Here is a 43772-nt window from a genome sequence, read left to right on the forward strand (position 1 = left end):
CCTTCGAGGGCTCCAGGCCCAGGATCGACACATAGGTCGGCTTGTTCGCCGCCGCGTCCTTGCCCGCCGTCTTGCCCAGCGTGGCCGAGTCCTCGGTGGCGTCGAGCACGTCGTCGACGACCTGGAACGCGAGGCCGATGGCTTTCGCGTAGGCGTCCAGGGCTTCCAGCTGGGCCGGACCCAGGTCGCTGCCCGCCAGGGCGCCCAGCAGCACCGACACGCGCAGCATGGCGCCCGTCTTGAGCTGGTGCATGCGCTCGAGCTGTTCCAGCGTCAGCGCGACGCCCACGCTGTCCAGGTCGATCGCCTGGCCGCCGCACATGCCGGCCGAACCGGCCGCTTCGGCCAGCAGGCGCAGCATCGTCACCAGGCGCGCCGGCGGCACGTCCGTGGCGCCGGCCAGCACGTCGAAGGCGCGCGCCTGCAGCGCGTCGCCGACCAGCAACGCGGTCGCTTCGTCGTAGGCGACGTGCACCGTCGGCTTGCCGCGGCGCAGGGCGTCGTCATCCATGCACGGCATGTCGTCGTGCACGAGGGAATACACGTGGATCATCTCGACGGCGCTGGCGGCGCGCGCGACCGCGTCCGCCGGGGCGCCGAACAGTTCACCGCTCGCATGCGCCAGCAGCGGACGCACGCGCTTGCCGCCGCCCAGCGTCGTGTAGCGCATGGCGTCGTGCAGCTTGGCCGGTTCCTGCGTGGCGGCCGGCAGGAAGCGATCGAGCGCCGCCTCGGTATCGGCCTGCACGGTCTTCATCCAGTCCGCGAAAGGCAGGGAGGCGCTCATTCGTCCTCTCCTTCCGTGCTGAAGGGCTTGAGCATCTCGCCTTCCAGCACCTTCACTTGCGCCTCGACTTTCTCGAGCTGGGCCGCGCAGTAGCGCACCAGTTCGGAACCGCGCGCATACGCGGCGACGGAAGCTTCCAACGGCAATTGCCCGCCTTCCATCTGGGTGACGAGTTGGGCCAGTTCGGCCATCGCCTGCTCGAAGTTTTCCGGCGGATTCGCAGCCGCGTCGGTGCTCTCCGCGTTTGTTTTCTTTGGCATAATGTTTTTGATTGATTCGGGGGCATGGCAGTACGCTTGCAACCGGTGCGCCACCTGCCAGTCTAACCGCTTATTGTAAAACAACCCACCCCCGCATGACGGCGCACGTCACGCCCTCAGCTTGCAAGCAAGGACACATTTTATCGCAAAGCGCCGAGCGTCCCCGCCAAACCATGCTATTCGAACAATTTTTGCGCGCGCCGGCACCACAATCTCGAGCGAGCCCGAGACTAGCCTACCCTTTACGGGCTATAATCTCCGGTTCTGTCTCCGAAATACCGTATTCCGCTCTTTAAAAATATCGGTTCTCGGATTCTTTCTCTTCTTTTGGTGAATGTGATTAAAGGGGGGTTGGGATGTCCGATCTGGCTACCCACGCCAAGCTGGCGCGTTCGCACGCGCAGCTTCCGGTAAATGTCTACTTCGACGAAGCGCTGCTGCAGCGCGAAATGCAGCAAATGTTTCTGAAGGGGCCGCGCTACGTCGGCCACGAGCTGATGGTGCCCGAAAAGGGCGATTTCGCCACCCTGAAATCGGAGAACGAAGGTCGCATGCTGGTGCGCAACGCGCAAGGCATTGAACTGATGTCCAACGTATGCCGCCACCGCCAGGCCCTGATGTTCAATGGCCGCGGCAACAGCAACAACATCGTGTGCCCGCTGCACCGCTGGACCTATGACCTGAAGGGCCAGCTGATCGGCGCGCCGCACTTTGCGGACACGCCCTGCCTGAACCTGTCGACGACCCCGCTGCAAAGCTGGAACGGCCTGCTGTTCGAACAGAACGGCTATGACGTGATGGACAAGCTGCGTACCCTGTCGGTGACGAAGGACCTGGACTTCTCGGGCTATATGTTCGACCACGTCGAGGTGCACGACTGCGACTACAACTGGAAGACCTTCATCGAGGTCTACCTGGAGGACTACCACGTCGAGCCCTTCCACCCGGGCCTGGGCAACTTCGTCAGCTGCGACGACCTGCGCTGGGAATTCGGTCCGGACTACAGCGTCCAGACCGTGGGCGTGCACCGCGGCCTGCAGAAGTCCGGCTCGCCGGCGTACAAGAAGTGGCAGGAAGCGGTCCTGAAGTTCAACAACGGCCAGGCCCCGAAGTACGGCGCCATCTGGCTGACGCTGTATCCGAACATCATGGTCGAGTGGTACCCGAACGTGCTGGTGGTGTCGACGCTGTGGCCCCTGGGTCCGCAGAAGACCCGCAACGTGGTCGAGTTCTACTATCCGGAAGAGATCGTGCTGTTCGAGCGCGAGTTCGTGGAAGCCGAGCGCGCGGCCTATATGGAGACCTGCGTCGAGGACGACGAGATCGCCCTGCGCATGGATGCCGGCCGCAGGATCCTGATGGAACGCGGCGTGACCGAGGCGGGCCCGTACCAGTCGCCGATGGAAGACGGCATGCAGCACTTCCACGAGTGGTACCGCGGCAAGTTCGGCGACATTCCGCCGGGAGCCTGATGCCGGCGCTCTGGATGCTGTTCGCCAGCTTCATGTTCGCAGCCATGGGCGCGGGCGTGAAGCTGGCTTCCTCCCTCTTCTCCACCTCGGAGATCGTGATGTACCGCGGGATCATCGGCACGCTGCTGCTGCTGCCCGCGATCCGCCTACAGGGCGGGACCCTCCGTACCGCCTTCCCGAAAGAGCACCTGTGGCGCAGCATCGTCGGCGTCGTCTCGCTGTGGCTGTGGTTCTACGCCATCTCCGCCCTGCCGCTGGCGACCGCCGTCACCCTCAACTACATGGCGCCGATCTGGCTGTCCGTCTGGATGCTGGCGTCCGGCTGGTGGAAGGGCAAGGACATTCCCGAATGGCCGCTCGTGTTGGCGGTGGCGATGAGCTTCGTCGGCGTCACGCTGGTGCTGCAGCCGGCCGTGGCCACCAACCAGTGGCTGGGCGGCGTGGTCGCCATCGGCTCGTCGGTGGTCGCCGCGATGGCCTATATGCAGGTGCGCCGGCTGGGCCAGATGGGCGAGCCGGAATACCGCGTGGTGTTCTATTTTTCCGCGACGATGGCAGTGGCGGGCCTGATCGGCGCGCCGTTCGAGAACGGCGTCGCGACGCCGTTCCACGCCGTGACCCCGAAGGGCGCCGCCCTGCTGCTGGCGATCGGCATTCCCGCCCTGCTGGCGCAGATCGCGATGACGCGCGCCTACCGCGTCGGCAAGGTCCTCGTGATCGCCAACCTGCAGTACACGGGCATCGTGTTCTCCAGCCTGTGGAGCATGTTCTTGTGGAACGACCGCTTCGACTGGCACGTCTGGACGGGCATGGCCGTGATCCTGTGCTCGGGCATGGCGGCGACGTTCTACAATACGAGGCGCACGGCGCGCGGCGCCGTCGTCAAGGATACCGATCCCATCGCCAGCGAAGCCTGAGGAGAACCCCAGCATGTACACGACCCTGATCGAAGCCGCGGCCCTGGCCGCCCACATCGACGATCCGAAGTGGGTGATCGTCGACTGCCGCCACGACCTCGTCAACCTCGGCGCCGGCCGCGCCGCCTACGACGCCGGCCACATCCCGCACGCCGCCTTCGCCGACGTCGAGACGGAACTATCGGGCGCCAAGCGCGGCGCCGACGGCGCCTTCCGCGGCCGCCACCCGCTGCCGGAAAAGGAAGCCTTCATCGAACTGCTGCGCGGCCTGGGCGTGAACGACGACAGCCAGGTCGTGGCCTACGATGCCCACGGTGGCATGTTCGCCGCGCGCCTGTGGTGGATGCTGCGCTGGGTCGGCCACGAGGCCGTGGCCGTGCTGGATGGCGGCCTGCCGTCCTGGCAGGCGGCGGGACAGCCGCTGGTGATGGAAGCGTCGCCGCCGCGCGAGCGCGGCAATATCGCGCCACGCGACGCACTCGTGACGACCGTGGACGTGAACGACATCCTGCATGACGTGGAACATCGCGCCGATCACGGCGGCCGGACGATCGTCGATGCACGGGCACCGGACCGTTTCCGCGGCGAGAACGAGACCATCGATCCGGTCGGCGGCCACATCCCGGGCGCGAAGAACCGCTTCTTCAAGGACAACCTGCAGGCGGACGGACGCTTCAAGACGCCGGAGCAGCTGCGGACGGAGTGGGAAACGGCGGTCGGTGATCCGAAGGATGCCATCATGCAGTGCGGCTCGGGCGTAACGGCCTGTCACAACCTGCTGGCGCTGGAAGTGGCCGGCATGCGGGGCGCCAGCCTGTATCCGGGTTCATGGAGCGAGTGGAGCGCAGACCCGGCGCGTCCGGTGAAGACCGGCGCGGCCTGACCGTCGCCCCTGACCTCGCCGGCCGCCTTGGCAGGGGCCCAATTTTTGGCGTGTCAAGGAAATTGGGTCCCCGCCTGCGCGGGGACGACACCTGTTTTCAGTCAGCGACTGATCGCATACGGCGCCGGCAGGAAGTCCGCCAGCGAGAACAGCACCACGGACACCAGCAGGACAGCCAATACGTAACCGAAACGCATCGGTTTCTGCCGCAATGCCCCAACCACTCGATCGACCAGCCCGTCCATGCTTGCCTCCGTCCAGGTAACGGCCCCAGCATAGGTTGCAACCAGTAAACTTGTCAATCCTGTCGCACAACAACCACGCGAGGCCGGCCTGACGAGCATCAGCGGGTCTCAGTGCTCTCAGTGCCCATGCGTCAGGAGCAACACCACGCCCACGCCGACGGCGATCAGGAGCACCTGCGGAATCGATTCGCGCACGGTGGCGCGGCGCTGCATCTGCGGCATCAGGTCGCTCACGGCGATGTAGATGAAGCCCGAGGACGCGAACACCAGTACGTAGGGAATCAGGTCGCTGGCCTTGTCCAGCGTGTAGTAGCCGAGCAGGCCGCCAGCCACGGCCAGCAGGCTGCACAGCAGGTTGAACACATAGGCGCGCACGCGCGAGAAGCCGGCGTTGAGCAGCACGATGAAGTCGCCGATTTCCTGCGGGATCTCGTGGGCGATGATGGCCACGCCCGTGACGATGCCCAGCTCCGGATTGGCGAGAAACGCCGCCGCGATCAGGATGCCGTCCGTGAAGTTGTGCATGCCGTCGCCGATCAGGATCATCCAGCCCGCCTTGCCCGCCTGCATCGCGTCGTGACCATGGGCGTGGCGGTGGCCGTCGCCCTCGTGGCAGTGCGAATGGCGCAGGAGCGCCACCTTCTCCAGCAGGAAGAAGGCCAGCAGGCCGCCCAGCAGCGTGGCGAACAGCTTGTGCGGGTCGGCCTTCGACTCGAACGCTTCCGGCAGCGCGTGCAGCAGCGAAGTCGAGAGCATGATGCCCACCGACAGGCTGACCATGCGCTCGACGACCTTCGACAGCAGGGTAAACGAGAACACCGCGGCGGCCGTGATGCTGACGACGCCGGCCAGGCCGGTGGCCAGCAGGATGGAGATGAGAATCGGGTCGATGTGAAGCCTCTTCTTATGCGTGATGCAGGCACGCCGGGATAGCGGCGCAAACCGGGCATTGTACCTTCACCGGCGTGCGCTCGTGCAATCATGCAAGGTCGTGACGCCGAGGCCTCCGCGATCCCGCGAAGACTTGCCATTTTAGCAGCGCTCGTTTGATGCCGGCGTGGGCAGCGCGTCCATGCCCCGCGTCCATTGATGCCACATAAAGCCGGGTCCGCGCCATCTCCTAGAGTGCGTGTCTCACCCACTACTGGAGAGAACATGAGCATCAATATGAAGATGAGCGTGAAGCACGTCCTGGCGGCCGCCCTCCTCGCCGGCGGCATCGGCAGCGCCGGCACGGCCGGTGCGCAGCAACTGGCCGGTGTTTCCGTCGGCCAGCTGCGCTGGGAGCTGGTCGACCTGACGCCGGACGACGGCATCACGCCCTGGATCGGCATGAACAGCTATGCCACCCAGTCCTATGCCAGCATCTACGACCAGGAAGGCAACGAGATCGACGGCGTGCGCATCGACCGCTACGGCACGACCGGCTTCGACAACGGCTACGCCAGCATGCAGGCGAACGCGCAGCCGGATGCGGCCAATGTGCTGCTGACGGTCCACAGCGGCTACGGCTACGTGAGCGCCAACCGCAGCTTCCGCTTCATCCTGTCGCCGCACACCCAGGTAAACTTCTTTGCCGACGCCGACCTGTGGGCGACGCCGGAGAAGCCGGGCGCCTCCTGGCCGAACGCGCTGGCCGAGCTGTACGGATCGCTGCCCGGCTACAACGACGGCGAACGTTTCATGCAGAGCTTCCACCTCACGGACGGCACGCTGCACGACACGCTGACGGTATCGGCGGCGTCGCAGGGCGAGTGGGTGAACGGCTATCTGGCACTGGATGCCTATGCGGTGGCGGAATCGCATGCGGCGCCGGTGCCGGAACCGGCGACCTACGGCATGCTGGTAGGTGGTGTCGCGGTGCTGGCGCTGGCGGGACGGCGGCGCCGGATCGCTTGATTCGACTGCGCATGGTGGGCATGTGATGCCCACCCTACGTCAAGCGCCGGTAGGGTGGGCACCACGTGCCCACCATTGCTGGCTCAGTGAGCTTCCTCCCAATTGCGTCCCACGCCCGTCTCCGCCACGAGCGGCACCTTCAGCGTGGCCACGCCCGCCATCAGCTCCGGCAGCTTCGCCTTCACCAATTCCAGCTCCCCTTCCGGCACCTCGAGCACCAGTTCGTCGTGCACCTGCATCACCATGCGCGTGCCCAGGTTTTCCTGTTCGATCCAGTCCTGCACGGCGATCATCGCCAGCTTGATCAGGTCGGCGGCCGTGCCCTGCATCGGCGCATTGATCGCCGCGCGTTCGGCGCCGGCACGGCGCGGGCCGTTCGGCGAATTGATCTCCGGGAGCCACAGGCGGCGGCCGAACACGGTCTCGACGTAGCCGCGCTCCTTGGCCGCGAGGCGCGTCTCGTCCATGTAGCGCTTCACGCCCGCGAAGCGCTGGAAGTAGCGCTCGATGTAGTTGCCGGCGGCGCCGCGCTCGATGCCCAGGTTCTGGGCCAGGCCGAAGGCGGACATGCCGTAGATCAGGCCGAAGTTGATCACCTTGGCGTAACGGCGCTGCTCGCTCTGCACCTCGTCGGGGGCCACGTTGAAGATCTCGGCGGCGGTGGCGCGGTGGATGTCCTCGCCCGCGGCGAAGGCGCGCAGCATCGCCTCGTCGCCCGAGATGTGCGCCATGATGCGCAGCTCGATCTGCGAGTAGTCGGCCGACACGATCACGTTGCCCGGCGCGGCGACGAAGGCTTCGCGGATGCGGCGTCCTTCGGCATTGCGCACGGGGATGTTCTGCAGGTTCGGATCGCTCGACGCGAGGCGGCCCGTGATGGCCACGGCCTGCGCGTAGTTGGTGTGCACGCGGCCCGTCTTCGGGTTGACCATCTTCGGCAGTTTATCCGTGTAGGTCGACTTCAGCTTCGACAGGCCACGGTGCTCCAGCAGCACCTTCGGCAGCGGATAGTCTTCCGCCAGCTTCTGCAGCACTTCCTCGTCCGTGGACGGCGCACCGGTCGCCGTCTTCTTGATGACGGGCAGCTGCAGCTTGCCGAAGAAGATCTCGCCGATCTGCTTCGGCGAACCGAGGTTGAACGGACCGCCGGCGATCTCGTACGCCTGCTGCTCCAGTTCCATGATGCGCGCGGCCAGCTCGTTCGATTGCACGGCCAGCAGGTCGGCGTCGATCAGCACGCCGTTGCGCTCGATCTTCTGCAGCACGACGGAGGTCGGCAGCTCGATCGTGCGGTAGATACGGTTCAAGCCCTCGTCCCCTTCGACATAGCCGATCATCTTCTGGTGCAGGCGCAGCGTGATGTCCGAATCCTCGGCCGCGTACTCGGTCGCGCGTCCCAGCTCCACCTGGTCGAAGCAGATCTGGTTGACGCCCTTGCCGCACACGTCGACGAAGGGAATCGTCGTGTAGCCCAGGTGGCGCAGCGCCATCGTGTCCATGTCGTGCGGCTTGTGCGATTCGAACACGTAGGATTGCAGCAGCGTGTCGTGCACGATGCCGCGCAGCTTGACGCCGTGGTTCTCGAAGATGTGGCTGTCGTACTTGAGGTTCTGGCCCAGCTTGGGCTTGTCCGGGTTTTCCAGCCACGGCTTCATGCGCTCCAGGACCATCTCGCGGTCGAGCTGCTCGGGCACGCCGGCATAGCGGTGCGCCAGCGGGATGTAGGCGCCCTTGCCCGCCTCAACGGATAGCGAGATGCCGACCATTTCCGCCGTCATGGGGTCGAGCGAGGTCGTCTCGGTGTCCACCGAGGTCAATGCCGCCGCATCGATCAGGGCCAGCCATTTTTCCAGCGCCTCCATCGTCGTGACGGTCTCGTACTCGCCCTTGATGATCGGCATGCCTTCCTGCGTGTCGCCCGCGCCTTCCGGCGAATTCAGCGCCACCGGCGCGGCAGCCTGCGCGCCCGGCATGCCGTACTTGGCAGCATTGCCCGGGCCCAGGTCGCGCAGCATGGTCTTGAAGCCGTAGCGCTCGAAGAAGGCACGCAGCGCCTCCTTGTCTTCCGGCCGGCCGATCAGGGTTTCCTCGAACGACACCACGTGGGCGGCCAGGTCGCAGTCGGTCTTCACGGTGATCAGTTCGCGGCCCTTCGGCAGCCATTCCAGGGCGGCCTGCAGGTTCGCGCCGACGGCGCCGCCGATCGAGGCGGCGTTCTCGATGACGCCGTCCAGGGAGCCGTGCAGCGTCAGCCACTTGACGGCCGTCTTCGGGCCGCACTTGGACACGCCCGGGATGTTGTCGACGGTGTCGCCGATCAGGGTCAGGTAGTCGATGATGCGGTTCGGCGGCACGCCGAACTTGGCCATCACGCCAGCCTCGTCGAGCTTCTCGTTGCTCATCGTATTGATCAGCATGACCTTGTCGTTGACGAGCTGGGCCAGGTCCTTGTCGCCGGTCGAGACGACCGTGTTCATGCCGCGCGCCGTCGCCTGCACGGCCAGCGTGCCGATCACGTCGTCGGCCTCCACGCCTTCGACCATCAGGATCGGCCAGCCCAGGTGGCGCACCACTTCGTGGATCGGTTCGATCTGCTTGGACAGGTCTTCCGGCATCGAGGCGCGCGTGGCCTTGTAGTCAGGGTACATGTGGTCGCGGAAGGTCTTGCCCTTGGCATCGAACACGCAGGCGATGTAGGCGGCCGGGAAGTCGTTGCGCAGGCGGCGCAGCATGTTGACCATGCCGTGCATCGCGCCGGTCGGGTAGCCGTCCGGGCTGCGCAGGTCGGGCAGCGCGTGGAAGGCGCGATAGAGATAGCTGGAACCGTCGACGAGAAGCAGGGTATTGTCCATGGAGGAAACGTGTTGTTGGTTGGGGCGCCGTCACGGGGCGAACGATGGCCGCCGTGGCTGCAAGATGGTGCGCCATTATCGCAGAATCGGGAAGGCAAAAAGCACGCCGGCGGCCGGCTTGGCGCCTGCATGATGACCTTGCTTCCAAGATGGGGATGCAACGACACTTTTCACAGGGAAGCGGCGCTGTTTGTTACAATGAACTAAACGACAAAGGTGACCATCATGCTGCGACCAATTTCCCGTTCCGCCCTCCTCGCGCTGTCGCTGGCTTCGCTGGCCGGCATGGCCGCGGCCCAGCAATCCGGCAGCCAGCCCGCGCCGAACCAGGCGCCGCCGCGGCTCGACCGCATCGAGCCGGGCAGCGACGTGCCGGCGACCACGATCCCGCCGAAACGCGGCACCGAGATCAAGGAAACCCGCGACGGCGGCCAGGTCACCGAAGTCGAAGTGACTGCCGGCGGCAGCCACTACTACATGAAACCGAATGCCCAGCCAGGCAACGCGCAGACCAACTCGATCCGCGCGCCGCAATGGAAAGTGGGCGAATTCGACTTTTCGGGCAAGCGCAAAGCCACGAACGACAGCGCCACCCCGACCCCGGCCGACGTGCCGCCTCCTCCTCCCATGCCCGCCACGAACGGGTCCGGAGTGAAGTAAACCGTCAACCGGGCGGCCGCCGCGCGCGGCCGCGACAGCGACCCTCTATTCCTACCACGATGGCAGTATTTACTTCGGTCACACTGGACGACCTGTCCCAGTGGATCAAGCAGTTCCCCCTGGGCCGCGCCCTCGCACTCGACGGCATTTCGAGCGGCATCGAAAACAGCAATTTTTTCCTCACGACGGAACGCGGCGAGTTCGTCCTCACCATCTTCGAAAACCTCGACTTCGAGCAACTGCCCTTCTACGTGCAGCTGATGCGCCACCTGGCCGAGCGCGGCATTCCCGTGCCGGCGCCCGTGCCGAACGACGCGGGTGAGCTCGTCGTCGCCCTGCACGGCAAGCCGGCCGCCATCGTCAGCAAGCTCGAAGGCAGCTCGCAGATGGATCCGCAGCCCGTGCACTGCGCCGAGGTGGGCACCATGCTGGCCCGGATGCACCTGGCCGGCCAGGACTTCGGCCTGCGCCAGCCGAACCTGCGCGGCCTGGACTGGTGGATCGAGACCGTTCCCAAGGTGCTGCCGTCGATGGATGCGGCAACGGGCGCCCTGCTGCAGTCCGAACTAGCGTTCCAGCGCGAATTCGCGGCTGGCACGACCTATGCGGACCTGGCGCGCGGCCCCGTGCATGCGGACTTGTTCCGCAATAACGTGATGTTCGTCGGCGAGCACCTGAGCGGCTGCTTCGACTTCTATTTCGCCGGCTGGGATGCCTGGCTGTTCGACCTGGCCGTTACCGTCAACGACTGGTGCATCGACCTGGACACGGGCCGCCTCGACCCGGCCCGCGTGCAGGCCCTGACACGCGCCTACCACGCCGTACGGCCGTTCACGGACGGCGAACGTGTTGCCTGGCAGCCCATGTTGCGCGCGGCGGCATTGCGCTTCTGGGTCTCGCGCCTGTACGATCTGTATCGACCGCGTGCCGCCGAACTCCTGACGCCGCACGATCCGACCCACTTCGAACGCGTGTTGCGCGAACGTATCGCTGTCCCCGCACCTGACCTGACCGCATGAACAACTTGCCCGCAAGCACCGGCTGGGAATGGCTGAAACAAGGCAGCGCCCTGTTCCGCAAGCAACCCCTGGCGCTGACCATCCTGCTTTTCGCCAACATCGTGTTCAGCATCGGCATGTCCGCCCTGCCGGTCCTGGGCCCCGTGCTGGCGATCGTCCTGATCCCGTCGTTCTCGATGGCCTTCATGCGCGCCTGCCTGATGATCGAGAACGGCGACCGGGTCACGCCGGAAGTGCTGCTGACGGGCTTCCGCCGGCCGGTGCTGGCGCCGCTGTGCAAGGCCGGCCTGGTCTACCTGGCCGTGTCGCTGGTGCTGATGGTGGTGATGCGCTTCACGGTCCCGACGGAATTCCTGCAGCAGATGGCCGCCGCCACGGCCGCCGGCAAGGCGCCGCCCCAGGTCGAGCTGTCGCACCTGCTGCGCATCTTCGGCACCTTCGTGCTCAATACGGTGGTGCTGGTGACGCTGTGCTTCGTGGCGCCGCTGACCTACTGGAAGCACATGGGGCCGGGCAAGGCCACCTTCTACAGCTTCTTCGCCGTGCTGCGCGCGGCCGGGCCGTTCATCGTGATGCTGGCCTCGTGGTTCGCCATCTTCTTCGGCGTGTGCATCCTGGCCGCCCTGATCTTCGGCGACGCGGCCGTGGGCCGCGCCGTGATCATGTGGCTGATCTTCCTGTTCGTGCTGCTGCTGCAGTGCGCGATGTATGCGGGGTACACGACCATCTTCGGCAAGCCGCTCGACAAAGGTCCCGTCGCCGCCTAGGGGTCAGAGTCCGGTGTTGAAGGTTGGACTCTGACCCCGGTGCTCAGCCCGCACCATCTCCGTTCACCGGCCAATCCGCTCCAGTTTGGCCACCGACAGATCCAGCACCTTCATCCCCGCCGCGCCGAAATTGATCTGGGCGCGCGCATTGGTCCCGCCCCCCTCGATATTCACGATCACGCCTTCGCCGAAGCGCGCATGGCTGACCGACTCGCCGATGCGCCAGCCGGTGCCGTTGGCATTGCTGGACTTCTGCGTGATCTGCTTGGCGATCTGGTTGTCGACGCCGCCCTCGCGGAAATTGGCGTCGTCCCAGGCGGTGGTCGACTTGCGGCCGGCGAACCAGTTGGTCTGCACGCGCGGCGTCAGCCACTTGATCGCTTCTTCCGGCAATTCGTCGAAGAAGCGCGACTTCATATTGAAGCGGGTCTGGCCGTGCAGCATGCGCTGCTGGGTAAAGCTCATGTACAGACGCTTGCGCGCGCGCGTGATCGCCACGTACATCAGCCGGCGTTCCTCGTCCACGCCATCCATCTCGCGCGAGCTGCTCTCGTGCGGGAACAGGCCCTCTTCTAGGCCCGTGATGAACACGGCGTCGAATTCCAGGCCCTTGGCCGAGTGCACGGTCATCAATTGCATGGCGTCCTGGCCGGCCTGGGCCTGGGCGTCGCCCGCCTCCAGCGAGGCATGCGACAGGAAGGCCGACAGCGGCGACATCACGGTGGTCAGCGGCGCATCCGCATCCAGCAGTTCGACGCCGTCCGCCATCACGATGGCGTCGCCGCTGGTGGCGGCCGCCTGCGGGCCCAGGTGCGCCGGCGCGTTCACGCCGAAGCCCTCTTCCTGCACGAACTGGGTGGCGGCGCCGACCATCTGCTGCAAGTTCTCGATGCGTTCCTGGCCTTCCTTCTCGTTCTCGTAGTGCGCCAGCAGGCCGCTGCGTTCCAGCACCACGCGCACCATTTCCGGCAGCGGCAGCTGCTGGGTCTCGAAGCGCGCGCCCTCGACCAGCTTGACGAAATTGGACAGCGAGCTGCCGGCCTTGCCCGTCATGTGCGGCACGGCCGCGTACAGCGACACGCCGTAGCTTTCGGCCGCCATCTGCAATTGCTCGAGCGAACGCGCGCCGATGCCGCGCGTGGGGAAGTTCACGACGCGCAGGAACGCGGAATCATTGTGCGGATTGTCCATCAGCTGCAGGTAGGCGATGGCGTGCTTGACCTCGGCGCGCTGGAAGTAGCGCAGGCCGCCGTACACGGTGTACGGCAGGCCGGCCGCGAACAGCGCGTGCTCCAGCACGCGGCTCTGGGCGTTGGAGCGGTACAGCACGGCGATCTCGCTGCGCGGCATGCCCTCGGCCATCAGGCTCTTGGCTTCGTCGACGATCCACTGCGCCTCTTCCAGGTCGGACGAGGCTTCGTACACACGCACCTGCTCGCCCTGGCCCGCATCCGTGCGCAGGTTCTTGCCCAGGCGCTTGGCGTTGTTGGAGATGAGGACGTTGGCGCTGTCGAGGATGTGGCCGTGCGAGCGGTAGTTCTGCTCCAGCTTGATCAGGTTCTTGACCTCGAAGTCGTGCTCGAAGGCCTGCATATTGCCCACGTTGGCGCCGCGGAAGGCATAGATGCTCTGGTCGTCGTCGCCCACGGCGAAGATGGCGCCGCCGGCCGGTTCGTTGTAGCCGGCCAGCAGCTTCAGGAGGTTGTACTGCAGGTCATTGGTATCCTGGAACTCGTCGACGAGGATGTGGCGGAAGCGCATCTGGTAATGCTGGCGCAGCGGGTGGTTACGCTGCAGCAGCTCGTAGGCGCGCAGCAGCAGTTCCGCGAAATCGACGACGCCCTCGCGCTGGCACTGCTGGTCGTACTGCTCGTACAGCTCGACCATGCGCTTCTGCACGTGGTCGTAGGCTTCCACGTCATGGGCACGCTGGCCGTTGTCCTTGGCGTTGTTGATGAAATACATCAGGTCCTTCGCCGGGAACTTTTCCGTGTCGACGTTCAGCGCCTTCAACATCCGCTTGATCATCGACAACTGGTCCTGCGAATCCATGATCTGGAACGAAGCCGGCAGCGCGGCGTCGCGGTGGTGCGTGCGCAGCAGGCGGTTGCACAGGCCGTGGAAAGTGCCGATCCACATCGCACGGGTATTGATCGGCAGCATCGTCGACAAGCGCGCCAGCATTTCCTTGGCTGCCTTGTTGGTGAAGGTCACGGCCATGATGCCGGCCGGCGACACCTGTCCCGTCTGGATCAGCCAGGCGATGCGGGTCGTCAGGACGCGGGTCTTGCCGGAGCCGGCACCCGCCAGGATCAGGGCACTCTGGGACGGCAGCGTGACGGCCGCAAGCTGTTCGGGATTCAGGTTGTCGAGGAGATTCATCTGGCCATTATACCGTCGGGGGCGGTGCCCGGCAGGCACCCGGATGCAATTTTACTGTTTATCTATACAGTATCGCAACAGCCGCACTTGTGTCCAGAAAACTATTCCAACGCGGAAAATAACGCACAGTGGCGACATGAAAACGGCAATTGGCGTAATTTAAAAGCAGATCGACCAACAGGAGAAAAGCATGCTGAATCGTGTAGTGACCGTGGCCGCACTGGCCGTAGGCGGCATGATGCTGTCGAAAAAATTCAAGAACAAGGCCTCCGGCATGGATTCGGGGATCATCGAAGCCATCGAGGTAAACGTGCCGGTGCGTACCGCGTACAACCAGTGGACCCAGTTCGAAGACTTCCCACAGTTCATGGCCAGCGTCAAAGAAATCCGCCAGCTGGACGACAAGCACCTGCACTGGAAAGCCAATGTCGCCGGCGAAGACAAGGAATGGGACGTCGAGATCACCGAGCAGATCCCGGACGAGCGCATCGCCTGGCGCAGCACGTCGGGCGTGCCGAACGGCGGCGTGGTGACCTTCCACAAGATCGCCGACAACGTCACGCGGGTGGTCCTGCAGATGGATTACCAGCCGGAAGGCGCGCTGGAAAAGATCGGCGATGCCCTCGGCGCCGTCCGCCTGGAAGCGCGCGGCAACCTGCAGAAATTCAAGGACATGCTCGAAGCGCGCGGCAAGGAAACGGGCGGCTGGCGCGGCAGCATCTCGCAGCACTGAGCCAACGGTCTCGGGAACGCCGCCATGCGCGGCGTTTTTTATTGCATGTGGGCGGACTATTTTGGCCGGGGTCGGCACTTCCGTCACCGAACTAACAGAAGCGGCCTCGGCGCTGGGAGTAGCATGGCGTGGCGGCATATCGCGGATGTGCCGGCCACATTCCCTGGAGAATCCCATGCCCACGAACATTGATCCGACTCGCCGGTTGACGCAGGACGCGTCGCTGGACGAGCACCCGGTCAAAAGTTTGCTGCGCGACCACAACCTGGTGCGCAAGCTCGCCGACCACTACTTGAACGACCATAGCAAGGATGCCAGGAAACAAGCCGCCATCCAGCTCGTGCAAGCCGTCCACAACCTGGAGCGGCTGAAGGAAACCGTGTTCTATCCCGGCGTGCGGCGCGTGGCGCCGAACCTGGTCGCGCACCTGGAAGAAGAAAGCCTGGACGTCGACGACGTGCTGGCGGCCCTGAGCGGCATGGCGATGGACGACGCGCGCGCCGAACCGCTGCTGCGCGAACTGATCGAAGCCGTCACCAGGCATATGCGCGACGAGGAAACCCAGCTGTTCCCGGTGCTGCGCCAGGCGGCATTCGACCTGATGCCGATCGGGCTGGAGATGCGGGCGTTCGAGGCGAACCTCGTGCATATGCAGGCGCGGCGAAGCGATCGCATGAATCGCCACTGACACCCATCGACGTCGTCCCTGCGCAGGCAGGGACCCAATTTCTGCGAGCAATTCGGCACCGCATGCAAAATTGGGGGCGATAGTGCCGGCGGCACTATCGCCCCCTTCGCGGGGACGACGTGGTTTAAGTTTCGCTTACTGAATTACCACACCCTGCACTGCTTCGCCTTCTCCTTCACCATCGGCTGCCCCGGCTTGCACTGGAACGCCTGCTGGAACTGCGGCATGTTCACCACCAGGCCGTTCACGCGGTAGCGTCCCGGCGAGTGCGGATCCGTCAGTGCGCTCACGCGCAGGTTTTCCGGACGGTCGTTTTCACAGGCCCACTGCGCATTGCCGACGAAGAAGCGCTGCTCCGGCGTCAGGCCGTCGCGCAGGCCCGGCTGCGCCTTTTGCGGCATGCTGGCCATCTCGTTCTGCCACGCCATCCAGCCCAGGATCAGGCCGCCCAGGTCGGCGACGTCCTCGCCCAGCGTCAGCTTGCTATTGATCTTGATGTCGTCGACGACCGTGTACTGGGCGTACTGGTCGGCGATGCACTGGGCGCGTTCCTCGAAGGCTTTCGCATCCTTTTTGGTCCACCAGTCCTTCAGGTTGCCGTTGGCGTCGAACTGGCGGCCTTCGTCGTCGAAGGCGTGGGTCAGTTCGTGGCCGATCGTGCCGCCCGTGTTGCCGTAGTTCGGCGCGTCGTCCATCTTCGGGTCGAACAGCGGCGGCTGCAGCACGCCGGCCGGGAAGTTGATGTCGTTCATCTGCGGATTGAAATAGGCGTTCACCGTCGGCGGCGTCATGCCCCATTCGCTGCGGTCGAGCGGCTTGCCGATCTTGGCCAGGTCGCGGCGCATCTCGAACTGGTTGCCGCGCTCGACGTTGCCGGCGAAATCGCCCGGCTTGACCGTGTAGCTGGAATAATCGCGCCACTTGTCCGGATAGCCGATCTTGTTGACGATGGCGGCCAGCTTTTCCTGGGCCTTGGCCTTGGTCTCGGCGCTCATCCAGTCGAGTTCGTCGATGTCCTTCTTCATCGCCTCCTCGATCTGACGCGTCATGTGCAGCGCCTTTTCCTTCAGCTGCGGCGAGAACGCGCGGCCCACGAATTCCTGGCCCAGCGCTTCGCCCAGCTGCTGGTCGACCAGCGCCACGCAGCGCTTCCAGCGCGGTTGCTGCTGCTGCACGCCGCGCAGGGTCTTGCTGTAGAAATCGAAGTGCTCGTTGTCGAAGTTCGACGACAGGCGCGAGGACATATTGCGCGCCACGTGCCAGCGCAGGTAGGTGCGGGTGGCCTCGATGTCGCTCGTCTTCCACAGCCTGGCCAGCGCCTTGAAGAAGGCCGGCTCGGTGACGTTGAAGCTGGCCTGCCCTTTCTCGCCGATGCCGTCCAGGTAGGCATTCCAGTCGAAGCCCGGGGTCAGCGCCTGCAAGCCCTTGGCATCGACCTTGTGGAACAGTTTGTACGGATCGCGCTTGTCGACGGTCGACAGCGAGGCCTTGGCCAGCGCCGTTTCCATCGCCATCACGCGCGCGGCGTTCTTCTGCGCCTGGGCCGGGGCGTCGCCCAGCAGCTTGAAGGTATTGGCGATGTGGGCCACGTACTTGGCGCGCACGTCCTGCGATTTGGCGTCCGTCTTGAAGTAGGATTCGCGATCCGGCAGGCCCAGGCCGCCGGCGAAGGCGAACGCGATCACCTTCGAGGAATCGGCGAAGTCCTGGCTCGACCCGAAACCGAAGAACAGGCCGCCGTCGGCCAGCGCCAGGTGCAGGCCGGCCAGCGCCTGCGGCAGGTCGCGCTGCGAGCGGATCGCGGCGATCCGGTCGAGATAGGGTTTGAGCGGCGCGGCGCCGCGCGCCTCGATGGCGCGCTCGTCCATGCAGGCGCCGAAATAGTCGCCGATCTTCTGCTGGTTCGCAGTGCGGCCGTCCTGGCGCTGCGACAGGTCTTCCAGGATGCCCCACAGGTAGCGGCGGTTTTCCTGGGCCAGCTTGCCGTACACGGACCAGCGTGCCTGGTCGGCCGGGATCGGATTGTTCTTCATCCAGCCGCCGCAGGCGTACTGGTAGAAGTCGACGCACGGGTCGGCCGTGCGGTCCATCGCATTCACATCCAGGCCGGGCGTGTACGGGAACGACGTGGCCGGACGCTCGGCCGCCGCCGGTGCGGCCGCGGCGTCCTGGGCGGATGCCGGCGCCGCGGCGCCGAGGAAAGACGGGAGGAGTGCGAGGAGAAGTGCTAGGCGGACTGGGCGCATCGCAGATATTCCGGATAAAGGTTGTCAAGCACGCAAGGTGCGGGCGGCCATGCTCTCATACTTCGAATTACGCGGCAATATTTATTGCCGATTAAATCTATCCAATTATCACGAATTAAAAAATTAATTGGAAATAAAAAATGCGGCATCTATTTCCTTATCGGGAAATACATGCCGCATTCGGCATCCGGCGATCAATGCGCGCAATCCGGAGATTCGAGCGCGCCTGATCGCGAGATAATCCGGGCCTGGAATCGGGCGCTTAGAACTTGAAGACGACGCCGACGCTGTAGTTGGTGGTGTCGCTTGCCGGTTTCTGCACTTCGGCGCGGCCCGAGATGGCCGGGGTGAAGTTGTAGTTCAGGCCGATACCGTACAGGACCTTGTCAGTGTCTTCGCCGTACGAGTAGTTACCGTACGACGCTTCGGCGCGCAGCTTGTTCCAGCCCAGGCGGCCGTAGATGTCCAGCTGCGGGTTCAGCGGGTAGAAGCCCAGCACCGACACGTGGGTCTGCTTGGCCTTCAGGTCGACCGAGGCGCCGTTGAAGAACTCGACGTCGTACTTGCCCAGCTGGCGGTAGCCGGCTTCGATGGCGAAGTACTGGTTGAAGCCGTAGCCGATGAAGCCGCCGAAGCTGCCCTTGGTGTCCAGGTCGTCGATCTTGGTGGCACCGCCGTCGATACCGGCGTAGTAGGAGGTCGGGGCGGCTGCGAACGACGAGGATGCCAGCAGGGTCAGTGCCGCTGCTGCTGCGATTTTCTTGAACATGAGTTTCCGATGTGTGGTTAATCTATTTTTATTAATAATTGAAAGCCAATTTCAATTACCGGCGCGGATTATACAAGATCGATTTTGAATTTGCACGACGGTGGTGCAATCGTGTGCGTTTCTGGATACGCCCGGATAGGGTTTTGCATTTAATACGTGCATATAATCGAGCACTGTCGGACGATAAAAAACAAAAGGGACATGCATCGTTTCCGCATGTCCGTTTGCATGGAAAAGAGAATGGCTCAGCCCTGCGGCGCCGGCGTTGCCAGTCCCCTCGCCATGGCGTCGCGGATCACGGCGCGCACGGCCTTGTCGGCGCGCTCGCTTTCCCGCTCCATCTGCTTGCCCAGCGCATCCATGCGTTTGCCGAGCTCGTCAATTGGCTTGCTGGCCTCGTCCATGCGCAGGCTGACCTGGCGCATCGACTGTTGCGCCTCGCGCTGGGCCCGCGATTGCGCGGCGTCGCCCATCTCGGCGCCGAGCCGGGACATGTCGCCCTGCAGTTCGGCCATGCGGGCCTGCAGGCGCGCGCGCTCGTCCGCGTCGGCCCGGGCCATGCCGCGGCCGACCTGTTCCATCTCGCGTCCCACCGCGGACATGCGCCGTTCGACGTCCTTGATGCGGCGCTCGTCGGGCTGCATGGTCCCGGCCGTGCGGTCCATCTCCCTGCCCAGCGCATCCATTGCCTTGCCGTGACGGTGCATCTCCTGGCCATAGGCCCCCATCTGCTTGCCCAGGCGCTCCACCGGCTCCCAGGCCGCATGCACTTTCGCCAGCGTCGCGCCGTCCTGGATCACCCAGGCCTTGCCGCCTTCGCGCACCCACAGGAATTCCCGGTCGCCCACCTGCTTGCGCACTGCCTTCAGCCTGCGCCAGTCGTCGGCCTCGCCGGTGATCGTCATGCCGCGCTCGTTCGCGCCGACGAGCGCATAACTGTCCACCGTGCCGGGCTGGCGGGCGGCATGGGCGCCAGCCGTCAGCGCCAGGCCCAGGCACAGGCCGGCGAGGATGCGGGAAAGCGGTGCGGCGCTGCGGCGCGCCTCGGATGTGTGCCGGACCATGGGTTCCTCCTTCGTTCGTGGTGTAAGGACAGGACCCATCATGGGCGTGCGGGGGTGTCGCGGCCAGCGGGCTGCGACGAACTGCCGGATCGGCGGAACAGGCGGAAAAATCGGGGGAAGGACTGCCGCCATGCATACAAGCGGCAGTGGAGCGACCGGCCGGCCGCGCAGGACGACCGGTAACGCGGGATCAGTACACCACGACGGAGCGGATCGATTCGCCGGACTTCATCAGGTCGAAGCCTTCGTTGATGCGGTCGAGCGGCAGGTGGTGGGTGATCAGGTCGTCGATGTTGATCTTGTTTTCCATGTACCAGTCGACGATCTTCGGCACGTCGGTACGGCCGCGGGCGCCGCCGAATGCGGAGCCCTTCCATTCGCGGCCCGTCACCAGCTGGAACGGACGGGTCGAGATTTCCGCGCCCGCTTCCGCCACGCCGATGATGATCGACTGGCCCCAGCCCTTGTGGCAGCACTCCAGCGCCTGGCGCATGGTGGTGGTATTGCCGATGCACTCGAACGAGTAGTCGGCGCCGCCGTCGGTCAGCTGGACGATCGCGTCGACCACGTTGCCGACGTCCTTCGGATTGACGAAGTGGGTCATGCCGAACTTGCGCGCCATGGCTTCGCGCTCCGGGTTGATGTCCACGCCGATGATCTTGTCGGCGCCGACCATCCTGGCCGCCTGGATCACGTTCAGGCCGATGCCGCCCAGGCCGAACACGACCACGTTGGCGCCCGCCTCCACCTTGGCCGTGAAGATCACGGCGCCGATGCCCGTGGTGACGCCGCAGCCGATGTAGCAGATCTTGTCGAACGGCGCGTCATTGCGCACCTTCGCCACGGCGATTTCCGGCACCACGATGTAGTTCGAGAAGGTCGACGTGCCCATGTAGTGGTAGATCGGCTTGCCGTCCAGCGAAAAGCGGGACGTAGCGTCAGGCATCAGGCCGCGGCCCTGCGTCGAGCGGATCGCCTGGCACAGGTTGGTCTTCTGCGACAGGCAGAATTTGCACTGGCGGCATTCCGGCGTGTACAGGGGGATCACGTGGTCGTCCTTGCGCAGGCTCGTCACGCCCGGGCCCACGTCGACGACGACGCCGGCACCCTCGTGGCCCAGGATCGCCGGGAAGATGCCTTCCGGATCGGCGCCGGACAGCGTGTAGTAATCGGTGTGGCAGATGCCGGTGGCCTTGACCTCAATCAGCACCTCGCCCGCCTTCGGGCCTTCGAGTTCGACTTCTTCGATCGTCAGCGGCTTACCCGCTGCCCACGCAATCGCTGCCTTGGTTTTCATATGGAATTCCCCTGGATGGTTGTGCAATCGTGCCATTATCCGCACAAGCCCGGCCGCGGCCAAGGGGCGCTTCGCTCCGTGTCTGGAATTGGTGTGATAATGACCGGATATGTCAGCAGCAACCACCTCTCCCCGTCCCGCGACGGCCATCGACATCGTCGTGTATCCCGGCTTCAAGGCGATGGAAGCGATCGGGCCGATGTCCGTGTTCGAATACGCCAACGTGCACCTGCGCCGCGACGGCAAGCCCGACGGCTACGACGTGCGCATCGCCGCCATGCGGACGGGCCACGTGCCGTCCGATACCCTGATGAGCCTGCACGCGACCAAGGCGCTGGACCCGCTGGCGCTGCCGCACACGGCCATCGTCGTCGGCGCGCGCGACATCCACGGTGCGCTGGCCGAGGGCGGCGCCATCGTCGACTGGGTCGCGCATGCGGCGCCGCGCCTGCCGCGCCTGGCCGCCCTGTGCTCGGGCGCCTTCTTCCTGGGCGCCGCCGGCGTCCTCGACGGCAAGGCCGCGACCACGCACTGGAGCGTGGCCGAGCGCCTGCAACGCGACCATCCGGACATTGCCGTCGATGCCGACGCCATCTTCGTCCGTGCCGGGAACCTGTGGACGTCGGCCGGCGTGACGGCGGGCATCGACCTGGCGCTGGCCCTCGTCGAGGAGGACTTCGGCAAGGAGCTGGCGCTGCAGGTGGCCACCGACATGGTCGTGTACCTGAAGCGGCCCGGCGGCCAGTCGCAGTTCAGCGCCCACCTGCTGAGCGAACGCACGGCGCGGCCCGGCATCCGCGAGATCCAGAAATGGATCCTCGATAACCTGCACGAGCGCCTGTCCGTGGCCCAGCTGGCGCAGAAGGCGATGATGAGCGAGCGCCACTTCGCCCGCCTGTTCCTGCAGGAAGTGGGGCTGAGCACCCAGGAATTCATCGCCGCCTGCCGCTTCGAGCGGGCGCGCCAGCTGCTGGCCGACGTGGGGCTGCCGCTCAAGACGGTGGCGGCAAGGGCCGGCTTCAATGGCGAGGCGCAGATGCGGCGCGTGTTCCAGAAACGGATGGGGATCGCGCCGACCTTGTACCGGGATCGGTTTGCGACGACGGGGGTTGCCGCTGAAGGATGAGCCGTCGCCCCTGCGCAGGCAGGGACCTGATGTTGCACGCGTCGCGTTAATGCCGGCAACACTTGGGCCCCTGCCTGCGCAGGGGCGACGGCGCGGTGTGCTTACTTGCTCCGCAGCCGCGCCGCAAACGCCCCGTGCAGGCTGTTGAGCAGCTCTTCCGCCGCCACCATCTGCTCGGCCACCTCGTTGATCTTGCGCCGGCTCGAGCGCGCGTGGTCGCGCAGCACCTCGAACGCCGTGTTGCGGTCGGTCTGGAAGCGCGCCATCAACAGGCCCACGGCCAGGCTCGTCTCGCGGCCGGCGGCCAGCGCGGCGTTCAGGTTGACCTCCGTGCGGCGCAACTGGCGGATCTCGTCGGCGCGCGCGAGCGCGGATTCCAGCGCCGGCAGCAGGTGCGTGGCATCGATCGGCTTGACGAGGAAGCCGACGGCGCCATGGGTGGCGGCCGTGCGCGCCGTCTCGCTGTCGTCGACGGCGGACAGGAACATGAAGGCCACGCCCGTATGGTCGCGCAGGCGGCGCGCCAGGTCGAGGCCGGACATGCCGGGCATGCTGATGTCCAGCAGGGCCAGCGCGATATCGGCCTCGCGTTCGGCGATGCGCTGCAGCGCTTCCGGCGCGGAAGCGGCTTCGATGGTGTCGTGGCCGGCATGGCGCACTACGGTGGACAGGAATTCCAGCATGACCGGGTCGTCATCGACGAGCAGGATCAGGCGGCGGGAGGAAGCGGGAGAACTCATCGGCAGTGTGCTCGGGCGACGAAATGAAAGGATGACAACGGCGAGCGTTTGTGCGGCCGTCGTTAGTTGACCAAAAATATATCACGCACACTTACCTTTCGCCACCAAAAATGTTTCCATACAACAAATATATGCCGAACGACCGTGCTACAAAAACCGGCACGGCGCCATCGCAGTTGACCGGCCGTCATCTATAATGGCCGTTTCGCCGAACTCCAACATACCGAATACAAGCCACATCATGGAATTAGCAAAGTCTTTCGAGCCAGCCGACATCGAACAGTTCTGGCGCACGGAATGGGAACAGCGCGGCTACTTCGCCGCCACGATGGATGAGAACAAGCCGTCGTTCAGCATCCAGCTGCCTCCGCCGAACGTGACGGGCACCCTGCACATGGGCCACGCCTTCAACCAGACCGTGATGGATGGCCTGACCCGCTACTACCGCATGCGTGGCTTCAACACTGCCTGGGTCCCGGGCACCGACCACGCCGGCATCGCGACCCAGATCGTCGTCGAGCGCCAGCTGGACGCCCAGAAGATCTCGCGCCACGACCTCGGCCGCGAGAAATTCATCGAGAAAGTCTGGGAGTGGAAGGAAAAGTCGGGCAGCACCATCACGGGCCAGATGCGCCGCCTGGGCGCTTCCGCCGACTGGAACCGCGAATACTTCACGATGGACGAGCCGCGCACGAAGATCGTCGCGGAAGTGTTCGTGCGCCTGTTCGAACAGGGCCTGATCTACCGCGGCAAGCGCCTCGTGAACTGGGATCCGGTGCTGGGCACCGCCGTGTCGGACCTGGAAGTCGACTCGCAGGAAGAAGACGGCTCGATGTGGTACATCCAGTACCCGCTGGCCGACGGCTCGGGCCACCTGACCGTCGCCACCACCCGTCCGGAAACGATGCTGGGCGACGTCGCCGTCGCCGTCGACCCGACCGACGAGCGCTACACGCACCTGCACGGCAAGATGCTCAAGCTGCCGCTGGTGGGCCGCGAGATCCCCGTCATCGCCGACAGCTACGTCGACAAAGCCTTCGGCACCGGCTGCGTGAAGATCACGCCGGCGCACGACTTCAACGACTATGCCGTCGGCCAGCGCCACAACCTGCCGATGCTGTCGATCATGACCCTGGACGCCAAAATCGTCGACGACGCGCCGGCAGCCTACCGCGGCCTGGACCGCTTCGCCGCGCGCAAGCAGATCGTCGCCGACCTCGAAGCGCAAGGCCTGCTGGAACAGGTGAAGCCCCATAAACTGATGGTGCCGCGCGGCGACCGCACGGGCGTCGTCATCGAGCCGATGCTGACGGACCAATGGTTCGTCGCCATGAGCAAGCCGGCACCGGAAGGCACGTTCAATCCGGGCAAGTCGATCACCGAAGTGGCGCTGGAAAAAGTCGCCAGCGGCGAGATCAAGTTCGTGCCGGAGAACTGGAGCACGACCTACAACCAGTGGCTGGGCAATATCCAGGACTGGTGCATCTCGCGCCAGCTGTGGTGGGGCCACCGCATCCCGGCCTGGTACGGTCCGGAAGGCCAGATCTTCGTCGCCCGCAGCGAGGAAGACGCGAAGGCGCAGGCGCTTGCGGCCGGCGTCACCGGTGAGCTGCGCCGCGACGACGACGTGCTCGACACCTGGTTCTCGTCGGCGCTGGTCCCGTTCTCCACCATGGGCTGGCCGGAACAGACGAAGGACATGGACATGTTCCTGCCTTCGTCCGTGCTGGTGACGGGCTTCGACATCATCTTCTTCTGGGTCGCGCGCATGGTCATGATGACGGCGCACTTCACGAACAAGGTGCCGTTCAAGACCGTCTACGTGCACGGCCTGGTGCGCGATTCGTCCGGCCAGAAGATGTCGAAGTCGAAGGGCAATACCCTCGACCCGATCGACCTGATCGACGGCATCGACGTCGAGTCGCTGGTGGCCAAGCGCACCACGGGCCTGATGGACCCGCGCGCCGCCGAGAAGATCGCGAAAGCGACGCGCAAGGAATTCCCGGAAGGGATCCCGGCCTTCGGCACCGACGCCGTGCGCTTCACGATGGCCAGCTACGCATCGCTGGGCCGCAACATCAACTTCGACCTGGGCCGCGCCGAAGGCTACCGCAACTTCTGCAACAAGCTGTGGAACGCGACCCGCTTCGTGATGATGAACACGGAAGGCAAGGACTGCAGCCAGCCGCAGCCGGAAGACCTGTCGCAGGCCGACCGCTGGATCATCTCGCTGATGAACCGCGTCGAGCTGGAAGTGGCCAAGGGCTTCGCCGACTACCGCTTCGACAACATCGCCTCCAGCATCTACAAGTTCGTGTGGGACGAGTACTGCGACTGGTACCTGGAACTGGCGAAGGTCCAGGTCCAGCAAGGCACCGAGGCGCAGCAGCGCGCCACCCGCCACACGCTGCTGCGCGTGCTGGAAGTGATCCTGCGCCTGGCGCACCCGGTCATCCCGTTCGTCACCGAGGCGCTGTGGCAGGCCGTGGCGCCGCTGGCGGGTAAAACGGGCGACACCATCATGCTGCAACCGTACCCGATCGCCGACGAGTCGCTGATCGATGCGGACGCGGAAGCGTGGATGGACAACTTCAAGCGCTTCACGGACGCCACCCGCAACCTGCGCGGCGAGATGAAGCTGGCGCCGTCCGTGCGCGTGCCGCTGATCGTCGAGCCGCACGGCGACGCCGACCGCGCCGCCGCCCAGGGCTTCGCGCCCTACGTCCAGCTGCTGGGCAAGCTGTCGGAAGTGCAGATCGTCGACGCCCTGCCCGATTCGCCGGCCGCCGTCGCCATCGTCGGCACCACCAAGCTGATGCTGAAGGTCGAGATCGACGTCGCCGCCGAGCGCGAGCGCCTGAAGAAGGAAATCGCGCGCATCGAAGGCGAGATCGCCAAGGCCAACGGCAAGCTGTCGAGCGAGAGCTTCGTCGCGCGCGCCCCGGCCGCCGTGGTCGCGCAGGAACGCGAGCGCGTGGAAAACTTCAGCGCCACGCTGGTCAAGCTGAACGAGCAGTTCGCGAAGCTGGCGACGGCCTGACACCGCCAGTCGCTCCTTGAGAAGCCGCGCCGGGCCTTGCCCCGCGCGGCTTTTTTCTTGGCGCCACACTTTGTGCATCGCGGCATGCCGGATTCGGCGGTTCAACCGTGCGTCTTTTCCAGAACCAATTAATTACACTCCGTAAAGTTTTTCCCGACATGTCCATCCGGAGACACCCATGACGCAACTCAGCCAAGCCCTCGAACGCCCCTCGGTCCCGACCCATACGCCGCACCTGCGCAGCCACATCAAAGCGGCGGCGGACCACCTGCACAACGACTCCGAAGAAATGCGCCAGTGCTCGCCCGAGCAGGTGCTGTACCACGCCTATATGCAGGCCGGGGCGCCGCACGGGCCCGTGCTGTACGCGGTGAAAGGCGAACACTGGAACGGCGTCAGCCCGAAGTTCCTCGAGTTCATCAACGCCTTCCAGTTCGAACGGAGCGACATGGGGTATGCGGAGTCCGGCTACGGCATCCAGCGCCACCGCAACTTCATGCGCCGCCTGATCGTGAACGAGCACCACCTGGAGCAGCGCAAGCCGGCGGCCGGCCTGGACATCGACGTCGGCTGCCTGGCCATGACGACCCGCATGGCCATGTACGACATGGCGAAGGTGGCGCTGCGCCACTCCCGGGAACAGTTTCCCGGCAAGACGCCGGTGGCGCTGGTGCCGACGCCCGCCTGGGACTACCGCGGCATCTTCAAGGACGTCGGCTTCGAGATCGTGTTCCTGCCGCTGGGGCCGCAGAACGGCTGGCTGCCGGACCTGGGCGAATGGGACCGCATCGTGCGCGCCACCCTGGCCGACGGCACCCGTCACATCTGCATGACCGTCAGCAACCCGCAGCACAACCCGACCGGCATGCAATGGCCCGTCGAAGTGACGCAGTACCTGCTCGCGCTCGCCGCCGACCAGGGCGGCTACCTGCTGCTGGACGACGCCTACTATTGCGTGCACGACCCGCGCGTGCCCGTCGTGAACCACCTGAAGGCCGTGCTCGATGCGTTCGACGTGAACGGCGGCGACAATGTGCTGGTGCGCTCCGGCATGTTCGAGCGCTGGGTGGCCACGCGTCCGTTCGGCAAGCAGTTCTCGTGCAATACGATGGGCGTCGCCGCCATCACCACGTCGCCGAAGATGCTGCGCCAGCTGAGCCGCGAGTCATGGATCAACCGCTACCACACGAATACCCATAACGCCGAGCTCATGTGCGCGTGGCTGGCCACGCCGGAAGCGGCCGACTGGACCATCGAGACGGGCCTGTTCTACACCCGCCAGAAGGACCTGGTGCGCACGCGCCTGCTGGAACGCATGGGCTGGCAGGCGGCCGGCATCTGCGCCGGTCCATCGACCTCGTACATGCTGATCGAGATCCCGACGGTGTACCAGCAGACCGACGGCGGCATCGACCGCTTCCGCGACGACCTGTTCTTCGCCACCGGCACGCTGGTCTCGGCCTCGCTGTTCAACCAGACGGCGCAGGTGCCGTTCGTGCGCCTGCACCTGGGCAGCCACCCGGAAGTGATCGAGGAATTCCTGCGCCGCTGGGAAGCCGCCGGCCTGCGCTACGACATGCCGCAGACGTTCGGCGGCAAGGAAGCGCTGGCGCGGCCGGTCGCGCCGCCGGTTTTCCGCCAGGAAGCCTGACGCGACGGGTGTCGGATGAAGTTAACCGAACGACCGTTCGATTTGCTACACTGGTGCCCACAACAACGTCAATGGAGACCGCCATGCGCACCTTCCTCACCGCTTCCCTGCTCGCCGCCGCCTTCGCCGCCCCGCTCGCCTTCGCCCAGGAATCTCCCGCCGGCCTGTGGAAGAGCATCGACGACGCGTCCGGCAAGCCCAGTGCCCTGATCCGCATCACGGAGAACGGCGGCGTCCTGCAGGGCAAGATCGAGAAACTGTTCCGCACGCCGGACCAGGACCAGAACCCCACCTGCGGGCTGTGCACGGACGCGCGCAAGGACCAGCCGATCGTCGGCATGACGATCCTGGAGGGACTCAAGAAGGATGGCGATGAATACAATGGCGGCCAGATCCTCGACCCGAAGAACGGCAAGGTCTACAAGAGCAAGCTGACGGTGCGCGACGGCGGCAAGAAGCTGGAAGTGCGCGGCTACATCGGCATGCCGATGCTGGGCCGCTCGCAGATGTGGCTGCGCCAGGAATAAAGGCGGCGCACGTTCTCCGTTGCGCGGAACCGTCGCCCCGGCGCAGGCCGGGGTCCAAGTTGGTGGCGCAGCGGCATTCAGGAAGAACTTGGATCCCGGCCTGCGCCGGGACGACGTGTTGTTGCCGGCCCGGCGACTACTTCGGCCGCCGCGCCAGATGGCGGTCCAGCGCGTTGCCGAAGCGCTGGCGGTCGGCCTGGCTGAAGGCGGAAGGTCCGCCCGTGTCGACGCCGCCGCTCCTCAGCTCTTCCATGAAGGCGCGCATCGTCAATTGCTGGGCAATATTGTCCTTGGTGTAGAACTCGCCGCGGGGGTTCAGCGCGTCGCCGCCCTTCTCCAGCACCCTTGCCGCCAGCGGGATGTCGCCGGTGATCACCAGGTCGCCCGGCGCCAGCCGTTCGACGATTTCCGTATCGGCCACGTCGGCCCCACTGGGCACTTGCAGCGCGCGGATGAAGCGCGAGCCGGGCACACGCATCAGCTGGTTCGCCACCAGCGTGACCTGCAGTTCGAGCCGGTCGGCCACGCGGAACAGGATGTCCTTGATGACGGCGGGACAGGCGTCGGCATCGACCCAGATCTGCATGGCCGTCAACCCGGCGGCAGGTTGTCCCACAAGTCGCCCGTCGGGCTGATGCGGGGTGCGGCGACGCCGAAGTGTTTATAGGCCAGCGGCGTGGCGATGCGGCCGCGCGGGGTGCGCTGCAGGTAGCCCTGCTGGATGAGGTAGGGTTCCAGCACGTCCTCGATGGTGTCGGCCGCCTCGCCGATCGCCGCCGCCAGGTTGCCGATGCCGACCGGGCCGCCGGCGAACTTGAACAGCACGGCTTCCAGCAGCTTGCGGTCCATCACGTCGAAGCCGACCGTGTCGACGTCGAGCATGCGCAGCGCGCGGTCGGCCATGTCCTTGGTGATTTCGCCGTTGCCCTTCACTTCCGCATAGTCGCGCACGCGGCGCAGCAGGCGGTTGGCGATACGCGGCGTGCCGCGCGCGCGCTTGGCGACTTCGCGCGCGCCCTCCTCGTTGATCGGCGCCTCGAGCAGCGCGGCGCTGCGCGCGACGATCTTGGTCAGTTCGTCGACGTTGTAGAACTCCAGGCGCGCGACGATGCCGAAGCGGTCTCGCAGCGGATTGGTCAGCATGCCGGCGCGGGTGGTGGCGCCGACGAGGGTGAACGGCTGCAGGTCCAGCTTGACGGAGCGCGCGGCCGGGCCTTCGCCGATCATGATGTCGATCTGGTAGTCCTCCAGCGCCGGGTACAGGATTTCCTCGACCACGGGCGACAGGCGGTGGATCTCGTCGATGAACAGGACGTCGTTGGCTTCCAGGTTGGTCAGCAGCGCGGCCAGGTCGCCCGGGCGCTCCAGCACGGGACCCGAGGTCTGGCGCAGGTTCACGCCCATCTCGCGCGCGATGATGTGCGCGAGCGTCGTCTTGCCCAGGCCGGGCGGACCGAACAGCAGCGTGTGGTCGAGCGCTTCCTGGCGCTTGCGCGCGGCGTGGATGAAGATCTCGAGCTGGTCGCGGATCTTTTCCTGGCCGACGTATTCTTCGAGATGCTTGGGCCGCAGCGCGCGTTCGATCGCCTCTTCGTTGGGCGAAGCGGGGGCGGCGTCGATGACGCGCTGTTCGGTGAAATTGTCGGTCTGGATGCTCATTGCTAGTTCCGTATCACCGTCGTCCCTGCGCAGGCAGGGACCCAAGTTTCAAGCGTCGCGACAGCGTATGCAAAATTGGGTCCCCGCCTGCGCGGGGACGACGGTGGTGTTTTACGCTTTCGAAAGGGCCTTCAATGCCAGCTTGATGCCATCCGACACGCTGGTACCCGCCGGCATGTTCTTGGTGGCGATCAGCGCTTCCTTGTCAGAATACCCCAAAGCCAGCAGCGCATTGAGCACGTCTGCCTGGGCATCGTCGCGCGGGGCGCCGCCGACCACGCCGATGTCGGCGCCCAGCTTGCCCTTTAGCTCCAGCAGCAGGCGCTCGGCCGTCTTCTTGCCGATGCCCGGCACCTTGACGAGGCGTCCCGCCTCCTGCAGCGTGATGGCCTGCGCGAGTTCCGCCACCGTCATGCCGGACAGGATCGACAGGGCCATGCGCGCGCCGATGCCGGTGATCTTGATCAGCTGGCGGAACACGGCGCGGTCGCCGTGCGTGCCGAAGCCGAACAGCAGGTGCGCATCCTCGCGCACCACGTAGTGGATGAACAGCGTCACCTTCTCGCCCGTGTGCGGCAGGTTGTAGAACGTGCTCATCGGCACGTCGACCTCGTAGCCGACGCCGTTGCAATCGACGAGGACTTGCGGCGGATTCTTTTCCAGGAGGATTCCGGACAGACGACCGATCATCGGTGACCTTTCAATGGATGGATGGCGTTACACCAGGCGGCCGCGCTTCATGTGCAGCGTCGGTTTCTTCGGATTGGCCGGCGCCAGCGCGCCGACCAGGCCCAACGTGTCGTGGGTATTGGCGTGGCAGATCGCGATGCCGAGGGCGTCGGCGGCGTCCGTGCCCGGCAGGCCCGGCAGCTGCAGGAGGCGCGCGACCATGTCCTGGACCTGCGCCTTGACGGCCTTGCCCGTGCCGACGACGGCCTGCTTGACCTGGGTGGGCGTGTACTCGGCCACGTCCAGGTCGGCGCCCACGAGGGCCGTGATGGCGGCGCCGCGCGCCTGGCCCAGCAGCAGCGTGGACTGCGGATTGACGTTGACGAAGACTTTTTCGATGGCCGCGCAGGCCGGCTGGTAGGTCGCGACGATTTCGCTGACGCCCGCCAGGATCACTTTCAGGCGCGGCGGCAGCGCCCCCTCCGAACCCGTCTTGATGGTGCCGGAAGCGATGTAGCGCAGGCGGTTGCCTTGCTTTTCGATGACGCCGAAGCCCGTCGTGCGCAGGCCCGGGTCGATGCCGAGGATAATCATTATCGAATGTTATACCGGCGGCGGTATTTCGTGAAGAAAATACTGTCTAAAAACACAGGTTTCGACGGGTTCATGGTGGGCACGTGGTGCCCACCCTACGGCTAGCGGCGGAACACCGGGGTCGGAGTCCAACCGTCAACACCGGACTCCGACCCATCCCACCATGCGTGAACCGTCGATATCAATGACGGAAGTGACGCGTACCAGTATAGAGCATCACCACGCCACGCTCGTCCGCCGCGTCGATCACTTCCTGGTCGCGCATCGAGCCGCCCGGGTGGATCACGCAGGTCGCGCCCGCGTCGACGACGACGTCCAGGCCGTCGCGGAACGGGAAGAAGGCATCCGACGCCACCGCCGAGCCGGCCAGCGACAGGCCCGCGTTCTGCGCCTTGATCGAGGCGATGCGTGCGGAATCGATGCGGCTCATCTGGCCGGCGCCGACGCCCAGCGTCATACCACCGCCGCAGAACACGATGGCGTTCGACTTGACGTACTTGGCCACGCGCCAGGCGAACATCAGGTCCTGCAGCTGCTGCGGGGTCGGCTGCTTCTTGCTGACCACGCGCAGGTCGGCCAGCGCCACGTCCTTGGCATCCGGCGATTGCACCAGCAGGCCGCCGCCGACGCGCTTGACGTCGAACAGGTTCTGGCCGTCGCCGAGGGCGATCTCGAGCAAACGTACGTTCTGCTTGGCCGCCATGATGGTCAGCGCTTCGGCCGTGAAGGCCGGGGCGATCACGACTTCGACGAACAGCTTGGCGATCGCTTCCGCGGCGCGGCCGTCGACCGGCACGTTGAAGGCGATGATGCCGCCGAAGGCCGAGGTCGGGTCGGTCTTGAGCGCGCGCTGGTAGGCGTCCAGCGCATCGGCGCCGATCGCCACGCCGCACGGGTTCGCGTGCTTGATGATGACGCAGCCGGCCGGCTGCTCGAAGCCGCCCAGCGATTTCACGCATTCCCAGGCCGCGTCGGCATCGGCGATGTTGTTGTACGACAGTTCCTTGCCCTGCAGCTGGCGGTAGTTCGCCAGACTGCCGGCGGCCGGGGCCAGGTCGCGGTAGAACGCGGCGCTCTGGTGCGGGTTCTCGCCGTAGCGCATGCCCTGGACTTTCTCGAAGTGCAGGTTCAGCGTCTGCGGGTAGGCGGCGCGGGTGGTGTGCTCGCGGTCCTCGCCCAGGCTGGTGAGATAGTTGGTGATGGCGCTGTCGTATTGCGCGGTGTGCGCGAACACTTTCTTGGCCAGGCGGTACTTGGTGTCATAGCCGACGTTGCCGGCCACCTCACCGGTGCCCTTCATCTCGGCCAGCACCGGACCGTAGTCGGCCGGGTCGACGATGACGACGACGTCGCGGTGGTTCTTGGCCGCCGAACGCAGCATGGTCGGGCCGCCGATGTCGATGTTCTCGATCGCGTCTTCCAGCGAGCACTGCTCCTTGGCCACGGTCTGCTGGAACGGGTACAGGTTGACCACCACCATGTCGATCTGCGGAATGCCGTGCTCTTCCAGCTTGGCGACGTGATCCGCCAGGTCGCGGCGGGCCAGGATGCCGCCGTGGACCTTCGGGTGCAGCGTCTTGACGCGGCCGTCCAGCATTTCCGGGAAACCCGTGTAGTCGGCGACTTCGGTCACCGGCACGCCGTTATCCTGCAGCAGCTTGGCGGTGCCGCCGGTGGACAGGATGTTCACGCCGAGCGCGGACAGCGAGCGCGCGAAATCCAGCACGCCGGTCTTGTCGGAGACGGAGATGAGAGCTTGTTTGATCATGGGAGTGCCTGTTGATGAAAATTCGGTTGAACGCGGACATCAAGGAGGCAGCGTTCGACGCGATCCGGCACGCCGCAGCCTCCTGCCAGCGGCTTAGAGCAGCCCGTGCTCCTGCAGTTTCTTGCGCAGGGTGTTGCGGTTGATGCCCAGCATCTGCGCCGCATGCGACTGGTTGCCTTCGGCGCGCGTCATCACCACTTGCAGGATCGGTTTTTCGACGGTCAGGAGCATCATGTCGTAGATGTTCGACGGTTTCTGCTCGCCCAGGTCGTTGAAATAGTCTTCGAGGCTTTTCTGAACGACTTCCTGGATACTTTCTTTGCTCATGTCTGCTGCTTATCCTGGTTAAATGCTGCTTGTGGCAGCGTCCGTCTCCGAATGTTCTTCTTGTTTTCTGCTGCGGCTTCAGGCAGCGATCAGCTGGTCGGCCGTTTGTGCGGGCCGGTATTGTAACCGCTCGCCGAACTCGTGTTGCGATTTGAAAAATGCATCCACGGCCGCCAATTGTTCCGCGGTCGACTCCAGGCGGTTCATGCTCTGGCGGAATTCCTCACCGCCCGGCAAGTCCTCGACGTACCAGCCGATGTGCTTGCGCGCCGTGCGTACGCCCAGGAATTCACCGTAGAACGCGTAGTGGGCCGGCAGGTGTTCGTTCATCAGGCCGCGCACTTCCTCGACCAGGGGCGCGGGCAGCAGTTCTCCCGTGCGCAGGTAATGGTCGATCTCGCGGCAGATCCAGGGGCGGCCCTGGGCGGCGCGGCCGATCATGACGGCGTCCGCGCCCGTGTAGTCGAGCACGAACTTCGCCTTTTCCGGCGTCGTGATGTCGCCGTTGGCGACGACGGGAATCGAGACGGCCGCCTTGACGGCCTTGATCGTGTCGTACTCGGCTTCTCCCTTGTAGCCGTCGGCGCGGGTACGGCCGTGCAGCGTCAGCATGGCGATGCCGGCCTCTTCGGCCATGCGCGCGATGGTCAGGGCATTCTTGTTCTGGCGATCCCAGCCGGTGCGGAACTTCAGCGTGACGGGCACGTCGACGGCATTCACCACCGCCTCCAGGATGCGCTGCACCAGGTCTTCGTGCTGCAGCAGCGCGGAACCGCACCAGTTGTTGCAGACCTTCTTGACCGGGCACCCCATATTGATGTCAATGATCTGGGCGCCCCGCTCGACGTTGAACTTGGCGCATTCGGCCAGGTCGTGCGGGTCGGCGCCGGCGATCTGGACGGCCTTGGGCTCCATCTCGCCCGCATGGTCGGTGCGGCGCGCCGACTTTTCGCTGGCCCACAGGCGCGGGTTCGACGCCGCCATTTCCGACACCGCGTAGCCGGCGCCGAGCTGCTTGCAGAGCTGGCGGAACGGCCGGTCCGTCACCCCGGCCATCGGGGCGACGAACACATTATTGCGCAGCGTATAGGGACCAATTTGCACGGCAGAAAATCATCGGAAAGATCGGGAACTCGCTATTTTACCCGAAGTGCTGCTTAATTTCTCAGCACTATTTTTTGCGAGCTGTTGCGCACATGACATAAATAGGCTTGCAAAACGGGGCGCCCGTGCCCACGGCGTCCGTGCCCACGGCGTCCGGACTGACGGACTCCGTGCTCAGGGCAATTCGTCGAGCACGCCCGGACGCAAGTGTTCGACCTCGCCCCAGCTGTACAGTTCGAGGCGGCCATCCGCCGGGTGATAACGGAAGCGGTTAATGCTGGCGTTATAGACCTTGAAGTCGCGCGGCGTGTCCAGCGGCAAGCCGCGCGCCAGGCGGTAGGCGCATTCCAGCACGCCGCCATGGGCGACCAGCGCCAGCGTCGTGCCCGGGCTGGCCGCGGCCAGGCGCAGGATGGCGCCGGTGCAGCGGGCAAAGAAGGCGCGGAAGGTTTCCGCCGTGTTGCGCCCCGGCGGCAGGGAGGCGTCGACGTCGCGCGCCTGCCAGGCGGCGAACTCGCGCGGGAAGCGCTGCTCGATCTCGCTGTACAGCAAGCCTTCGAAGCCGCCGTAGCCACGCTCGCGCAATTGCGCGTCCTGGCGCAACGGCAAGCCCTTCGTGTCGGCCACGGCCTGGGCCGTCTGGCGTGCACGCATCAGGTCGCTGGAGACGACGGCATCGATGGATTCGCCGGCCAGCGCCGCCGCCAGCAAGGCGGCCTGGCGCTCGCCTTCCCCGTTCAGCGGGATGTCGAGGTGGCCCTGCAGGCGGCGCTCCGCGTTCCAGGCGGTTTCGCCATGGCGGATCAGGAGGATGTCGGTGGGTGCGGCGTCGGTATCGGTGGTCATGCGTCAGGAAGGTTGCCCGATCAGGTCGGGGACCGTGCCGGGGTTCAGCGTATAGATGCCGAAGATGCGCGCCTCGTCGAGGATGTGGCCGGTGATCGCCAGGCGTGCTTCCTGCCCGGTGAAGCGGCCGTCCAGCGGCAGGCGCGGGATGTCGAGCGCGTACAGCGTAAAGACGTAGGTGTGCACGCGTTCGTCGTTCCAGGGCGGGCATGGGCCGTCGTAGCCGAAGTACTCGCCGGCCATGTCCGGATCGTTCGCGAACCAGTTGGTGTAATCATTGACGCCGTGGCGCAGCTGGTGCTCGGTGCCGTTCTTGATCGTGAACGGCACCAGCGGCCCGGGTTTTCCGCCCGGGGTCACCATGTCCGAGAACAGGCCTTCGGCGAAGGACTTCAGGCAGACGGGGATGTCGGCCAGCACCCAGTGGTAGAAGTTCTGGCGCGGCACGGCGTCGGAGACCGTGCGCCCCTCCTGGTTGACGTCCGTGCCGACGGCGGGCACGTCGAGGTCGTGCGCCAGCAGCAGCAAGGACTGGGTCCCTGCCGGCACCTCGTCCCAGGCGATGTGGGGGCTGCGGTTGCTCGACAGCCGCACATGGCTGTCCGGATCCATTTCCGCGAACGCGCAGCGCGGCGGAATCATGTCGCCTTCGGTAAAGGAATCGCTCCAGATTTTCATGATCGTGTCTCCTGCCACCCTACCCATATGACCTGCGCCCGGCGGCGCAGTTTCATCCAATCAGCTGGCCGGCTTGGGTGGATCAATGCGCAGCCAGAAGGTGACCGGTCCATCGTTGACCAGGGCCACCTGCATGTCGGCGCCGAAGCGGCCGGTCTCGACGATAGCGTGGCGTTCGCGCGCGCGGCGCACGACATGGTCGAACAGGCGGCGGCCGTCCTCGGGGGCGGCGGCGGGGGAAAACGACGGGCGGGTGCCGGAACGGGTGTCGGCCGCCAGCGTGAACTGCGGCACCAGCAGCAGGCCGCCGGCGACGTCGACGACGCTGCGGTTCATTTTGCCGGCCTCGTCGGAGAACACGCGGTAGCCGAGCAGCTTCGCCAGCAAGGCCTCGGCTTCGCGCTCGGTGTCGCCCTTCTCGGCGCACACGAGCACCATCAGGCCGGGCCCGATCGCGCCAACGACCTCGCCGTCGACGGTGACACTGGCCTGCGTCACCCGTTGCAGCAGGCCGATCATGCGCTCAAGGTCACGCGGGCGAACTTGCGCTTGCCGACCTGCAGGACGAAGGTGCCCGCCTGGACCTGCAGTGCCTTGTCCGACACGACGGCGCCGTCGATGCGCACGCCGCCCTGGTCGACCATGCGCATGGCTTCCGAGCTGGACGCGCACAGGCCGGTCTGGCGCAGCAATTGGGCCAGGCCCAGCGGCGCACCGGAGACGGCCACTTCCGGCACGTCGTCCGGAATGCCGCCCTTGGAGCGGTTGACGAAGTCGGCCAGCGCATCCTCGGCCGCCTGCTGCGAATGGAAGCGGGCGACGATTTCCTGGGCCAGCGCGACCTTCGCGTCGCGCGGGTTCCTGCCGCCCTCGACCTCGGCCTTCAGCGCGGCCAGGTCCTGCAGCGAGCGGAACGACAGCAGCTCGTAGTACTTCCACATCATCACGTCGGAGATGCTCATCAGCTTGCCGAACATGGTGTTGGCCGGCTCGGTGATGCCGATGTAGTTGTTCTTCGACTTGGACATCTTGTCGACGCCGTCCAGGCCTTCCAGCAGCGGCATCGTGAGGATGCACTGCGGCTCCTGGCCGTAGTCTTTCTGCAGTTCACGGCCGACCAGCAGGTTGAATTTCTGATCCGTTCCACCTAGCTCAAGGTCAGCTTTCAAAGCCACGGAATCATAGCCTTGCATCAAAGGGTAGAGGAACTCATGCACCGAGATCGGAGTCCCACTCTTGTAGCGCTTGGTGAAGTCGTCGCGCTCCATCATGCGGGCCACGGTGTAGCGTGAAGCCAGTTGAATCATGCCGCGCGCGCCCAGCGGATCGCACCATTCGGAGTTGTAGCGGATCTCGGTGCGTTCGGCGTCGAGCACGAGCGAGGCCTGCTTGAAATACGTCATGGCATTCGCCTCGACCTGCTCGCGGGTCAGCGGCGGCCGGGTGACGTTGCGGCCCGACGGGTCGCCGATCATCGACGTGAAGTCGCCGATCAGGAAAATCACCTGATGGCCCAGGTCTTGCAGCTGGCGCAGCTTGTTCAGCACCACGGTGTGGCCCAGGTGCAGGTCCGGGGCCGTCGGATCCAGGCCCAGCTTGATGCGCAGCGGGGTGCCGGTCTGTTCCGAACGGGCCAGTTTCTGGGCGAATTCGGCTTCGATCAGCAGTTCGTCGACGCCGCGTTTGGTAATCGCAAGCGCTTCTTTTACAGCGTCAGACAGGGGAAGAGGCGCGGCTGCACTTGTCATTTGTGCATTACCAGATGTTTCTGCGGAGGTCATAAAAATCTTGTAGGAGTAGGACTAAAACGGTTGTAGGACCCCATACTTTGGTATAATTCGCGATCCCGTCAATCTTGCTGCATGAAAAGTTTTACCGACAACAAGAAGCAAAATAACAACAAAGTGGTGTTGGTCTAGGCTGTTCAAGCGGTAAATTTTAACTGATTGCATGAACCCTATACAGAAAATCACCGGCAAGCGCTGGTTCGGCCTGGCCGAGACGAGTCGCAAGACCCGCATCATCGCCGGCGGCACCGCAGCACTTGCCCTGTGCGCGTTCGGTGCCACCGCAGTCGCCCCGATCAGCCCGGATCCCGCCGACCTGCCGGTCAAATCGATCTCCCAGGACCTGCAACTGCCGAACCTGTCGGACCAGATTGCCGCCCTGCAGCAAGACGAACAGCAATTCATCCGCGAAGAGCGCGTCCGCCCGGGCGATTCCCTGGCTTCCGTGTTCACCCGCCTCGGCATCGAAGACCAGCAAGCCCAGGCCTTCGTCCGCTCCGACAAGACGGCCCGCGCCATCCTCTCCCTGAAAACCGGCAAGCGCGTGCAAGCCGAGACCGACGAAAACGGCATGCTGCTGACGCTGCGCGCTACCGTTCCCGTCAACGGCAACGAATTCAAGACCATCACCGTGTCGCGCAAGGGCGAGAAGTTCGTCTCCGACGTGGCCCCGGCCCAGCTGGAACGCCGCGTCGAGATGCGTTCGCGCGAAATCTCGACCTCGCTGTATGCCGCCACCGACGCGAATACCGACGGCGCCCAGATCCCGGATACGGTGGTCAACCAGATCATCGAGATGTTCTCGACCAATATCGACTTCCGCGGCGACCTGAAGCGCGGCGACCGTTTTAACGTCGTGTATGAAACGTTCTGGATGGACGGCGAGATGGTCAAGACCGGCCGCGTGCTGGCTGGCGAGTTCATCAACCGCGGCGTGGCCTACCAGTCGGTCTGGTACGAAGACCCCGTTACCAAGCAGGGCGGCTACTACAGCCTGGACGGCAAGTCGCTCAAGAAGGCCTTCCTGAAATCCCCGGTCGCGTTCAACCGCATCTCCTCGGGCTTCTCGATGCGCGTGCACCCGGTGTTCGGCACCTGGAAGCAGCACAAGGGCGTCGACATGGCCGCCCCGATGGGCACCCCGATCCGCGCGTCCGGCGACGGCACCGTGGACTTCGTGGGCGTCTCGAACGGCTACGGCAACATGGTCGTCCTGAAGCACTGGTCGAACTACAGCACCGCCTACGGCCACATGAGCCGCTTCGCCGCGAACCTGCGCAAGGGCCAGAAGGTCGCCCAGGGCGACGTGATCGGCTACGTGGGCACGACCGGCTGGGCCACCGGCCCGCACCTGCACTACGAATTCCGCATCGGCGGCCAGGCAACGGACCCGATGAAGCTGAAGAACCTGCAGCAACAGCCGCTGACCACGGGCGAACTGAACCGCTTCCGCACCGCGGCGGCCGACATGTCGCACCGCTTCTCGCTGCTGACCCCGGCCGGCGGCGCGATGGCTGCCCGCTGATCCGATCCAGCCCCGACAAGAACGCCTTGCCCGCCCGCGGAGCAAGGCGTTTTGCTTTGGGGCGTATGTCCGTAGGGTGGGCACCACATGCCCACCCAGCGCCGTGACGCGAACACCCGGTGGGCACATGGTGCCCACCCTACCTAGATAGAGACCAGACCATGGCTGCTTCCACTCTCTACATCGGCCTGATGTCCGGCACCAGCCTGGACGGCGTGGACGGCGTGCTCGCCGACTTCTCCGGCCGCGGCATCCGCACGCTGGACGCCGCCTTCGCCCCCTTCCCTGCCGCCCTGCGCACCGAGCTGATGGCCTTGCAGGCCGCCAGCGCCAACGAGCTGGAACGCGAAGCGCTGGCCGCCAACGCGCTGGCGCGCTGCTACGCCGAGTGCGTGCAGGCGCTGCTGGCCAAGGCGCCGGGCCCCGTGCGCGCCGTCGCCGTGCACGGCCAGACCATCCGCCACCGCCCCGAACTGGGCTTCACGCGCCAGACCAACAACCCGGCCCTGCTGGCGGAATTGACGGGACTCGACGTGATCGCCGACTTCCGCAGCCGCGACGTCGCGGCCGGCGGTCAGGGTGCCCCGCTGGTGCCGGCCTTCCACGAAGCCCGCTTCGGCAAGCGCGGCCAGGTACGCGTGGTGGTGAACATCGGCGGCATCGGCAATATCAGCGTGTTGCACGGCGACGGCCGCATCGGGGGCTACGACACGGGGCCGGGCAACGTCCTGATGGACTTGTGGATCGCCCGCCACCTGGGCAAACCCTACGACGAGGACGGCGCCTGGGCCGCCAGCGGCCGCGTCGACGACGCCCTGCTGCACACGCTGCTCGACGAGCCCTTCTTCCGCCAGCCGCCGCCCAAAAGCACGGGCCGCGACCTGTTCCATGCCGACTGGCTCGACGCCAGGCTGGCGCGCCATCCGGGCCTGGCCCCGGCCGACGTGCAGGCGACGCTGACGCGTTTGACGGCCGTCTCGATCGCCGACGCGATCTGCCAGGAAACGGAAGGACGGGCCCCGCACGCCGTCTACGTGTGCGGCGGCGGCGCCTACAACCCCGTGCTGCTGCGCGACATCGCCGACGTCCTTGGCGGCAAGGTTCCGGTGGAATCGACCGAGACGCTGGGCGTGGCGCCGAACCGCGTGGAAGCCCTCGCTTTCGCCTGGCTCGGCTACCGCTTCATGCGGCGTCAGCCGGGCAATCTGCCGGCCGTCACGGGCGCGGCGGGGCTACGGGTGCTGGGAGCATTGTACCCAGCGTGATCCGGCGGGCGTTGCTGCCAGGAGCCAGTGCTCCTCTCCTGTGATGGACCAGCTCACCTTCGGTTTTATTCGTGCCCGCGATGCAAAGCATCATGTCGCGGATCGGGAAGTGGTCGAGCGCCTTGCCGGAGACAGACTTCGGCGATGACCAGGTTCGGCACCCAGGACAGCCATGCGATGCACCGGTAGGCAATGGCGAAATCGAACCCGGTCACTTGGGATAGCGGCAGGTAGATCCTGAGCGTGACCGCCGCAAACGTCAGTGCGTAGGAGCGGATCATCCAGGCCCGGTGCCGCGAAACATCGCGTGCACGCGCGCTGCGCCAGCCCTGCGTCGTGGCGTAGAGCCACAGCGCACCGAGCGCGCCAAAACCCGACGCCGCCACCGGACCTGTGGAGATGCCTGCGGACAGGACGAGTGCCGAGACACCGCCGGCGATGCAACCCGCGACATAGAGCCGCCCGCTCGCGCGATGCAGTCCGGGCCAGCGCTGCCGCACGACGCCGGACAGTTGCAGGGCACCCAGTATCAGGGCGGTCGACGCCGCGCCGGCATGCACGACGATCCAGTGGTCGAAGAACCGGTTCGCGAGCACGTTCGGCGGCACCGGTCCGACCTTTGCAATATAGCGACAGGAAAACACGCCGACACACACGGCGAGCAGCGCGCCGCCGTACCGAACCGGCCACGGGTTGTTCGTGCGCATGGCTTAGAGCGTCACGACGAGTTTGGCGGCGGACACGCCGGCTTCATGCATTGCCATCGCCGCAGGTATCGCCTCCAGGCCGTGACCCGCCACCTGGCAAGGCGGACTGGGTTCGAATGCGCCGCGCGCCAGCGCCTCCGGCAAGTAGTCCTGGAAAATCATCGGACCCACCTCGTTGTGAATCAGTGCGGTGCCCCATACGAAAGGCGTCGCGACACCGCGCCGCTTCGCACGCCACATCAACTTCAGCAGCCCGGTGGCGTTATTGACGAGGATGGGCAGCAGCTTGCGCAAGCGTCCGCGACCAATGGGAATGCCATCGAAGGTAGCGGGTGGCGTGACCACCGCCACGGTCGACGCGCCGCCCGCCGCGACCACCAGGTCCAGGCAGGCGAGCGCTGCGCCCGGACCGATTGCCACCGCGCCGGCACAGCGCGACTGTCCGAGTGCGTTCACCAGGTCGGCCACGACGGTGGGGCTGCGGTAATCGAATGCCCGGCGCGCCCCCAATGCCCGGACAAATTGGCTATTGTTAGGGGAACAGGTGGTCAGCACATCGTAGCCGGCGGCGACAGCCAACTGGATCGCATTGGCACCGACGCTCGTCGAACCGCCCCAGACGATGACGGTCTCGCCGCGGCGCTGCCGCTCCAACTCGGGCGGCGCGAGGGCCAGGAACCCTTCCTGGAACAGGGCGCAGGCCGCGGTCGACACGGCCAGCGGCAGCACACTGGCCTCGTCGTAACTCATCGCGGCGGGCAATGGCGTCATCATGTGTTCGAGCAGCACGACGTAGTCCTGGAACGCGCCTTCCGCCGCGCGATTGCGCCCCTTGTCGACACCGCCGGCCAGCCCAAGCACACGATCCCCGGGCTGGAAGCGGGTGACGTCCTCCCCCACTTCGACGACATCGCCAGCCAGATCGTGACCGACGACCATGGGATAGTTCAGCCACGGACTGGCAAACGCGCCGATGGTCTGGAGATGACGATCGAAAGGATTGAGTGCGACGGCGCGCGTGCGCACGACCACTTCGCGGCCGCGCGGCGCGGTATAGGGCGCCGGCCCCACGCTGAACGGCGCCTGCTTGGCAGGAAGCCACAAGGCGTTGTTGACGGTATCGTGCATGATGCGCTCCGAGATGACGAGCGCACAGTGTATGGAGCGATACGTGGATGAACAATGCGCAAAACTCCCCGAGTTCGTCGCATTCGTCCAAGAACCCTATGTCCATCATTATTTGCCGCGTACATCGATGGCAGCGATATGATGCGTGCTTCACACGCTTGCGTTGGCCTGATGATGGATCCGTTGTCCGATGTGCTGTCGATGTTGCGCCCTACCGACTACGCCTTTCGCGGCCTGGAAGCGGGCGGAAGCTGGTCGCTCCATTACCCGGCCGATGGCTCGCTGAAGTGCTTCGCCGTCACCTTGGGCAGTTGCTGGCTGTATGGCGATGCGCCGATCGGCCGCCGCCAGTTGCGGCAAGGCGATGTGGTGATGGTGTCGGGCGGCACGGCCTTCCGTGTGTGCAGCGACCTGGAACAGCAACCGGTCGATGTCGCCGAGGCATTGACGGTCGTTGGTCCAGGGAATGTGGCGCAGATCGGGACCGGCATCGACTGCGCCGGGCTGGGTGGCTATTTTGGCTTTGGCAATACCCATGCAAGCATCCTGCTCGCCATGTTGCCGCAGGTATTGCACGTCTCCTCCGCCGCAGGTGAAGCCTTGCGCCTCTCGATTGCGCGGCTGATGGAAGAACTGCGCTGCCCGCGGCCAGGCGGGCAGCTGATGGCCAGCCATTTTGCCCAAGCCCTCCTCATCGAAGCCTTGCGCCATCACCTCGACGGCGCGGCGCCTGGCCGGGGAAATTGGCTGTACGCGCTGCAGGACAGCAAGCTCAGCACGGCGCTCGGCGCCATTCACGCGGAACCGGGACGCCCCTGGACCGTCGCCCTGCTTGCCGCCACCGCCGGCATGTCCCGTTCGGCGTTTGCCGCGCACTTTGCCGAAACAGTAGGCGAAGCGCCGATGGCGTACGTCACCCGCTGGCGCATGCTGCTGGCCTGCGAACGCCTGGCCGTCAAAGGAGCGACCATCAGCCGCGTCGCGACATCGCTCGGCTATGAGTCGGACAGTGCCTTCGGGGCAGCGTTCAAACGCGTTCTTGGCGCGTCGCCGCGGAAAGTCAGTGAGGCGTCATGAGACGTCGTGCGATTCATGAGCCTGCATCGTGCACTGCCGATTACAAACATCCCGCTATGTGGGCGAACGGTAAAGTTCACCACAAGCCACTATGACGCGGACCGATTCCGAATGTTCGCTCATGGCAGGAAGTGGTCTCTACTGATGACCGCAAATCGACCCATTGCGGACGTTCGTAGCGGCATCGAACTACTGTGCCCAGCCTCACCTTATCGGGCGATATATGACGTTTTCTAGTCGCTCATCTGCATAAGCATCGGAGTTCGTTAGGTGACCATCATAAGGTCCGACTTTGGATATAGCTTTCCCGTCCTTTAAGACGATTTGCAGGCCATGTTCTGGCTCCCAGTCGCAACTGCACTCGATAGATACGTAGATTTTCTTATCGCCATACGACCGGCGGGACACAACCACTTCTTCTCCGAACTCTACGTGACTCCAGACTTCACTAGGTGTTTTGATGCTGACGTACTCTTCGTCCGAAGGATGGACTTCCCCCACTCCGGTGGACATTTCTGACCTATGATTTGAGCATAGGAGAAATGAATGAGTACACAGCGTTACACACCTGAATTCAAGGAAGAAGCAGTCAGACAGGTGGTAGAGCGGGGTTA

At 65.2% G+C, this 43772-nt stretch carries 41 protein-coding genes (1 of these 41 only partly in view); 16 read left to right on the forward strand and 25 right to left on the reverse strand.

Annotated features, from left to right (window positions below; translation table 11 throughout):
* Nucleotides 1-787, reverse strand: partial view of a polyprenyl synthetase family protein gene (locus ACI1V7_RS25580; RefSeq protein ID WP_404534934.1) — the 5' portion only. The gene continues 110 nt to the left of window position 1, outside the view; the window shows 787 of its 897 coding nt (coding positions 1-787); the start codon lies at nucleotides 785-787; its stop codon lies off the left edge, out of view.
* On the reverse strand, nucleotides 784-1047 hold the full coding sequence (locus ACI1V7_RS25585) for an exodeoxyribonuclease VII small subunit (RefSeq protein ID WP_404534937.1): 264 nt from the start codon (nucleotides 1045-1047) through the stop codon (nucleotides 784-786). Before ACI1V7_RS25585 ends, ACI1V7_RS25580 begins: the two co-directional genes overlap by 4 nt.
* Before the next feature lie 356 nt (nucleotides 1048-1403).
* Here ACI1V7_RS25585 and ACI1V7_RS25590 point away from each other — a divergent pair, with 356 nt between their 5' ends.
* From ACI1V7_RS25590 to ACI1V7_RS25600, 3 genes are read left to right on the forward strand one after another with little or no spacing between them, the layout of a single operon-like run.
* Nucleotides 1404-2519: an aromatic ring-hydroxylating oxygenase subunit alpha gene (locus tag ACI1V7_RS25590; protein ID WP_404534939.1), complete on the forward strand. Its 1116-nt coding sequence runs from the start codon at nucleotides 1404-1406 to the stop codon at nucleotides 2517-2519.
* On the forward strand, nucleotides 2519-3436 hold the full coding sequence (locus ACI1V7_RS25595; protein WP_404534941.1) for a DMT family transporter: 918 nt from the start codon (nucleotides 2519-2521) through the stop codon (nucleotides 3434-3436). Before ACI1V7_RS25590 ends, ACI1V7_RS25595 begins: the two co-directional genes overlap by 1 nt.
* 13 nt (nucleotides 3437-3449) lie before the next feature.
* Complete coding sequence (locus ACI1V7_RS25600) at nucleotides 3450-4319, forward strand: sulfurtransferase (protein ID WP_404534943.1); 870 nt, start codon at nucleotides 3450-3452, stop codon at nucleotides 4317-4319.
* A 101-nt stretch (nucleotides 4320-4420) separates the two neighbouring features.
* On the opposite strand, the gene ACI1V7_RS25605 is transcribed toward ACI1V7_RS25600, so the two are convergent.
* A complete protein-coding gene (locus tag ACI1V7_RS25605) occupies nucleotides 4421-4564 on the reverse strand; it encodes a hypothetical protein (RefSeq protein WP_314540668.1) in 144 nt (47 codons plus the stop codon).
* 117 nt (nucleotides 4565-4681) lie between these two features.
* A complete protein-coding gene (locus ACI1V7_RS25610; protein ID WP_404534945.1) occupies nucleotides 4682-5383 on the reverse strand; it encodes a ZIP family metal transporter in 702 nt (233 codons plus the stop codon).
* Between the two features lie 336 nt (nucleotides 5384-5719).
* On the opposite strand from ACI1V7_RS25610, the gene ACI1V7_RS25615 reads away from it, so the two are divergent.
* On the forward strand, nucleotides 5720-6463 hold the full coding sequence (locus ACI1V7_RS25615) for a PEP-CTERM sorting domain-containing protein (RefSeq protein WP_404534948.1): 744 nt from the start codon (nucleotides 5720-5722) through the stop codon (nucleotides 6461-6463).
* Between the two features lie 83 nt (nucleotides 6464-6546).
* On the opposite strand, the gene polA is transcribed toward ACI1V7_RS25615, so the two are convergent.
* Entirely contained in the window at nucleotides 6547-9315 is a 2769-nt protein-coding gene (gene polA / locus ACI1V7_RS25620; RefSeq protein ID WP_404534950.1) for a DNA polymerase I, read from the reverse strand.
* 225 nt (nucleotides 9316-9540) lie between these two features.
* On the opposite strand from polA, the gene ACI1V7_RS25625 reads away from it, so the two are divergent.
* Genes ACI1V7_RS25625 through ACI1V7_RS25635 form a run of 3 tightly spaced genes read left to right on the forward strand, consistent with a single transcriptional unit; the run spans nucleotide 9541 to nucleotide 11761 of the window.
* A complete protein-coding gene (locus ACI1V7_RS25625; protein ID WP_404534953.1) occupies nucleotides 9541-9975 on the forward strand; it encodes a hypothetical protein in 435 nt (144 codons plus the stop codon).
* A gap of 59 nt (nucleotides 9976-10034) precedes the next feature.
* Nucleotides 10035-10994, forward strand: coding sequence for a homoserine kinase (locus tag ACI1V7_RS25630; protein ID WP_404534955.1), 960 nt, complete (start codon nucleotides 10035-10037; stop codon nucleotides 10992-10994).
* The gene (locus ACI1V7_RS25635; RefSeq protein WP_404534957.1) at nucleotides 10991-11761 is read left to right on the forward strand and encodes a BPSS1780 family membrane protein; all 771 of its coding nucleotides are present in this window, start codon (nucleotides 10991-10993) and stop codon (nucleotides 11759-11761) included. The genes ACI1V7_RS25630 and ACI1V7_RS25635 overlap by 4 nt, the downstream gene beginning before the upstream one ends.
* 63 nt (nucleotides 11762-11824) lie before the next feature.
* Here ACI1V7_RS25635 and ACI1V7_RS25640 read toward each other — a convergent pair whose 3' ends face one another.
* On the reverse strand, nucleotides 11825-14143 hold the full coding sequence (locus tag ACI1V7_RS25640) for a UvrD-helicase domain-containing protein (protein WP_404534960.1): 2319 nt from the start codon (nucleotides 14141-14143) through the stop codon (nucleotides 11825-11827).
* Nucleotides 14144-14333: 190 nt separating this feature from the next.
* Between ACI1V7_RS25640 and ACI1V7_RS25645 the strand changes: the two genes are divergently transcribed.
* Nucleotides 14334-14876: an SRPBCC family protein gene (locus ACI1V7_RS25645; protein WP_404534962.1), complete on the forward strand. Its 543-nt coding sequence runs from the start codon at nucleotides 14334-14336 to the stop codon at nucleotides 14874-14876.
* A 175-nt stretch (nucleotides 14877-15051) separates the two neighbouring features.
* Nucleotides 15052-15564: a hemerythrin domain-containing protein gene (locus tag ACI1V7_RS25650; RefSeq protein ID WP_404534965.1), complete on the forward strand. Its 513-nt coding sequence runs from the start codon at nucleotides 15052-15054 to the stop codon at nucleotides 15562-15564.
* A gap of 143 nt (nucleotides 15565-15707) precedes the next feature.
* On the opposite strand, the gene ACI1V7_RS25655 is transcribed toward ACI1V7_RS25650, so the two are convergent.
* From ACI1V7_RS25655 to ACI1V7_RS25670, 4 genes are all read right to left on the reverse strand, one after another.
* On the reverse strand, nucleotides 15708-17810 hold the full coding sequence (locus tag ACI1V7_RS25655; RefSeq protein WP_404534966.1) for a M13 family metallopeptidase: 2103 nt from the start codon (nucleotides 17808-17810) through the stop codon (nucleotides 15708-15710).
* Nucleotides 17811-18072: 262 nt separating this feature from the next.
* Nucleotides 18073-18579, reverse strand: coding sequence for a porin family protein (locus ACI1V7_RS25660; protein WP_404534968.1), 507 nt, complete (start codon nucleotides 18577-18579; stop codon nucleotides 18073-18075).
* Between the two features lie 245 nt (nucleotides 18580-18824).
* Nucleotides 18825-19643 (reverse strand): hypothetical protein, encoded by an 819-nt coding sequence (locus tag ACI1V7_RS25665; protein WP_404534969.1) that lies wholly within the window; start codon nucleotides 19641-19643, stop codon nucleotides 18825-18827.
* Between the two features lie 190 nt (nucleotides 19644-19833).
* A complete protein-coding gene (locus tag ACI1V7_RS25670; RefSeq protein ID WP_404534972.1) occupies nucleotides 19834-20940 on the reverse strand; it encodes an S-(hydroxymethyl)glutathione dehydrogenase/class III alcohol dehydrogenase in 1107 nt (368 codons plus the stop codon).
* Between the two features lie 109 nt (nucleotides 20941-21049).
* Here ACI1V7_RS25670 and ACI1V7_RS25675 point away from each other — a divergent pair, with 109 nt between their 5' ends.
* Nucleotides 21050-22066 (forward strand): GlxA family transcriptional regulator, encoded by a 1017-nt coding sequence (locus ACI1V7_RS25675; protein ID WP_404534974.1) that lies wholly within the window; start codon nucleotides 21050-21052, stop codon nucleotides 22064-22066.
* A gap of 101 nt (nucleotides 22067-22167) precedes the next feature.
* Here the strand turns inward: ACI1V7_RS25675 and ACI1V7_RS25680 are convergent, their stop codons facing one another.
* Nucleotides 22168-22806, reverse strand: a complete 639-nt coding sequence (locus ACI1V7_RS25680; RefSeq protein ID WP_404534977.1) for an ANTAR domain-containing response regulator — start codon at nucleotides 22804-22806, stop codon at nucleotides 22168-22170.
* A 241-nt stretch (nucleotides 22807-23047) separates the two neighbouring features.
* Here ACI1V7_RS25680 and ACI1V7_RS25685 point away from each other — a divergent pair, with 241 nt between their 5' ends.
* From ACI1V7_RS25685 to ACI1V7_RS25695, 3 genes are all read left to right on the forward strand, one after another.
* Nucleotides 23048-25846: a valine--tRNA ligase gene (locus ACI1V7_RS25685; protein WP_404534979.1), complete on the forward strand. Its 2799-nt coding sequence runs from the start codon at nucleotides 23048-23050 to the stop codon at nucleotides 25844-25846.
* Between the two features lie 178 nt (nucleotides 25847-26024).
* Nucleotides 26025-27497, forward strand: coding sequence for an aminotransferase class I/II-fold pyridoxal phosphate-dependent enzyme (locus ACI1V7_RS25690; protein WP_404534981.1), 1473 nt, complete (start codon nucleotides 26025-26027; stop codon nucleotides 27495-27497).
* A gap of 83 nt (nucleotides 27498-27580) precedes the next feature.
* Nucleotides 27581-28024, forward strand: a complete 444-nt coding sequence (locus tag ACI1V7_RS25695) for a DUF2147 domain-containing protein (RefSeq protein WP_404534984.1) — start codon at nucleotides 27581-27583, stop codon at nucleotides 28022-28024.
* A gap of 136 nt (nucleotides 28025-28160) precedes the next feature.
* On the opposite strand, the gene ACI1V7_RS25700 is transcribed toward ACI1V7_RS25695, so the two are convergent.
* The 11 genes from ACI1V7_RS25700 to tyrS all read right to left on the reverse strand — a co-directional run bounded on the left by ACI1V7_RS25700 (nucleotide 28161) and on the right by tyrS (nucleotide 37417).
* Complete coding sequence (locus tag ACI1V7_RS25700) at nucleotides 28161-28610, reverse strand: YaiI/YqxD family protein (RefSeq protein WP_404534986.1); 450 nt, start codon at nucleotides 28608-28610, stop codon at nucleotides 28161-28163.
* A gap of 5 nt (nucleotides 28611-28615) precedes the next feature.
* Nucleotides 28616-29683, reverse strand: a complete 1068-nt coding sequence (ruvB, locus tag ACI1V7_RS25705) for a Holliday junction branch migration DNA helicase RuvB (RefSeq protein ID WP_404534988.1) — start codon at nucleotides 29681-29683, stop codon at nucleotides 28616-28618.
* A 111-nt stretch (nucleotides 29684-29794) separates the two neighbouring features.
* On the reverse strand, nucleotides 29795-30373 hold the full coding sequence (gene ruvA, locus ACI1V7_RS25710) for a Holliday junction branch migration protein RuvA (protein ID WP_404534989.1): 579 nt from the start codon (nucleotides 30371-30373) through the stop codon (nucleotides 29795-29797).
* 27 nt (nucleotides 30374-30400) lie between these two features.
* On the reverse strand, nucleotides 30401-30946 hold the full coding sequence (gene ruvC, locus ACI1V7_RS25715; RefSeq protein ID WP_404534992.1) for a crossover junction endodeoxyribonuclease RuvC: 546 nt from the start codon (nucleotides 30944-30946) through the stop codon (nucleotides 30401-30403).
* A gap of 181 nt (nucleotides 30947-31127) precedes the next feature.
* Nucleotides 31128-32714, reverse strand: coding sequence for a bifunctional phosphoribosylaminoimidazolecarboxamide formyltransferase/IMP cyclohydrolase (gene purH, locus ACI1V7_RS25720; RefSeq protein ID WP_404534994.1), 1587 nt, complete (start codon nucleotides 32712-32714; stop codon nucleotides 31128-31130).
* A 93-nt stretch (nucleotides 32715-32807) separates the two neighbouring features.
* On the reverse strand, nucleotides 32808-33041 hold the full coding sequence (locus tag ACI1V7_RS25725) for a helix-turn-helix domain-containing protein (RefSeq protein ID WP_056447956.1): 234 nt from the start codon (nucleotides 33039-33041) through the stop codon (nucleotides 32808-32810).
* 78 nt (nucleotides 33042-33119) lie between these two features.
* Entirely contained in the window at nucleotides 33120-34145 is a 1026-nt protein-coding gene (gene dusB, locus ACI1V7_RS25730; RefSeq protein WP_404534996.1) for a tRNA dihydrouridine synthase DusB, read from the reverse strand.
* Between the two features lie 174 nt (nucleotides 34146-34319).
* Nucleotides 34320-34991, reverse strand: a complete 672-nt coding sequence (locus ACI1V7_RS25735; protein ID WP_404534998.1) for a histidine phosphatase family protein — start codon at nucleotides 34989-34991, stop codon at nucleotides 34320-34322.
* Nucleotides 34992-34994: 3 nt separating this feature from the next.
* A complete protein-coding gene (locus ACI1V7_RS25740; protein ID WP_404535000.1) occupies nucleotides 34995-35669 on the reverse strand; it encodes a YbhB/YbcL family Raf kinase inhibitor-like protein in 675 nt (224 codons plus the stop codon).
* A 60-nt stretch (nucleotides 35670-35729) separates the two neighbouring features.
* Nucleotides 35730-36188: a D-aminoacyl-tRNA deacylase gene (gene dtd, locus ACI1V7_RS25745; protein WP_404535002.1), complete on the reverse strand. Its 459-nt coding sequence runs from the start codon at nucleotides 36186-36188 to the stop codon at nucleotides 35730-35732.
* Nucleotides 36185-37417: a tyrosine--tRNA ligase gene (gene tyrS, locus ACI1V7_RS25750; protein WP_404535004.1), complete on the reverse strand. Its 1233-nt coding sequence runs from the start codon at nucleotides 37415-37417 to the stop codon at nucleotides 36185-36187. The genes dtd and tyrS overlap by 4 nt, the downstream gene beginning before the upstream one ends.
* Before the next feature lie 202 nt (nucleotides 37418-37619).
* On the opposite strand from tyrS, the gene ACI1V7_RS25755 reads away from it, so the two are divergent.
* Both ACI1V7_RS25755 and ACI1V7_RS25760 read left to right on the forward strand, forming a co-directional pair.
* Nucleotides 37620-38981 carry a M23 family metallopeptidase gene (locus ACI1V7_RS25755; RefSeq protein WP_404535006.1) on the forward strand — a complete coding sequence of 454 codons (1362 nt, stop codon included), beginning with the start codon at nucleotides 37620-37622 and terminating at the stop codon, nucleotides 38979-38981.
* 161 nt (nucleotides 38982-39142) lie between these two features.
* Nucleotides 39143-40246, forward strand: a complete 1104-nt coding sequence (locus ACI1V7_RS25760) for an anhydro-N-acetylmuramic acid kinase (protein WP_404535009.1) — start codon at nucleotides 39143-39145, stop codon at nucleotides 40244-40246.
* Nucleotides 40247-40311: 65 nt separating this feature from the next.
* Here ACI1V7_RS25760 and ACI1V7_RS25765 read toward each other — a convergent pair whose 3' ends face one another.
* Together ACI1V7_RS25765 and ACI1V7_RS25770 are read right to left on the reverse strand one after the other, a co-directional pair.
* Nucleotides 40312-40953, reverse strand: a complete 642-nt coding sequence (locus ACI1V7_RS25765; protein WP_404535012.1) for a DUF2306 domain-containing protein — start codon at nucleotides 40951-40953, stop codon at nucleotides 40312-40314.
* A 3-nt stretch (nucleotides 40954-40956) separates the two neighbouring features.
* Complete coding sequence (locus ACI1V7_RS25770; protein WP_404535014.1) at nucleotides 40957-42081, reverse strand: zinc-binding alcohol dehydrogenase family protein; 1125 nt, start codon at nucleotides 42079-42081, stop codon at nucleotides 40957-40959.
* Between the two features lie 54 nt (nucleotides 42082-42135).
* Here ACI1V7_RS25770 and ACI1V7_RS25775 point away from each other — a divergent pair, with 54 nt between their 5' ends.
* Nucleotides 42136-43158 (forward strand): AraC family transcriptional regulator, encoded by a 1023-nt coding sequence (locus tag ACI1V7_RS25775; RefSeq protein WP_404535016.1) that lies wholly within the window; start codon nucleotides 42136-42138, stop codon nucleotides 43156-43158.
* A gap of 204 nt (nucleotides 43159-43362) precedes the next feature.
* Here the strand turns inward: ACI1V7_RS25775 and ACI1V7_RS25780 are convergent, their stop codons facing one another.
* On the reverse strand, nucleotides 43363-43755 hold the full coding sequence (locus tag ACI1V7_RS25780; protein ID WP_404535020.1) for a DUF6985 domain-containing protein: 393 nt from the start codon (nucleotides 43753-43755) through the stop codon (nucleotides 43363-43365).
* Between the last annotated feature and the right edge of the window lie 17 nt (nucleotides 43756-43772).

Origin of the sequence: Massilia paldalensis (assembly GCF_044901715.1) — a bacterium.
Lineage (GTDB): Bacteria > Pseudomonadota > Gammaproteobacteria > Burkholderiales > Burkholderiaceae_D > Telluria > Telluria paldalensis.

What these genes read in the sequence shown, in the direction of transcription:
- ACI1V7_RS25770 (WP_404535014.1), bottom strand. Translation starts at nt 42,081, where the DNA reads ATGCACGATACCGTCAACAACGCCTTGTGGCTTCCTGCCAAGCAGGCG.
- ACI1V7_RS25650 (WP_404534965.1), top strand. Translation starts at nt 15,052, where the DNA reads ATGCCCACGAACATTGATCCGACTCGCCGGTTGACGCAGGACGCGTCG.
- ACI1V7_RS25630 (WP_404534955.1), top strand. Translation starts at nt 10,035, where the DNA reads ATGGCAGTATTTACTTCGGTCACACTGGACGACCTGTCCCAGTGGATC.
- ACI1V7_RS25605 (WP_314540668.1), bottom strand. Translation starts at nt 4,564, where the DNA reads ATGGACGGGCTGGTCGATCGAGTGGTTGGGGCATTGCGGCAGAAACCG.
- polA (WP_404534950.1), bottom strand. Translation starts at nt 9,315, where the DNA reads ATGGACAATACCCTGCTTCTCGTCGACGGTTCCAGCTATCTCTATCGC.
- ACI1V7_RS25755 (WP_404535006.1), top strand. Translation starts at nt 37,620, where the DNA reads ATGAACCCTATACAGAAAATCACCGGCAAGCGCTGGTTCGGCCTGGCC.
- ACI1V7_RS25725 (WP_056447956.1), bottom strand. Translation starts at nt 33,041, where the DNA reads ATGAGCAAAGAAAGTATCCAGGAAGTCGTTCAGAAAAGCCTCGAAGAC.
- ACI1V7_RS25625 (WP_404534953.1), top strand. Translation starts at nt 9,541, where the DNA reads ATGCTGCGACCAATTTCCCGTTCCGCCCTCCTCGCGCTGTCGCTGGCT.
- ACI1V7_RS25600 (WP_404534943.1), top strand. Translation starts at nt 3,450, where the DNA reads ATGTACACGACCCTGATCGAAGCCGCGGCCCTGGCCGCCCACATCGAC.
- ACI1V7_RS25735 (WP_404534998.1), bottom strand. Translation starts at nt 34,991, where the DNA reads ATGACCACCGATACCGACGCCGCACCCACCGACATCCTCCTGATCCGC.
- tyrS (WP_404535004.1), bottom strand. Translation starts at nt 37,417, where the DNA reads ATGACAAGTGCAGCCGCGCCTCTTCCCCTGTCTGACGCTGTAAAAGAA.
- ACI1V7_RS25680 (WP_404534977.1), bottom strand. Translation starts at nt 22,806, where the DNA reads ATGAGTTCTCCCGCTTCCTCCCGCCGCCTGATCCTGCTCGTCGATGAC.
- ACI1V7_RS25700 (WP_404534986.1), bottom strand. Translation starts at nt 28,610, where the DNA reads ATGCAGATCTGGGTCGATGCCGACGCCTGTCCCGCCGTCATCAAGGAC.
- dtd (WP_404535002.1), bottom strand. Translation starts at nt 36,188, where the DNA reads ATGATCGGCCTGCTGCAACGGGTGACGCAGGCCAGTGTCACCGTCGAC.
- ACI1V7_RS25765 (WP_404535012.1), bottom strand. Translation starts at nt 40,953, where the DNA reads ATGCGCACGAACAACCCGTGGCCGGTTCGGTACGGCGGCGCGCTGCTC.
- ACI1V7_RS25690 (WP_404534981.1), top strand. Translation starts at nt 26,025, where the DNA reads ATGACGCAACTCAGCCAAGCCCTCGAACGCCCCTCGGTCCCGACCCAT.
- ACI1V7_RS25660 (WP_404534968.1), bottom strand. Translation starts at nt 18,579, where the DNA reads ATGTTCAAGAAAATCGCAGCAGCAGCGGCACTGACCCTGCTGGCATCC.
- ruvC (WP_404534992.1), bottom strand. Translation starts at nt 30,946, where the DNA reads ATGATTATCCTCGGCATCGACCCGGGCCTGCGCACGACGGGCTTCGGC.
- ACI1V7_RS25645 (WP_404534962.1), top strand. Translation starts at nt 14,334, where the DNA reads ATGCTGAATCGTGTAGTGACCGTGGCCGCACTGGCCGTAGGCGGCATG.
- ACI1V7_RS25595 (WP_404534941.1), top strand. Translation starts at nt 2,519, where the DNA reads ATGCCGGCGCTCTGGATGCTGTTCGCCAGCTTCATGTTCGCAGCCATG.
- ACI1V7_RS25635 (WP_404534957.1), top strand. Translation starts at nt 10,991, where the DNA reads ATGAACAACTTGCCCGCAAGCACCGGCTGGGAATGGCTGAAACAAGGC.
- ACI1V7_RS25615 (WP_404534948.1), top strand. Translation starts at nt 5,720, where the DNA reads ATGAGCATCAATATGAAGATGAGCGTGAAGCACGTCCTGGCGGCCGCC.
- ACI1V7_RS25775 (WP_404535016.1), top strand. Translation starts at nt 42,136, where the DNA reads ATGCGCAAAACTCCCCGAGTTCGTCGCATTCGTCCAAGAACCCTATGT.
- ACI1V7_RS25585 (WP_404534937.1), bottom strand. Translation starts at nt 1,047, where the DNA reads ATGCCAAAGAAAACAAACGCGGAGAGCACCGACGCGGCTGCGAATCCG.
- ACI1V7_RS25685 (WP_404534979.1), top strand. Translation starts at nt 23,048, where the DNA reads ATGGAATTAGCAAAGTCTTTCGAGCCAGCCGACATCGAACAGTTCTGG.
- ACI1V7_RS25675 (WP_404534974.1), top strand. Translation starts at nt 21,050, where the DNA reads ATGTCAGCAGCAACCACCTCTCCCCGTCCCGCGACGGCCATCGACATC.
- ACI1V7_RS25590 (WP_404534939.1), top strand. Translation starts at nt 1,404, where the DNA reads ATGTCCGATCTGGCTACCCACGCCAAGCTGGCGCGTTCGCACGCGCAG.
- ruvB (WP_404534988.1), bottom strand. Translation starts at nt 29,683, where the DNA reads ATGAGCATCCAGACCGACAATTTCACCGAACAGCGCGTCATCGACGCC.
- ACI1V7_RS25760 (WP_404535009.1), top strand. Translation starts at nt 39,143, where the DNA reads ATGGCTGCTTCCACTCTCTACATCGGCCTGATGTCCGGCACCAGCCTG.
- ACI1V7_RS25740 (WP_404535000.1), bottom strand. Translation starts at nt 35,669, where the DNA reads ATGAAAATCTGGAGCGATTCCTTTACCGAAGGCGACATGATTCCGCCG.
- ACI1V7_RS25665 (WP_404534969.1), bottom strand. Translation starts at nt 19,643, where the DNA reads ATGGTCCGGCACACATCCGAGGCGCGCCGCAGCGCCGCACCGCTTTCC.
- ACI1V7_RS25695 (WP_404534984.1), top strand. Translation starts at nt 27,581, where the DNA reads ATGCGCACCTTCCTCACCGCTTCCCTGCTCGCCGCCGCCTTCGCCGCC.
- ruvA (WP_404534989.1), bottom strand. Translation starts at nt 30,373, where the DNA reads ATGATCGGTCGTCTGTCCGGAATCCTCCTGGAAAAGAATCCGCCGCAA.
- ACI1V7_RS25655 (WP_404534966.1), bottom strand. Translation starts at nt 17,810, where the DNA reads ATGCGCCCAGTCCGCCTAGCACTTCTCCTCGCACTCCTCCCGTCTTTC.
- purH (WP_404534994.1), bottom strand. Translation starts at nt 32,714, where the DNA reads ATGATCAAACAAGCTCTCATCTCCGTCTCCGACAAGACCGGCGTGCTG.
- ACI1V7_RS25640 (WP_404534960.1), bottom strand. Translation starts at nt 14,143, where the DNA reads ATGAATCTCCTCGACAACCTGAATCCCGAACAGCTTGCGGCCGTCACG.
- ACI1V7_RS25670 (WP_404534972.1), bottom strand. Translation starts at nt 20,940, where the DNA reads ATGAAAACCAAGGCAGCGATTGCGTGGGCAGCGGGTAAGCCGCTGACG.